Genomic DNA, 55499 nt, shown 5'->3' with positions numbered 1-55499 from the left:
CACCTCGACGGCGGGCACGTCCGCGATGTCGTGGGTCATGGCGTCGTAGTCGGGGGCGTCCGGCGTGGCGCCGGCCTCGGTGGCGGGGGTGGGGGTCGCGTCAGTCATGCCTCACACGATAAGCCGGGCCGCGCAGGCCGCTGACCGGGCCCTGCTCCGATCACGGCCGGAGCCGGCCGGGTGAGCGGACCCGGCGCGGAATGCTATATTGAACTGACGACCGGCCGGAGACGCATGTCCCCGGCCCACAAGTGGAGGCTCCGCTCTCCCACCCGACCACCCTCCGGGGCGGCGGGTCACCGGTCAGGTGGCATCCATCGTTCCGTACGGACGATGGAAAGCTGCCCGAGTCTGCGCCCCGCGATCGCATGCGGCGGTGCTCCGGTTGTATTGGAGCCCCTGCCTGTGCCCGGCGGGGCATTTTTCATGTTCCGCCGCGGTTGGTCTGACGACATCAGACGTCAGCGGCTGTCTGCCAGGCAGCCGTGTGGTGCTACCGAGGAGGATCCATCAGCACCGAGCCCCGCATCAACGACCGGATTCGCGTTCCCGAGGTACGACTCGTCGGTCCCAGCGGTGAGCAGGTCGGCATCGTGCCGCTTGCCAAGGCCCTTGAGCTGGCGCAGGAGTACGACCTCGACCTGGTCGAGGTCGCGGCGTCCGCACGCCCGCCGGTCTGCAAGCTCATGGACTACGGCAAGTTCAAGTACGAGTCGGCCATGAAGGCCCGTGAGGCGCGCAAGAACCAGGCGCACACGGTCATCAAGGAAATGAAGCTCCGGCCGAAGATCGACCCGCACGACTATGACACCAAGAAGGGTCACGTCGTTCGGTTCCTCAAGCAGGGCGACAAGGTCAAGATCACGATCATGTTCCGTGGTCGCGAGCAGTCCAGGCCGGAACTCGGCTACCGACTGCTGCAGCGTCTCGCTTCGGACGTCGAGGACCTCGGGTTCATCGAGTCGAACCCGAAGCAGGACGGCCGCAACATGATCATGGTCCTCGGTCCGCACAAGAAGAAGACCGAGGCGATGGCCGAAGCCCGCGAGGCGCAGGCCGCCCGCAAGGCCGAGCGCCAGGGTGTCGCCGCCGACGAGGCTCCTTCCGAGGAAGCTCCCGTCGAGGAGGGCACCGAGGTCCTCTCTGCCGAGGCCGACGCCGAGGCCGAGGCCGAGGTCGAAGCCCCCGAGGCCGCCTCTCCCGAGGCACCGGCCGAAGCCTGATTCCGAGGCAGCCTGTCTCGGATCACCGACACAACATGACGCTCCCTGGCGCCGGTCCCCTTAACCGGACCGGCGGGGGCGCCACCGACGAGGAGATAACGGCGCTATGCCGAAGAACAAGACGCACAGCGGTACCAAGAAGCGCTTCAAGATCACCGGCTCCGGCAAGGTGCTCCGTGAGCGTGCCGGCAAGCGCCACCTGCTCGAACACAAGTCGTCCCGTGTCACCCGCCGCCTCACCGGCACCGCGGAGATGGCCCCCGGCGACGCCGCGAAGATCAAGAAGCTTCTCGGCAAGTGATGTTCTCCGCTCCCGTGCAGGGAGCGGATGAGCGTCAAGACCGGGACCCCATCGAATTCGGGCCGTGTGAAGACACCCACGGCCCCGCTACAAGGAGTTAAAAAGTGGCACGCGTCAAGCGGGCAGTAAACGCCCACAAGAAGCGCCGGGCGATCCTCGAAGCGGCCTCCGGCTACCGCGGTCAGCGTTCGCGCCTGTACCGCAAGGCCAAGGAGCAGGTCACCCACTCGCTGGTCTACAACTTCAACGACCGCAAGAAGCGCAAGGGCGACTTCCGTCAGCTGTGGATCCAGCGCATCAACGCCGCTGCCCGCCAGAACGGCATGACGTACAACCGCCTCATCCAGGGTCTGAAGGCCGCCAACATCGAGGTGGACCGCAAGATCCTCGCGGAGCTGGCCGTCAACGACGCCAACGCCTTCGCCGCGCTCGTCGAGGTTGCGCAGAAGGCGCTCCCGGCCGACGTGAACGCCCCGAAGGCCGCTGCCGCCGCCTAAGCAGCAGCGAGCAGCAAGCCCTTCACAGGCTTCAGCCCGGACCCGCAGGCCCTGTGCCTGCGGGTCCGGTGCGTTGTGGCCGATCCACCTGTTTCGACCCGCAGTACGCACGGAAGCGAGCCGACCGCCATGGGTACCCCCGCCCCCGCCGAGCTGATCTCCCCCCGATCCCCGCGGGTGGCCGCCGCCAGGCGCCTGGCGCGGCGCAACTTCCGCACCAAGGAGCGCCGGTTCATCGCCGAGGGCCCGCAGGCCGTCCGCGAGGCCGTCGAGCACCGGGGCGCGGGCGGCGCCTCGACCCTGATCGAGCTGTTCGCGACCGTGGAGGCCGCCGAGCGCCACGACGCGATCATCGAGGCCGCGCTGGACGCCGGGGCGCGCGTCCACTACGCCTCCGACGAGGTGCTCGCCGAGGTCTCGCAGACCGTCACCCCGCAGGGCCTCGTCGGCGTCTGCCACTTCCTCGACTCCCCCTTCGAGGAGATCCTGGCGGCCCGGCCCAAGCTCGTCGCCGTCCTCGCGCACGTCCGTGACCCCGGGAACGCCGGCACGGTGCTGCGCTGCGCCGACGCCGCCGGCGCGGACGCGGTCGTACTGACCGACGCCTCGGTGGACCTGTACAACCCGAAGTCCGTACGGGCCTCCGTGGGCTCCCTGTTCCACCTGCCGGTGGCGGTGGGCGTCCCCGTGGAGCAGGCCGTCGAAGGGCTCCGGGCAGCCGGCGTACGGATCCTGGCGGCCGACGGGGCCGGCGAGGACGACCTGGACGCGGAGCTCGACGCGGGCACGATGGGCACCCCCTCGGCCTGGGTCTTCGGCAACGAGGCGTGGGGCCTGCCCGAGGAGACCCGGGCGCTCGCGGACGCCGTCGTTCGCGTCCCGATCCACGGCAAGGCCGAGAGCCTGAACCTCGCCACGGCCGCCGCGGTGTGCCTCTACGCGTCCGCGCGTGCACAGCGGGCTCCCGGAGGGTGCCGCTCCGTGACCCCCAGCTAGTAATGTGGCGGCCCGGGGGCCCACTGCGCTACTCGGAGATGTGGGGTACGGGGACATGACCGTCGGTACGAACAGCTCGCCAGGGGCCGTGACGGCGTCCGGGACGCCGTCCCTGGCGGCCGTGCCCCCACAGGGCTCGGGCCGCGCCGCACCGGCCGCGCCCGGGGCGCAGGAGCCCCGAGAGCCGCACGAACCCCGCGAGACCCGTGATGCGGCCGGGTTCGCGGAGTTCGAGGCCCTCGGCATCGACCCCGACGACCTCCCCGACGGGCTCGTCGTCGCCGATGCCACCGGCCGCGTGATCTGCTTCAACTCCGCCGCCGCCCGGATCACCGCTCTGGTTCCCGGTGAGGCGCTCGGCGTACGGATCGAGCGGGCGCTGCCGCTGGAGGACCTCGACGGCCGCCGCTGGTGGACGCTGACCGACCCGTACGGGGGCCTCGCCACCCGGCGCGGCCAGCCCGAGCGCAACCTGCTGCTGCCCGGCGGCCGCGAGGTGCTCGTCTCCGCCCGGTACGTGCGCACCCACCCCACCGGCCCGCTGCGCCGCCTGGTCGTCACCCTGCGCGGCACCGAGGCGCGCCGGCGCACCGAGCGCAGCCACGCCGAGCTGATCGCCACCGTCGCCCACGAGCTGCGCTCCCCGCTGACCTCCGTCAAGGGCTTCACCGCCACCCTGCTCGCCAAGTGGGAGCGGTTCACCGACGACCAGAAGCGGTTGATGCTGGAGACCGTCGATGCCGACGCCAACCGCGTCACCCGCCTCATCGCCGAGCTCCTCGACATCTCCCGCATCGACTCCGGCCGCCTGGAGGTGCGCCGCCAGCCGGTGGACATCGCGACCGCCGTGGGCCGCCACGTCCAGGCGCTCACCGCGAACGGGCAGGCGCCCGACCGCTTCCTCGTACGGGTCACCTGCGCGCTCCCCGATCTGTGGGCCGATCCGGACAAGATCGACCAGATCCTCGGCAACCTCCTGGAAAATGCGGTGCGGCACGGAGAGGGAACGGTCACCATCGACGTATCGCCGACCAGCCTGACGAACGCAGCGGGCAAGACCGAGAAGGGAACCGCCGTCACCGTGACCGATGAGGGCCCCGGTATCCCCGAGGAGTCGATGGGACGCGTCTTCACCCGCTTCTGGCGGGGCAGCAAGCGCGGTGGCACCGGCCTGGGCCTGTACATCGTCAAGGGCATCGTCGAGGCCCACGGCGGCACCATCACGGTCGGCCGCGGCCCCGGAGGCGGCGCCGAGTTCCGATTTATCCTGCCCGTGGGCGCGCCGGCCTACCTCACGCAGTAGTCCTGCGGAGGGTCTCGCCAGGCGGCCCACGGGCTCCTTCACCCCCAGCGACCTTTAGACTCGTCCTTTGGCACCTTTGTGTCCTTGTGCCGAGCGCGCCCTGCGTGTCGCGCGGGGGACCCACCAGCCAGCCATCGGAAGTACGGGAAGAGATGTCGGCACCGAACAAGTCGTACGACCCTGTCGAGGTCGAGGCACTGAAACCGGAAGAGATCGAGCGCATGCGGGACGAGGCGCTCGCCGCCTTCGCGGCCGCCGGCGACCTCGACGCGCTGCGTGAGGCGAAGACCGCGCACATGGGCGACCGCTCGCCCCTGGCGCTCGCCAACCGCGAGATCGGCGCCCTGCCGCCGCAGGCCAAGGCCGAGGCGGGCAAGCGCGTGGGCCAGGCCCGCGGCGCCGTGAACAAGGCCTTCGGGGCCCGCACGGTCGCGCTCGAAGCCGAGCGCGACGAGCGGGTGCTGGTCGAGGAGGCGGTGGACGTCACGCTGCCCCACGACCGCGTCCCCGCCGGTGCCCGGCACCCCCTGACCACGCTGATGGACCGCATCGCGGACATCTTCACGGCCATGGGCTACGCGGTGGCCGAGGGCCCCGAGGTCGAGGCGGAGTGGTTCAACTTCGACGCCCTCAACTTCACGCCCGACCACCCGGCGCGCCAGATGCAGGACACCTTCTTCGTCCAGGGCCCCAAGGGCACCGAGGGCGACGAGTCCGGCGTCGTGCTGCGCACCCACACCTCCCCGGTGCAGGCGCGCTCGCTGCTCGACCGGGAGCCGCCCGTGTACGTGGTGTGCCCGGGCCGGGTGTTCCGCACCGACGAGCTCGACGCGACGCACACCCCGGTGTTCCACCAGGTCGAGCTGCTCGCCGTCGACGAGGGCCTGACCATGGCCGACCTCAAGGGCACCCTGGACCACATGGTCCAGGCGCTCTTCGGCAAGGACATGACCACCCGGCTGCGCCCGAACTTCTTCCCGTTCACCGAGCCGTCCGCCGAGATGGACATGCAGTGCTACGTGTGCCGCGGCGAGTCGGTGGGCAACCCCGACCGTCCGTGCCGTACCTGCTCCAGCGAGGGCTGGATCGAGCTCGGCGGCTGCGGAATGGTCAACCCCAAGGTGCTCATCGCCTGCGGTGTGGACCCGGAGAAGTACAGCGGATTCGCCTTCGGGTTCGGCATCGAGCGGATGCTGATGTTCCGCCACAACGTCGAAGACATGCGAGACATGGTCGAGGGTGACGTCCGGTTCACCCGGCCGTTCGGGATGGAGATCTGATGCGGGTCCCGCTTTCTTGGCTGCGGGAGTACGTCGACCTGCCCGCGGGCGAAACCGGTCGTGACGTGCAGGCCAAGCTCGTAGATGCCGGCCTTGAGGTCGAGAGGGTCGAGCAGCTCGGCGCCGGTCTCAAGGGCCCCCTGGTCGTCGGCCAGGTGCTGACCATCGAGGAGCTTGAGGGCTTCCGCAAGCCGATCCGTTTCTGCACGGTCGACGTCGGCCGGGCCAACGGCACCGGCGAGCCGCAGGAGATCGTCTGCGGCGCCCGGAACTTCTCCGTCGGCGACAAGGTCGTCGTGGTCCTGCCCGGTGCCGTCCTGCCCGGCGACTTCGCGATCGCCTCGCGCAAGACGTACGGCAAGACCTCGCACGGCATGATCTGCTCCGGCGAGGAGCTGGGCATGGGCGACGACGGCACGCACGGGATCATCGTGCTGCCGCCCGAGCACGAGGTCGGTACCGACGCGATCGAGCTGCTCCAGCTCATCGACGAGGTCCTCGACATCGCCGTCACCCCGGACCGCGGCTACTGCCTGTCGATGCGCGGTGTGGCCCGTGAGACCGCCACCGCGTACGGCCTGCCGCTGCGCGACCCGGCGCTGCTCGACGTGCCCGCGCCGAACTCGTACGGCTACCTGGTCAAGATCGACGACCCGGCCGGCTGCGACCGCTTCACCGCGCGTACGGTGACCGGCCTCGACCCCGAGGCGAAGTCCCCGATCTGGCTGACGCGGCGCCTGCAGAAGGCCGGCATGCGCTCGATCTCGCTCGCCGTCGACATCACCAACTACGTGATGCTCGAACTCGGCCAGCCGCTGCACGCGTACGACCGCTCCCGCCTGGACGGCGCGATCGGCGTGCGCCGCGCCGAGCAGGGCGAGAAGTTCACCACCCTCGACGGGGTCAAGCGCACGCTCGACGCCGAGGACCTGGTGATCACCGACAACAGCGGGCCGATCGGCCTCGCCGGTGTCATGGGCGGCGCCAACACCGAGATCGCCGAATCCGTGACCGACCCCGAGACCGGCATCGTCTCGGGCACCACGGACGTCGTCGTCGAGGCCGCGCACTTCGACGCGCTGACGATCTCGCGCTCCGCCCGCCGCCACAAGCTCGCCTCCGAGGCCTCCAAGCGCTTCGAGCGCGGCGTCGACCCGCAGGCGGCCTCCGCGGCCGCGCAGCGGACCGTCGACCTGCTCGTGCTGCTCGCGGGCGGCACCGCCGAGGCGGGCGTCACCGAGCTCACGGCCCCGGGCGCCCCGCGCACCATCGCGATGCGCGCGGACCACCCGGACCGGGTCGCGGGCATGGACTACGGCCGCGAGACCGTCGTCCGCCGCCTCCAGGAGGTCGGCTGCGACGTCTACGGCCAGGACGAGCTCGTCGTGACCGTCCCCTCGTGGCGGCCCGACCTCGCCGAGCCCAACGACCTCGCCGAAGAGGTCATCCGGCTGGAGGGCTACGGGAACCTCCCGTCGACCCTGCCGAAGCTGCCCTCCGGCCGCGGTCTGACCGCCCGGCAGCAGCTGCACCGCCGGGTCGGCCGCGCGCTGGCCGGCGCGGGCTACGTCGAGGCGCTCAGCTACCCGTTCGTCGGCGAGGGCGTCTTCGACCAGCTCCAGCTGCCCGCGCACGACGCGGCCCGCCAGGTGGTCAAGCTGGTCAACCCGCTCTCCGACGAGGAGCCGGCGCTGCGCACCACGCTGCTGCCGGGCCTGCTGGGCGCGCTGCGCCGCAACGACAGCCGGGGCAGCCACGACCTGGCCCTCTTCGAGACGGGCTCGGTCTTCCGGGCCGGTCCGCAGCCGGGTGTGGCCGTACGGCTGCCCGTCGACCGGCGTCCCACGGCCGAGGAGATCGCCACGCTGAACGCCGCCCTGCCGGCCCAGCCGCGGTACGCCGCGGTCGTGCTGGCCGGTGCGCGCGAGCAGGCCGGCTGGTGGGGCAAGGGCCGTCCGGCCGACTGGGCGGACGCGGTGCAGGCCGCGCGCTCGCTGGCCGCCGAGGCCGGTGTCGAGCTCGTCGTGCGCCAGGGCCAGTACGGGCCGTGGCACCCCGGTCGCTGCGCCGAGCTGCTCGTCACCCTGGACGGGGTGGAGACGGTGATCGGGCACGCCGGTGAGCTGCACCCGCGCGTCGTCAAGGCGATGGGCCTGCCGGCCCGCACCAGCGCCATGGAGCTCGACCTGGACCGCCTCGCGGCGGCCGGCGGCGAGGCCGTGGAGGCGCCCCGGATCTCCACCTTCCCGGTGGCGACCCAGGACGTCGCGCTGATCGTCGACGCGTCCGTCCCGGCGGCCGACGTCGAGACCGCGCTGCGCAAGGGCGCCGGCGAACTGCTCGAATCCCTGCGGCTGTTCGACGTGTTCACCGGCGAGCAGGTCGGCGAGGGCAAGAAGTCCCTGGCGTACGCGCTGCGCTTCCGCGCGGCCGACCGCACGCTGACCGCGGAGGAGTCCACGGCCGCGCGTGACGCGGCGGTGGCGCTGGCGGGCGAGCGTACGGGCGCGGTGCTGCGCGGCGCGTAGCCGCCGAGTGGTGTGATGCCAGAGGGGCGTGTCCGGTCTTCCGGGCACGCCCCTGCGGCATTGCGGGGGAGGGAGGCCCCGCTCACTCATTCGGGTGAGAGCGCCGCTGCGCCGTGCGGGCGGGCAACTCGTCGAGGAGGGGGCTCTGTTGGTGTCGCGCAGTGACCGGCGACCCCTGACCGGAGGGGGACCGCACACCGGGCCCGGTGGGAGGGCCCGGCGCGCGTTCCACGGCCCCTGCCGGGGCCCGGCGACCAACCGGGCGCCGGCGGAGCCGGAGCGCGCCGCCCGCCTGCCATGGAGTGTCGGGCAGACAGCAAGGCGGACGGCGCGGTGCGGGTCGTCGCACTGTACGAGGGGGAGCCGACGACCCGGGCTGCCTCTTTGGCGAGGCTCTTAAGTGAAGCGTCCCCAGGGCTCGTTGCGGGAGAGTGCGTTTCGCATTTATGCGCGTAGTCGGTTCACACCCTGTGTGAATCGAAAGGAGTACACCCCGTGTGAACCGCGCACCCACTAGCCTGAGACCGAAGAGCCCTTGGAGGGGCCCATGCAGCCCAATGCCCTTCTCGACGCCCTCCTTGCCGAGGCGGCCATGTCCCACGCCGGACTCGCGGCGCACATCAACCAGGCGGGCCGGTCCCGCGGGCTCGCCCTGCGCTACGAACACACCGCCGTCACCCGGTGGTTGAAGGGGCAGCGGCCGCGCGGCCAGGTGCCCGACCTGATCTGCGAGGTGCTCGGCGGCCGGCTCCGGCGCCCGGTGTCACTGGACGACGTCGGGCTCGGCCTGCCCGGCCAGCCCGCGTCCCCGCACGGCTCCCCGCTCAGCGGCTTCGTCGACCGGGCCGCCGCCCTGTGGCGCTCCGACGAGCAGGGCCGCGTCCAGCTGTTCACCGCCGAGGCCGTCACCGGGACTCCCGCCGTGATCCCGGTCTGGGAGTGGGAGAACCCGCCCGAGGACGCCGACGTCTCCCGTGACGGGCCGAACAGGATCGGCCCCGAGCACATCGAGATCCTGCGGGCCGCCCGCGCCCACTACGAGCTGATGTACCGGAGGGCCGGCGGGGTGGCCACCCGGGCCCGGATCGTCCGCTTCCTCGGCAGCGAGACCGCGCCGATGCTCCGGGGCAGCTACCCCGACGGGCTCGGCCGCCAGCTGCACCGGGCCACCGGGTCCCTGGTGGCGGTGGCCGGCATCTGCGCGTACGACTCGGACGCCCACGGGCTCGCCCAGCGCTACTTCCACCAGGCGCTGCGGCTCGCGAAGGCCAGCGGGGACCGGGGGCTCGGCGCCTACGTCATCGCACTGATCGTCAACCAGTCCCTGCACCTGCGGGAGTACCGCCAGGCCGTCGCCTTCGCCGAGGCCGCGCTGCGCGCCGCGGGCCGGCACACCACCCCGGCCCTGACCGCCGACCTGTACGCCATGCAGGCCAAGGCCTACGCCCAACTCGGGGACACCGCGGCCGCGCTGGCCTGCATCCGCAACGCCGAGGCGGCCGCCGAGCGGATCCGGCCCGGCACGGAGCCGGACGAGACGGGGTACGTGCAGCCGGGGCTGGTCAACGTACAGGTGGCCGAGGCACTCCTCAGCCTGGGTGACCTGCACGCCGCCCACGAGCAGGCGACGGCGGCGGTCGGGACTCCGGCGCACGACCGCGGGCGGGTCCACCGGCTGGCGATGCTGTGCGAGATCCAGCTGCGCCAGGGCGAGGCGGACCGGGCGGTGGCGGCCGCCGCCGAGATGGCCGAACGGGCCAAGGGCATGGAGTCGCTGCGACTGCGGGACCGGCTCCGGGCGGTCCGCGAACAGCTGCTGACCAGCGGGTGTTCCGGCGCGGAGGAGACCGCGCAGCTGATCGACGGGGCGCTGCGCGTTCCCCTGTGAGCGCGCGAACTGCTGCCATGTTGCCACCTACTCGAACGGAAGGTGGCACAACCGTGCAGTGGACGAACCTGAGTGAGCAGACCGTGTACAAGAACCGCTGGTTCGACGTGAACCTCGCCGATGTGGAACTTCCCGACGGCCGGCACCTGGACCACTTCGTGATCCGGCTGCGGCCGGTCGCCGTCGCCACGGCCGTCAACGAGGCCAACGAGGTGCTGCTGCTGTGGCGGCACCGGTTCATCACCGACAGCTGGGGCTGGGAACTGCCCGCCGGCGTGGTCGAGGACGGCGAGGACATCGCGGCCGCCGCGGCCAGGGAGATGGAGGAGGAGTCGGGCTGGCGGCCCGGGCCCCTCCACCACCTGATGACCGTCGAGCCGGCCAACGGGCTGACCGATGCCCGCCACCACCTCTACTGGGCGGACGGGGCGACGTACATCGGACATCCCGAGGACGACTTCGAGTCCTCGCGCCGCGAGTGGGTGCCGCTCAAACTCGTGCCGGACATGATCGCGCGCGGCGAGATCCCGGCCGCCAACATGGCGGCCGGGCTGCTGCTCCTGCACCATCTGCGGCTCGGCTGACCGCGCCGGCCGCCGGCCGCGGGCCCGCGGGCCGCGGCGGTACGGGAGCGGCCGTACGGGCGGATCAGCCGTACGGGTAGAAGCCCGAGCCGGTCTTGCGGCCGAGGCGGCCGGCGTCGACCATCCGCTGGAGCAGCGGGGGAGCGGCGTACAGGGGCTCCTTGTACTCCGCGTACATCGAATCGGCGATCGAGGCGATCGTGTCGAGGCCGATGAGGTCGGAGAGCTTGAGCGGACCCATCGGGTGGGCGCAGCCCATCTCCATGCCGTTGTCGATGTCCTCGCGGCTCGCGATGCCGGACTCGAACATCCGGATCGCCGACAGCAGGTAGGGGACCAGGAGCGCGTTGACGACGAAGCCCGACCGGTCCTGGGCGCGGATCGCGTGCTTGCCCAGGACCTTCCCCACCAGGGCCTCGGCCCGCTTGATGGTCTCCTCGCTCGTGGTCAGCGCCGGGATCAGCTCGACGAGCTGCTGCACCGGGGCCGGGTTGAAGAAGTGGATGCCGATGACCTGGTCGGGCCGCGAGGTCGTGACGGCCAGCTTGACCAGCGGGATCGAGGAGGTGTTGGAGGCGAGGATCGCGTCCGGCCGGGTCATCACCTGGTCGAGGACCTGGAAGATCTCCGTCTTGACCTGCTCGTTCTCGACGACCGCCTCGATGACGAGGTCGCGGTCGGCGAACTCGCCGAGATCGGTGGTGAAGGTGAGGCGGGCCAGGGTGGCGTCCCGCTCCTCCTCGCTGATCTTGCCGCGTTCGGCGGCCTTGGTCAGCGAGTTGTGCAGCCGGGTGCGCCCGATCTCCAGGGCCTCGCCGGTGGTCTCGGCGACCTTCACCTCAAGGCCGCTGCGAGCGCACACCTCGGCGATGCCCGCGCCCATCTGGCCACAGCCCACTACGCCGACCCGGGTGATGTCGGAAGGGAGGTCAGTCACTTCGTGCCTTTCGCTGCTCATCCGTCGGCGGGTCCCCCGTGCTGCGCAGTGTCACTGCGTCCCGGCGCCCGCCACGCCCCACGACGTTACCCCCGACCTTCACCTTGGCGGGGGGCCGGGGCGGGCATGCTGTCAGATGCAGGGCACTGTCACGCAACGGAACGGAGTCGTCACATGGCGTACATCGGGCGTCGGGGGCTGCTGGCGGGGGCCGCCGGGCTGCTGGCCGCGACGGGCGGAGCGGTCCCCGCGCGGGCGGCGGGCGGGCGCGCTCCGCGCGGGAAGGCGGCTGCCGAGTTCCGCGCGATGTGGATCGCCTCTGTGGAGAACGTCGACTGGCCCTCCGAGAGCGGGCTGGACGCCGCGGACCAGCGCGACGAGCTGATCCGCCTCTTCGACACCGCGGTCGCCCGCCGCCTGAACGCCGTGATCCTCCAGGTCCGGCCCGCCGCCGACGCGATGTGGCCCGGGGCCCGCGAGCCCTGGTCGCAGTGGCTGACCGGGGAGCAGGGCGAGGACCCGGGCTGGGACCCGCTCGGCACCGCGGTCGCCGAGGCGCACGCCCGGGGGCTGGAGCTGCACGCCTGGTTCAACCCGTACCGGGTGGCCAACCACACCGACCCCGATCGCCTGGCCGAGAACCATCCGGCCCGGCGCAATCCCGACTGGACGGTCGCGTACAACAAGAAGCTGTACTACAACCCCGGGCTGCCCGAGGTGCGCGCCTTCGTGCAGGAGGCCATGCTCGACGCCGTCTCCCGGTACGAGGTGGACGGGGTCCACTGGGACGACTACTTCTACCCCTACCCCGTCGAGGGGGAGGAGTTCGACGACACCGACGCGTACGAGCGCCACGGTGGCGGCTTCGCCTCCCGCGCGGACTGGCGGCGGGGCAACACCGACGCGCTGGTGCGCGAGATGTCCGAGCGGGTGCGGACGGTCCGCCCGGCGGCGCGCTTCGGCATCAGCCCGTTCGCGGTCTGGCGCAACAGCGAGCGGGACCCGCTGGGTTCGCCGACGCAGGCGGGGGTGGAAACGTACGACGACCTGTACGCGGACACCCGCAAGTGGGTCCGGGAGGGCTGGATCGACTACATCGTGCCGCAGGTGTACTGGCAGATCGGCCATCCGACCGCCGATTACGCGAAGCTCGTTCCCTGGTGGGCGCAGACGGTGGCGGGCACCGGCGTGGCGCTGTACGTGGGCGAGGCGCTGTACCGCTGCGACCGGGGCAGTGCGACCGCCGCCTGGCGCGATCCGAAGGAGCTGTCCAAGCACCTGACGTTCGCCCGCGATTACCCCGAGGTCCGCGGCCACGTCTACTTCTCGGCGAAGCAGGTGGTCGCGGACCCCAATGGTGCGATGGCCAGGGTCGTCGCCGACCATTACCCGACGGCCGTGCCGCCGAGGTGAGGCGGGGACCGTGCGGGGCCGGTCCGGCCGGTCCGGATGCGTCGTGCGGGTGCGGGTGCGGTCAGTGCGTGGGCTCCGTCGGGTGCTTGACGACGCAGTCGGGGCCCGGGGACATGACTGCCTCGTGACCGTCGGCGAAGCGGACCCGGTAGGGCGGGGTGCCGTTGTCGCCGAGTACCTGAGTGATTTCGCCGACCTTGTCGTGCTGGCCCACGATCCTGCCGTGCTGAACCAGCTGGTCGCCCTCGGTCGCGCGCATGGTTGACCTCCTCGGAGGCGGTCCGTATCGGTGACAGCATTTTACGGCGGTTTGCCTCGTTTAGGCCCGCTGGGTCACGGCGATGCAGACCAGGACCGCGCAGGCGGCGGCCGGGGCGGCGGGGGACAGGTGCTCGCCGAGCAGTGCCACGGACCAGACCAGGGTCAGCAGCGGCTGGGCGAGCTGGAGCTGACTGGCCCGCGGGGCGCCGATCTCCGCCATCCCGCGGTACCAGACGTACAGTCCGAGGAAGGTGGAGCCGGCCGCCGCCCAGACGAGCCCGGCCACCCCGTGGCCGCTCAGGCGGACCGGCTCGTACGCGAGCCCCAGCGCGGAGCCGGCCAGGCTGAGCGGCAGGCACAGCACCAGCGCCCAGCCGATGACCTGCCAGCCGGGCAGGACGCGGGCGAGGCGGCCGCCCTCGGTGTACCCGGCCGCGCAGACCAGCAGGGCCCCGAAGAGGTACCCGTCGCCGGCCGAGAGGGCGCCGCCGCTCTGGGCCAGGGTGAAGCCGAGCACGACGGCGGCCCCGGCCACGGCCGCGCCCCAGAACCGGCGCGAGGGGCGGGCGCCGGTGCGCAGTGCCGACACGGCGGCCGTGGTCAGCGGGAGCAGGCCCACCACGACGGCGGCGTGCGAGGTGGTGGAGGTGGTCAGCGCCAGCGTGGTGAGCAGCGGGAAGCCGACGACGACTCCGGCGGCGACCACGGCGAGGCCGGCCCAGTGCGCGCGGGCGGGCAGCGGCACGCGCCCGGCCAGGAGGAAGGCCCCCGCGATGAGCGCGGCGAGCAGGCTGCGCACGGCGACGAAGGACCAGGGGCCGAAGCTCTCCAGGCCCCAGGCGGTGGCGGGGAAGGTCAGCGAGAAGGCGATGACGCCGAGCCCGGCGAGTGCGGTACCGCCGGTGGCCCGGCGGCCGAGGCCGCCGCGGCGCCCGCCCGTGGCGGACCGGTGTGCGGGATCCTCGACCGCTATCGCCATGCGGGGAGTAGCGCTATTCTGTGCTGTCATGTACGAGCGTAGCAGCGTGGCCGAGCTGGCGGAATCTCTGCGGTCGGAGCTCGACCGCTACTCGGTGGGTGGAAAGCTCCCATCGAGCCGGGCCCTGGTCGATCGCTACCGGGTCAGCCCCGTCACCGTCTCCCGCGCCCTCGCGCAGCTGGCTGCCGAGGGGCTGGTCGTCACCCGGCCCGGCGCCGGGGTCTTCCGTGCCCGGCCCCGTACGGCGGTGCCCGCGCCCGGGGACACCTCCTGGCAGGAGGTCGCCCTGAGCGCGGAGGGCGCGGGCGAGGTGGTCCCGCGTTCGGTGGACGCCTCCGGGGTGCTGGCCTGCCTGGCCGCGCCGCCGTCCGGGGTGATCGGGCTCAACAGCGGCTACCTGCACCCCTCGATCCAGCCCGAGCGGGCCATGGCCGCCGCGCTGGCCCGGGCGGGGCGGCGCCCCGGGGCCTGGGAACGGCCGCCCATGGAGGGGCTGCCCGAGCTGCGCGACTGGTTCGCCCGGGAGATCGGCGGGGCCGCCGGAGCCGTCGGGGCCGCCGACGTACTGATCACGGCGGGCGGCCAGAGCGCGCTCACCACCGCCCTGCGGGCGCTGGCCCCGCCCGGGGCGCCGATCCTCGTGGAGTCCCCGACCTACCCCGGGCTGCTCGCCATCGCCCGCGCCTCCGGATGCCGGCCGGTGCCCGTCCCGGTGGACGCCGACGGGGTCCGGCCGGAGCTGCTGGCCGCGGCCTTCGAGGCGACGGGTGCGCGGGTGTTCGTATGCCAGCCGTTGTTCCAGAACCCGACGGGTGCGGTGCTGGCTCCCGGGCGGCGGGCCGAGGTGCTGCGGATCGCCCGGTCCGCCGGAGCCTTCGTGGTGGAGGACGACTACGCCCGGGCCCTCGCCCACGAGGACGCCGGCCCGCTGCCCCCGACGCTGGCCGCCGAGGACCAGGACGGGGTCGTCGTCCACGTCCGGTCCCTGACGAAGGCCACGTCGCCCAGCCTGCGGGTGGGCGCGCTCGCCGCGCGCGGCCCGGTGCTGGACCGGCTGCGGGCGATCCAGGTCGTGGACTCCTTCTTCGTGTCCCGGCCGCTCCAGGAAGCCGCCCTGGAGCTGGTCGGCGCTCCCGCCTGGCCCCGCCACCTGCGGGCCGTCGCCGCCGAGCTGCGCCACCGGCGGGACCTGCTCGCCGGCGCCCTGCGGCGGGAGCTGCCCGGACTGACCCTGTCCCATCTGCCCTCGGGCGGCTATCAGTTGTGGGTACGCCTGGCCGAGGGCGAGGACGACGCGGGCTTCGCGGCGGCGGCCTTGCGCGCCGGGGTGGCGGTCGCCGCGGGCCGCCCGTACTTCTGCGCGGAACCGCCCGGCCCCTACGTGCGGCTCAGCTTCGCCGGGGTCTCGGGCGCGGCGGAACTGGGCGAGGCCGTACGCCGGCTGCGCTCGCTCGGCGCCCCGGCCTGACGGCTGGAGCCGGTCCGCCGCGCCGCCCTACCCTGCGGACATGGACGGCATCAAGATCACCATCGCCACCGACCGGGTCGGCGCGGGCCTGTCCGGGCGGATGCTGGGCGTGATGCGGGACCCCGCCCGCGTCCGCGGCTTCGCCGAGGTGGTGGCTCCCGTGCGGCCCGGCGGCAAGCCGGCCGGGCCCGGGACCCCGATGGAGGAGTGCGCGTACCGCACGCGCGGGGACGGTCTGCCGTACGACCCGTGGCTGCGGGTCCACGTCCGCGCGGGAGCCGTGATCGACTCGGTGGCCCTGCTGTCGATGACGATCACCGGCTCGCTCGCGGAGTGGCGGGAGTGGACGCCCGCACCCCCTAGGGGGTGATGATCGCGAAGTCGGGGTCGGGCTCGGTGAGGTGGCCGGTCAGCTCGGCGAGCCGGGCCGGGTCGCCCGAGACCTCGGCCCGGCCCCGGGCCACCAGGTCGGTGAGCGCGGCCCCGCCGAGCAGGAGCGCGCGCAGGGTGGGCTCGTCCAGGGCGATCTCGACGTCCGGCTCGCCGGCGGCCGGCCCGAGGCCCCGGACGTGGGTGAGCACGCCGTTCTTCAGGCGCAGGGTGCTGGGATCGCCGCCGTCGGTGAACCGCCAGCGGACGGTGACGTCCGCGTCCCAGCTGCTCGGGCCGTCGACGCGGATCGCCAGTGAGTCGAAGAGCTGGTCGAGGGTCAGCGTGTTGATCAGGTCCTCGGAGGCGGTGGTCGCGCAGGTGCCGACGGGGCCGTGGCGCAGTTCGTGGGCGCCGGTCAGGTAGAAGTTGCGCCAGGTGCCGTTCTCGCTGCCGTAGCCGAGCTGCTCCAGGGCGTCGGCCTGCAGGGCGCGGGCCCCGGCGTGGTCGGGGTCGGCGAACACGACGTGGCCGACGACCTCGGCGACCCAGCGGAAATCGCCCTGCGCGTAGGACTGGCGGGCGCGGCGCAGGACCTCTTCGGCGCCGCCCATGAAGTCGACGTACCGCACCGCGGCCTCGGTGGGCGGGTGGGCCCACAGACGGGCCGGGTTGCCGTCGAACCAGCCCATGTACCGCTGGTAGACGGCCTTGGCGTTGTGGCTGACGGAGCCGTAGTAGCCCTGGGTGTGCCAGGCGCGCTCCAGCGCGGGCGGCAGGCGCATCTCCTCGGCGATCTCCGGCCCGGTGAGCCCCTGGTTGATCATGCGCAGCGTCTGGTCGTGCAGGTAGGCGTACAGGTCGCGCTGCTCGGAGAGGAAGGCGAGCGCGTCCTCGCGGCCCCAGACGGGCCAGTGGTGCGAGGCGAAGACGACGTCGGTGGCGGCCCCGAAGAGCTGGACGGTCTCGGTCAGGTACCGGGCCCACTCGTGCGGGTCGCGGACCTGGGCGCCGCGCAGCGTGAGCAGGTTGTGCAGGGTGTGGGTGGCGTTCTCGGCGGTGCACAGGGCGGCGTGGTCGGGGAAGTGGATGTTGAGTTCCGCCGGGGCCTCGGTGCCCGGGGTCAGCTGGAACACCATGCGGATGCCGTCGACCGTTTCGCCCTGCCCGGTACGGGTGACGGCGAGGGTCGGCGGGATGAGGGTGACCGTGCCGGTCGACGTCGTGGGGCCCAGCCCCGAGCCGATCTGGCCGCGGGGGCCCTTGGGCAGGGCGGCGCCGTACATGTACGTGGCGCGGCGGCTCATGGCGGTGCCGGCGTAGACGTTCTCGCTGACGGCGTGTTCGAGGAACCCCTCCGGGGCGAGCACGGGCACCCCGGCCGCGACCTCCTCGACGCTGATCACGCCCTTGACGCCGCCGAAGTGGTCGGCGTGGCTGTGGGTGTAGAGGACGCCGGTGACGGGGCGCTCGCCGCGATGGCGGCGGTAGAGCGCGAGTGCGGCGGCGGCGGTCTCGGCCGAGATCAGCGGGTCGATGACGAGGACGCCGCGCTCGCCCTCGACCAGCGTCATGTTGGACAGGTCGAAGCCGCGCACCTGATAGATCCCGGGGACCACCTCGAACAGTCCGTGCCCCCTGGTCAGTCCGGACTGGCGCCACAGGCCCGGATGGGCGGTGGGCGGGCAGTCCCCGTCGAGGAACCCGTAGGCGTCCAGGTCCCACACCACGCGGCCGTCCGCGTCCCGGATGGCGGCTTCTCCGGCCGTGCCGAGGAAGCCCCGGCGTTCGTCCTCGGAATCGCGGGTGTCGTCGAAGGCGGAGCTCCGCCGCGCGCAGTCGTTGGCCTGCGCCACGACGGCTTCGGCGTCCGCGGAACCGGCTTTCATCGTGTTGCCTCCCCATCGGGCCCCGGTACCACTCCTGACCGCCATCCTCCCGTGCCCCCGTGGGACCCGCAGTGCGGCCCTTCCGCAGCTTTGCATAAAACTGCGGGAGTACGTATAGTCATGCCATCGAGGAGGAGGGTCCGATGGTGGTACGTGTAGCGGTGGCCGGAGCGAGCGGATACGCGGGCGGGGAAGTCCTGCGCCTGCTGCTCTCCCACCCCGAGGTCGAGATCGGCGCGCTGACCGGCAACTCCAACGCCGGACAGCTCTTCGGCAGCCTCCAGCCGCACCTGGTGCCGCTCGCCGGCCGGACCCTTGAGGCGACCACGCCCGAGGTCCTCGCCGGCCACGATGTCGTCTTCCTGGCACTGCCCCACGGGCAGTCCGCGGCCGTCGCCGCAGAGCTCGGCGAGGACGTCCTCGTCATCGACATGGGCGCCGACCACCGGCTCAAGGACTCCGCCGACTGGGACGCCTTCTACGGAGCCCCGCACGCCGGCACCTGGCCCTACGGGCTCCCCGAGCTGCCCGGTGGCCGCGCCGCGCTGGAGGGGTCCAAGCGCATCGCGGTTCCCGGGTGCTTCCCGACCGCCGTCACCCTCGCGCTCTTCCCGGCCTACGCCGCGCAGCTGGCCGAGCCCGAGGCCGTGATCGTCGCCGCGACCGGCACCTCCGGCGCCGGCAAGGCGCTCAAGCCGCACCTGCTCGGCTCCGAGGTGATGGGCTCCGTCAGCCCCTACGGCGTGGGCGGCGGGCACCGGCACACCCCCGAGATGGTGCAGAACCTGAGCCCGGTCGCCGGGCAGAAGGTCTCCGTCTCCTTCACGCCCACCCTCGTACCGATGTCGCGCGGCATCCTGGCCACCTGCTCCGCCAAGGCCCTGCCCGGCACCACCGCCGACGCGGTGCGCGCCGCGTACGAGAAGGCGTACGCGGACGAGCCCTTCGTGCACCTGCTGCCCGAGGGCCAGTGGCCGGCCACCTCGTCCGTCCACGGTTCCAACGCCGTTCAGATCCAGGTCGCGTACGACGGGTCCGCGCAGCGGATCATCGCGATCAGCGCCATCGACAACCTGACCAAGGGCACTGCCGGCGGCGCGCTGCAGAGCATGAACATCGCCCTCGGGCTCCCCGAAGAACTCGGGCTTTCCACGATCGGAGTCGCGCCGTGAGCGTTACGGCAGCACAGGGGTTCACGGCCGCGGGCATCGCGGCCGGGATCAAGGCGAACGGCAACCCGGACCTGGCCCTCGTGGTCAACAACGGTCCGCGGCTGGCCGCGGCGGGCGTCTTCACCTCCAACCGCGTCAAGGCGGCGCCCGTGCTCTGGTCCGAGCAGGTCCTGCGCGGCTCCGTGATCAGCGCGGTCGTCCTCAACTCCGGTGGTGCCAATGCCTGCACCGGCCCCAAGGGCTTCCAGGACACCCACGCCACCGCCGAGAAGGTCGCCGCCGCCCTCAACGCACACGGCCCCGGCGGCGAGCACAACGCCGGCGAGGTGGCCGTCGCCTCCACCGGCCTGATCGGCGTGCTGCTCCCCATGGACAAGCTGCTGCCCGGCATCGACACCGCCGTCGCCGCTCTCTCCGCCGACGGCGGCGAGGACGCGGCCATCGCCATCAAGACCACCGACACCGTGCACAAGACGGCCGTCGTCACGCAGGACGGCTGGACGGTCGGCGGCATGGCCAAGGGAGCGGGCATGCTCGCCCCGGGCCTGGCCACCATGCTCGTCGTCCTCACCACCGACGCCGACGTGGACGGCGCCGCCCTCGACCAGGCGCTGCGCTCCGCCACCCGCACCACCTTCGACCGGGTCGACTCCGACGGCTGCATGTCCACCAACGACACCGTCCTGCTTCTCGCCTCCGGGGCCTCCGGCCGGGTGCCGGGGTACGAGGCCTTCGCGGAGGCCGTACGGACCGTCTGCGACGACCTCGCCCGCCAGCTGATCGGCGACGCCGAGGGCGCGAGCAAGGACATCCGCATCGAGGTCGTCGGCGCGCTCACCGAGGGCGACGCGGTCGAGGTCGGCCGGAGCATCGCCCGCAACAACCTGCTCAAGTGCGCCATCCACGGCGAGGACCCCAACTGGGGCCGGGTGCTCTCCGCGATCGGCACCACCCGGGCCGCCTTCGACCCCGACCGGCTGAGCGTCGCCATCAACGGCGTCTGGGTCTGCAAGAACGGCTCGGTCGGTGAGGACCGCGACCTGGTCTCCATGAAGGACCGCGAGGTCCGCATCACCGCGGACCTGGCCACCGGCTCAGAGTCCGCCGTGATCTGGGCCAACGACCTGACCGCCGAGTACGTCCACGAGAACAGCGCGTACAGCTCATGAGCGACGAGAAGGCCGGCCAGCCCGGCACCGCAACCGCGCGCAAGCACACGGCGCTGCCCAAGGCGCAGATCCTCATCGAGGCCCTGCCCTGGCTCACCCGTCACAACGGCAAGGTCGTCGTCGTCAAGTTCGGCGGCAACGCCATGATCGACGAGGACCTGAAGGCCGCCTTCGCCCAGGACGTGGTCTTCCTGCGCCAGGCGGGCCTGAGGCCCGTCGTGGTGCACGGCGGCGGCCCCCAGATCAATGCCCAGCTCGACAAGCAGGGCCTGGTCAGCGAGTTCAAGGCCGGCCTGCGCGTCACGACCCCCGAGGCGATGGACGTCGTACGGATGGTGCTGGCGGGCCAGGTCCAGCGCGAGCTGGTCGGGCTGCTCAACCAGCACGGGCCGCTCGCCGTCGGCATGACCGGCGAGGACGCCCACACCATCACGGCCACCCGGCACACCCCGGAGATCGACGGCGAGCTCGTCGACATCGGCCGGGTCGGCGAGATCACCGCCATCGACACGGGCGCGATCGAGGCGCTGCTGGCGGACGGCCGCATCCCGGTCATCTCCTCCATCGCACGCAGCGACGACGACCACCACGTGTACAACGTGAACGCCGATACGGCCGCCGCGGCGCTCGCCGCCGCGCTGGGCGCCGAGACGCTGATGGTGCTCACCGACGTCGAGGGCCTCTACGCGGACTGGCCGAGCAGCGACGAGGTCATCAGCCGGCTCACCGTCAGCGAGCTGGAGAAGCTGCTGCCCGAGCTGTCCAGCGGCATGGTGCCCAAGATGGAGGGCTGCCTGCACGCCGTGCGCGGCGGGGTGAGCACGGCCCGCGTGATCGACGGGCGGGTCCCGCACTCGATCCTGCTGGAGATCTTCACCGACGAGGGAATCGGCACGATGGTCGTGCCCGACGCACAGGGAGGGGAACCCGCGTGAGCGGCAACCAGGAGACGGGCAACCAGCGGTACGCGGCCCGCTGGCAGGGTGCGCTGACCGACAACTACGGCACCCCCGCGCTGGCCCTCGTACGCGGCGAAGGCGCCCGGGTCTGGGACGCGGACGGCAAGCAGTACACCGACTTCGTCGGCGGCATCGCGGTCAACGCCCTCGGCCACGCCCACCCGGCGATCGTCGAGGCCGTGACCGCGCAGGTCTCCACCCTCGGCCACGTCTCCAACCTCTACGCCTCCGAGCCGGTCCTCGCGCTCGGCGAGCGGCTGCTCCAGCTCTTCGGCCGCCCCGGCAGGATCTTCTTCTGCAACTCCGGCGCCGAGGCCGTCGAGGCCGCTTTCAAGATCGGCCGGCTGACCGGGCGGACCCACATGGTGGCCACCGACGGCGGCTTCCACGGCCGGACCATGGGCGCCCTCGCGCTCACCGGCCAGCCGAAGAAGCAGGAACCGTTCCTGCCGCTGCCCGGCGAGGTCACGCACGTACCGTACGGCGACGCGGAGGCCCTGCGGGCCGCCGTCACCGAGGAGACGGCCCTCGTGATCATCGAGCCGATCCAGGGCGAGAACGGCGTCGTCGTACCCCCGGCCGGATACCTGACGGCCGCCCGCGAGATCACCCGGGCCACCGGCACCCTCCTCGTCCTGGACGAGGTGCAGACCGGGATCGGGCGCTGCGGCCACTGGTTCGAGCACCAGGCCCACGAGGGCGTCGAACCCGACGTCGTCACGCTCGCGAAGGGGCTGGGCGGCGGTCTGCCGATCGGCGCCGTGGCCACCTTCGGGCCGGCCGCGGAGCTGCTGCGGCCCGGCCAGCACGGCACCACCTTCGGCGGGAACCCCGTCGCGTGCGCCGCCGGTCTCGCCGTCATCGACACCATCGCCGCCGAGGGCCTGCTCGACCGGGTCAAGGCGCGCGGGGAGCAGCTGCGGTCCGGAATCGAGGGCCTCGGCGGGGGGAAGGGCCACCCGCTGGTCTCCCGCGTCCGTGGCGAAGGCCTTCTCCTGGGTATCGTGCTGACCGGGCCGTTCGCACCGCAGGTGCAGCAGGCGGCCCAGGACGCCGGCTTCCTGGTCAACGCGCCCGCCCCCGACGTCGTACGGCTGATGCCCCCGTACGTACTCTCAGAGGCCGAGGCGGACGCGTTCGTCCGGGCCCTGCCCGGCATCCTCGACGCAGCCAATGGGGACGGACACACCGGGGAATGAGACGACGATGAGCCAGGCCCAGGACCACGACGAGTGGGGCTCCCCCCGGACCGATTCCGGGGGAGGGCCGTCCGTTCCGCAGACCCGCACCGCCCGCCACCGCCGGATCGTGGACATCCTCAACCGGCAGCCGGTGCGCTCGCAGAGCCAGCTGGCCAAGCTGCTCGCCGACGACGGGCTGAGCGTCACCCAGGCGACGCTCTCCCGCGACCTCGACGAGCTGGGCGCGGTCAAGATCCGCAATACCGGCGGCGAGCTGATCTACGCGGTCCCCAGCGAGGGCGGTTTCCGCACCCCGCAGGCGCCGCTCGGCGAGTCGGCGAAGGAGGAGCGGATGCGGCGCCTCTCCGGGGAGCTGCTGATCTCGGCGGAGGCCTCGGCGAACCTCGTCGTCCTGCGCACCCCGCCGGGCGCCGCCCAGTTCCTCGCCTCCGCGATCGACCAGGCCGAACTCCGCGAGATCCTCGGCACGATCGCCGGCGACGACACGCTGATGCTGATCAGCCGTGACCCCTCGGGCGGCCAGGCCCTCGCGGACCACCTGCTGAGGCTGGCCCAGAAGGAGGGCTGACCGCCCCGGGCGGGTCCCACGGCCCGTCAGGTCCCGTGCGGCGGGCGGTACGGCGGACGTCCGCGGTACCGCCCGCCGCCGGCGGACACCCGCGGAGAGCGGCGCGTCCCTCAATAGCGGGTGACGGCGAGCGCCCCGTTCCCGGTACCGATGGCGATGTGCGGGCGGCGGCGCGGATCGGCCCAGCGCAGGATCGCGCGCATCGCCGACTCCGGCACCGAGACGCAACCGGCCGTCGCCCCCTTGCCGTTGACGTGCAGGAAGATGCCCGCGCCCCGGCCCCGTACGGGCCGCTCGTAGTTGAACCCGATGACCAGCGCGTGCGCGTACTGCTTCTCGTACGTGACCAGGTGCTCCGCCTCGCCCGGCGCGCAGTGCGCGGGCAGCGGCTCGGTCCACCGGTTGTACGCGGGCGACGCGTTGTCCTGGCACCACCAGGAATCGGGGGTCACCCGGCGGTAGCGGAACTCCGTCCCGGCCGGCGCGCGGCGGATCCCGAAGGCGTACGGGAGCTCGTACAGGCCGGTCGGGGTCGTGTTCGTGCCCTGGGTGCGGCTCGCGCCCTCGGTCAGTCCGTTCGCGCCGAAGCGCGCCTCGGCGCCGCCGGCCTCGTACCAGCGCCCCGCCCTGCGGTCCCACCAGGTCAGCCGCCCGGTGGTGGACCCGGCCGCGGGCGCGACGGCCGTGATGAGCTGGCTGCCGCCGCCGGTGTCGGCGAGGCGGGCGGGCAGCGGATCGGACCCGTACGGGCCCTGCGCGAGCAGGCTGGTGACGATCGTTACGCCGATGACGAGAGCGGTACGCAGCACATGTCAGACGGTACGGGGCGGAAGGGGCAGCGGCAGCGCAGGCAGGCCGTCGAGGCTCGATCCGATGAACTCCTTCTTCTCGCAGTACTCGCCGAACTCCTCGTCGCTCTTGCGGCCGAAGTACTCGGCGTGGAGGGTGCGCTCGCCCTGGTACTCCATGAACGGGACGGCGTACCCGCACACGTCGGCGATCCGGCGGGCGTGCACGAGGATGACCGCCCGCGCCGAAGGCCCGTCGGCCGCCCCGAACAGGCCGATCAGCTCACCCCAGCGAGGGTCGTCGCGGAAGACGGCCTCGCCCTCGCCGTGGATGCGCACGATGTTGGGCGGGCCGCTGAACGCGCACCACATCAGCGTGATCCGGCCGTTCTCGCGGACGTGGGCGATGGTCTCGGCGCCGCTGCCGCCGAAGTCGAGGTAGGCCAGGGTCTGCTCGTCGATGACGACGAGCGTGCCGGCGCGGCCCTTCGGGGACAGGTTGACGTGGCCGTCCCCGGCGAGCGGGGCGGTGGCCGTGAAGAAGACCGGCTGCTCCTCGATGAACGAGCGGAGCCTGCCGTCTATGTGTGCGTGCAGCTTTCCCATGAGGGCCATTATCCGGCGGGGTCGCAGGGCGCACAGGGAATGGCGAGCTGCGAGCGCATCCGCCCCATGACGTACTCGCTGAACAGCCCTGTGCAGCGGTCCAGCAGGAGGCCCACCTCGGGGTCGCGCACCGGCAGCGCGGGCGGCCGGTCGGGGGACCACAGGCTCTGCACGCGCTGGGCGGATATGCGGCGCAGTGCCGGATCGGCGTCGGTCAGCAGTTCCACGCAGGCGCGCAGTCCGATGACCCCGCCGCGGGCGTACAGCACCCGGTAGGCGGCCCGGCGGGTGTGCGCGGGGCGGCCGGGCGCGATCCGCTCCAGCAGCCACTCGGCGGGCAGCCGGTCGGCGACCTCGGCCAGGCTCAGGGAGGCCTCCCGGGCCACCGTGGCCGACGGGTCGTCGAGCAGGGGCCGCAGCAGGTCCACGTCGGTGGTGTCCAGCGCGCGCAGCCCGGCGATCGCGGCCGCCCGCACCGCCTCCGCGGGGTGGTCCAGCAGGCGGCGCAGCAACGGCGCGTCCGCCCGCCGGGCACACTCGGCGAAGCCGGTGACGGCGTACGGGGTCACCCGGGCCGGGTCCTCGATCAGGGCGCGGCAGTGGGCGTACGGGTCGCCGCCGTCCTGCCCGACCAGCCGGCGCGCGCAGGCCCGTACGAGCCCGGAGCGGTCGGCCAGGAAGCCGGCCGCCTCGCCGGAGCGCCCGGCGCCGCGCAGAGCGGTGACCCCGCCGGAGCGCACCATCGGGTGGTGCCCGCGCAGCAGTGCGTCGATCGCCTCGTCGTCCGGCCCGTCGGCGGCCAGGGCGGCCAGTGCGGCGTCCGCCCACACCCGGGCCGTAGCGGGATCCTGCTCCTCGCCGGCCCTCCGGGCCAGCTCCCGTACGCCGAACAGTCCGGCACCGAGCGTGATGCGGGTGGCGAACCGCCGGGTCGGCAGGTCCCCGCTGCGCCTCAGCCAGCCGAGCACGGTGTCGGGCTGCTCGCCGGTCATCGTGCGCGCGTCCCGCGCCGGGCGCCACCACTGCCCGGCGCGCGCGGGGCGCCACCAGGGGCTGGGCACCGGGTCCTCGGCGCCGAGGACCGTCTCGAACAGCTCGTGCGCCCAGCGGCCCTGTTCGCGCCGGGACAGGCGCAGGACGAGCGGGGTGAGGTCGATCAGCGTGGGCGCGGGGTCGCGGGCCAGGGCGTCGGCGAGCACCCGCCGGGCGCGCTCGCGCACGGCGGGCACCCAGTCGGTGCAGCGGATCGCGACGAGCGGGAGCGGCGGCTTCGGCGTCCGGAGCGCGGCCTCGCGGACCCGGCCGTCGGGGTGGCACAGGCGCACCTCGATCCGGTCGGCGCCGCGGGGCCCCGGGAACCAGGCGCAGTGGCCGCGCCGGATCTCCGCGTCGAAGGAGATCCAGGAATCCGGCAGGACGGGGCGGGCGACGCCGCCGATCCCGAAGCGTCCGCCGCGCAGCAGGCCCGCCGCCGCGGCCCGGCCCTCATCGGTCCGTCGCCGTGCCCCGACTCCCATGTGCCCTCCCCAAGTGGTGCGGAGCGCCGATCCTAGGCCTTCGTGACCTGCCGACGCCCGTGATATTCGCGCTGGTCAGCGGGGTGCACACCGTGCTCGATTGACGAAACATGCGACGCAATGCATAGTTATGCTTACGGTAGTCCGGGGCCCGGGGCTTCATCGGGATCGCCGGTCTCCCGTCGAAGGGTGCGGCGCGCCGCGACCCGGCCCGAGCCCGGCTCGTTACCCCAGTACCACGTCGCCCTCCCCGTGACCTCCGCGGCGGGGACGCCGAAGCACATCCACGCACACGTTCTTGAGGAGCAGCAGCTGTGAGCAGCAACAACGGTGGTGACGTCCGGCTCTGGGGCGGCCGGTTCGCCGACGGCCCCGCCGAGGCCCTCGCGAAGCTGTCCGCGTCGGTCCACTTCGACTGGCGCCTCGCGCCGTACGACATCGCCGGATCCCGCGCCCACGCCCGGGTGCTCGCCAAGGCGGGCCTGCTCACGGCGGACGAACTCGACCGCATGATCGCGGGCCTGGACCGGCTCGAAGCCGACGTCGCCGACGGCTCCTTCACCGGGACCATCGCCGACGAGGACGTGCACACCGCCCTGGAGCGGGGCCTGCTGGAGCGGCTCGGCGCCGACCTCGGCGGCAAACTGCGCGCCGGCCGTTCCCGCAACGACCAGGTGGCCACCCTCTTCCGGATGTACCTGCGCGACCACGCCCGGATCGTCGGCGGCCTGATCGCGGAGCTCCAGGACGCGCTGGTCGGCCTCGCCGAGACGCACCACGACGTGGCCATGCCGGGCCGGACCCACCTCCAGCACGCGCAGCCGGTGCTCTTCGCGCACCACGTGCTCGCCCACGTGCAGTCGCTGTCCCGGGACGCGGAGCGGCTGCGGCAGTGGGACACCCGGACCGCCGTCTCCCCGTACGGCTCGGGCGCGCTGGCGGGCTCCTCGCTGGGGCTGGACCCGGAGGCGGTCGCCGCCGACCTGGGCTTCGAGCGGGGCTCGGCCGGCAACTCGATCGACGGCACGGCCTCGCGCGACTTCGTCGCCGAGTTCGCGTTCATCACCGCGATGATCGGGATCAACCTGTCCCGGATCGCGGAGGAGATCATCATCTGGAACACGAAGGAGTTCTCCTTCGTGACCCTGCACGACGCCTTCTCCACCGGCTCGTCGATCATGCCGCAGAAGAAGAACCCGGACATCGCGGAGCTGGCGCGCGGCAAGTCGGGCCGGCTCATCGGCAACCTGACGGGCCTCCTCGCCACCCTGAAGGCACTTCCCCTGGCCTACAACCGGGACCTCCAGGAGGACAAGGAGCCGGTCTTCGACTCCTGCGACACCCTTGAGGTCCTGCTCCCGGCCTTCACCGGGATGATGGCCACCCTCACGGTCCACCGGGAGCGGATGGAGGAGCTGGCCCCGGCCGGGTTCTCCCTCGCGACGGACATCGCGGAGTGGCTGGTCAAGCAGGGAGTGCCGTTCCGCGTCGCGCACGAGGTGGCCGGCGAGTGCGTCAAGGAGTGCGAGGCGCTCGGGATCGAGCTGGACGAGCTGACGGACGAGCAGTTCGCGAAGATCTCGGAGCACCTGACGCCCGAGGTCCGCACGGTCCTCAACGTGCCGGGCGCCCTCGCCTCCCGCAACGGCCGCGGCGGCACCGCCCCCTCGGCGGTCGCCAAGCAGCTCGCGGAGCTGAAGGCGGACCTGGTCATCCAGCACGCCTGGGCCACGCACAAGCAGTAGCCGCACGGCGCTGCCCCCGAACGTCCGCGGCCTTGCGGCCCGCACGCCCGGGGCCCTCCGGGGCCCGGGCCCTGTACGTCCGCACGCCGCGGGGCGCCCGCAGGGGCGGCCGGAGCCCACGCTCCGGCCGCCCCTGCGCCATGTCCGGCCGCGCGGCTCCGCGGCCACGCGGCCACGCGGCTCCGCGGCCACCGGCGCCGGACGGGCCCCGGTGGCCCCGGCCCGTCACTGCGCCCAGCGGGCCAGCGCGTCGAAGTCCGGCCGGGTCAGGCCGATCTGCTCGTCGATGCGCATCAGCAGGGCCCGCGCCGGGTGGCGCTGGTCCGTGTACTCGCGGTCCGGTTGCGTGATGTCGTCGTCGATCCAGGCGAACTCGCGGGAGCCCGCGTACTCCAGGACGTACTGCGTCTTCCAGAAGGTGCCGCGCGGGGCCCGGCCGTGCATCCGGGGCCAGTCGATGTAGGGCAGGCGCGGCAGGCCCAGGTGCGGTCCTATCCAGTCGTTCGCCTCGTCCTTCCAGGTGGTGGCCCACACCAGCTCGTACCTGTCCGCCAGTGCGAGCAGCTCCGCGCCGTGGGCGCGGTTCAGCCAGACCCGCAGCGGCCGGCGGCTCTCGGCCTCCGTCCAGCCGGTCGGGCGCATCCGGTGGGTGGAGTACCCCTGCGGGCGGCGCTGGGCCCGGGCCGCGTAGGGGTTCAGCGGGCCGTCCACGTCGATCAGCAGCAGTGGCTTCATGGGGCGAGGATTCCTCTCCGGCCGCCTCGTGGCAGCTCATTATTGCCCCGAGTGAGACATTCACGTCTCATTCGGGGTATGCTTGTCTCATGGCCATGGACCGTGACCAGGTGCTCCGCGACGCCGCAGCCCTGCTCTCCCGCAAATCGACCGCCACGATGGACGAGGTCGCCCGCGCCGCAGGCATCGGGCGCGCGACCCTCCACCGGCACTTCGCCGGGCGCGACGCCCTCGTACGAGCCCTCGAAGAGCTCGGCATCCGCCAGTTCGAGACGGCCTTCGACAACGCCCGCCTCGACGAGGGCACCGCGGTCGAGGCCCTGCGCCGGCTCGTCGCCGAAGCCGAGCGCGACGCCCAGCTGCTGGCCTTCCTCGTCACCGAGAACCAGCTCTTCGAGGGCGACCAGGTCAACGAGGGATGGGCCCGGCTCGACGCCCGCGTCAGCGCGCTCTTCCGGCGCGGCCAGGCGGAGGGCGACATCCGGATCGACCTGAGCCCCGCCTGGCTCACCGAGGCCCTCTACGGGCTCATCGGCACCTGCGCCTGGGCCGTCATGGACGGCCGGGTCGCCGCGAAGGACTTCCAGTACATGATCATCGAGCTGCTGCTCGGTGGCGCACGACGGAGCGTGGAGAAATGAGCCGCACAGCACAGCTGACCAAGGGGCAGGAGACGGAGGCGAGCGGGGCCAAGGGGAGCAAGGGGCGCTGGCTGGCGCTCTCCGTGCTCGTCCTGGCGGTCCTGCTGGTCGCGGTGGACGCCACCGTACTCGGTCTCGCCACGCCCTCCATCAGTGAAGACCTCAAGCCGTCCGGCACCCAGCTGTTGTGGATCGGCGACATCTACTCGTTCGTCATCGCCGGTCTGCTCGTCTCCATGGGCTCCCTCGGCGACCGCATCGGCCGCAAGAAGCTGCTCCTGGTCGGAGCCACCGCCTTCGGCGCGGTCTCCGTCCTCAACGCCTACGCCACCAGCCCCGAGATGATGATCGTGGCCCGGGCCCTGCTCGGCGTGGCCGGCGCGACGCTGATGCCCTCGACCCTCGCGCTGATCCGGAACATATTCCACGACCCCCGGGAGCGCAGCCTCGCCATCGGCATCTGGGGCGCGACCGCCTCGGCCGGTGCGGCCGTCGGGCCCGTCGTCGGCGGAGTCCTGCTCCAGCACTTCTGGTGGGGCTCGGTCTTCCTCATCAACGTGCCCGTGATGATCGCCCTCGTCCTCATCGGCACCAAACTGCTGCCCGAGTCGAAGAACCCGGTCGCCGGCCCCTGGGACCTGACGAGCGTGGCCCTCTCGCTCGTGGGCGTCATCGGAGTCGTCTACGCCGTCAAGGAAGCCGCCACCCACGGCATGACCTGGGGCGTCGCGGTCTCGGCCGGGCTCGGCGCCGCGTGCCTGTACGGCTTCGTGCGCCGCCAGTTCAGCCTGCCGTCGCCGCTCCTGGACATGCGGCTCTTCAAGCACCGCGGCTTTTCCGGGGCGGTCCTGGCCGACCTCCTGACGGTCTTCGGCCTCTCCGGCCTCGTCTTCTTCCTCTCCCAGTTCCTCCAGCTCGTCCAGGGCCGCGACACCCTGGAGGCGGGTCTGGCCGAACTGCCCGCCGCCATCGGCGCGGTGGTCACCGGCCTGGTCGCCGGGCGCTACGCCCGCCGCTACTCGGTACGGTCGATCGTGACCGGCGGCCTCGCGGCCATCGGGCTCGCGCTCGGCGCGCTCACCCTGATCCACAAGGAGAGCGGCTACCCGCTGCTCGGAGCGGCCCTGCTGGTCGTCGGCCTCGGCGCCGGCTTCTCCTTCACCGTCACCGCCGACGTGATCCTCTCCAGCGTCCCCAAGGAGCAGGCGGGCTCGGCCTCGGCCGTGTCCGAGACCGCGTACGAACTCGGCGCGGCCCTCGGCATCGCCCTGCTCGGCTCCATCGTCACCGGCGTCTACCAGGGCTTCACCGCCCCGGCCTCGGTGCCCGGACCGGTCGCCGACGCCGCGCACGAATCGCTGGGCGGCGCCGTCGAGGCCGCCAAGGCGCTGGACCCCGCCACCGCGCAGACGATGGTGGGCGCGGCCCAGGACGCCTTCGTGGACGGACTGCGGCTCGCCTCCGGCGTGGGCGCGGCCGTCCTGCTCGCCACCGCGGTGGCGGCGTGGTTCCTGCTCAGGGGCCAGAAGCTCCAGGACGGCATCGCACACTGACGCCCCCAAGGGGTGGTGTCCTGAACACAGTTGACAGTCCGTCGACCTGAAGGACACCATCCCCGCGATGGAGATCAACGAACTGACCCCGGCGGAGCGCCGCGTGTGGGACGCGTTCCCCCGCGGCGAGGGCCTCGACTTCCGGGAGGAGGCCGACGAGGACGCCTCCGGCGGACGGGACTGGGGGCCCGGGCGCACCGTGCGCGCCGAGGTGATCGCAGCCCTTCTGCTCAGCAACCCCGCCGCGTCGGGACAGGTCCCCGGGATCAACGTGCGCGGCATCCGCGTCACCGGGAAGCTGGACCTCAAATACGCGGTCGTCGAGCATCCGATCCGGCTCCGCGCCTGCTGGTTCGAACGCAAGCCCCAGCTCTACGGGGCCCGCCTGCGGGCCCTGGTCCTGACCGACTCGGCGCTGCCCGGACTGACCGCGTCCACCCTCAGCGTCGACATCACGCTGCGGCTGAACTGCTGTCGCATCACCGGTCCGGTACGGCTCACGGGCGCCCGGATAGCCGGCGGCCTCTTCCTCCAGGGAGCGGTGATCCGACCCGGCACCCTCCCCGACGAGGCCGGCGAACCCCCGCTCCAGCTCAACCACGCCGAAATAGGCACCGACGTCATCGCCGACGACCTCACCGTCCACGGCCAGCTCCGGATCAACGGCGCCACCATCGCCGGTCTGATCAGCCTGGACCGGGCCAGGCTGATCAACCCCGGGGGGATCGCGCTCCACGCCGAGACCGTGGCCGTCGGAACCGACCTGCGCGGCCACCGGATGGAAGCCGAGGGGACGGTCAACCTCACCGGAGCCCGGATCCCCGGTCAGCTGATCCTCTCCCGCGCACGCCTGGCCAACCCGGACGGAGTCGCCCTGCGGGCCAGCAGCTGCGCGATCGGCGAGTTCTGGCTCCGCCTGTGCCCGCCCATCGAGGGCATCGTCAACCTGCGCCGCAGCCAGCTCGACATGCTCTACGCCGACCCCGGCGTCTGGCCGCCGGTGATCCGCACCGAAGGGCTCACCTACCGGGTGCTCCACCCCCACCTGCCCGCCGAGGAGCGGCTGCCCGCGCTGGAGCGCGAGGAGTCCGGCTACCTCCCGTACGCGTACGAACAGCTCGCGGCGGCCTACCGCACGGTCGGAGACGAGGCGGGCGCGCGCACCGTACAGCTCGCCAAGCTGCGCCGCCACCGGCACACCCTGCCCCCGCACGCCCGGCTCTGGGGACTGCTGCAGGACACCACCGTCGGCTACGGATTCCGGCCGCTGCGGGCGGCGGGATGGCTGCTGGCGCTGCTCCTCGTGGGCTCGATCGCATACGGTCTGCACGCGCCCCGGCCGCTGAAGGCGGGGGAGGCCCCCGACTTCAACGCGGTCTTCTACACGATCGACCTGATGCTGCCGATCATCGGCTTCGGGCAGGAGTCCGCCTACGCGCCGAGCGGCTGGTACCAGTGGCTCTCGTACGTGCTGATCGTGACCGGCTGGGTCCTCGCCACGACGACCGCGGCGGGCGTCAGCCGGTCACTGCAGCGCCAGTAGGGGCTACGCGGCTTCCTTGGCCTTGGTCGCGTACATGTCCACGTACTCCTGGCCCGAGAGCCGCATGACCTCCGCCATCACGGAGTCGGTGACGGCGCGCAGCACGTAGCGGTCGCGGTCCATGCCCTCGTAGCGGGAGAACTCCATCGGCTCGCCGAAGCGGATGGTGACCCGCCCCGGGCGCGGCATGCCCTTGCCGCCCGGCTGGAGCTTGTCGGTGCCGATCACCGCGAAGGGGACCACGGGGGCGCCGGTCATCAGGGTGAGGCGGGCGATGCCGGTGCGGCCGCGGTAGAGGCGGCCGTCGGGGGAGCGGGTGCCCTCGGGGTAGATCCCGAAGATCTTGCCCTCTTCGAGGATGCGGCGGCCGGTCATCAGGGCGGCGACGCCGCCGTTGGCGCCGTCACGGTCGACCGGGATCATGCCGGCCCCGGTGAAGAACCAGGCCATGGCCCGGCCCTTGATCCCCTTGCCCGTCACGTACTCGTCCTTGCCGATGAAGTGGACCGTGCGGTCGCACACCAGCGGAAGGATCATGGAGTCGATGAAGGTGAGGTGGTTGCCCGCCAGGATCACCGGACCGGTGCCCGGGATGTTCTCGATGCCCTCCACACGGGTGCGGAACATCATGCGCATGACCGATCCGACGGTGGCCTTGATGAGCGATGTACGGAACAACGTGAGCCCTCCGGCATCGAAACGCGATTTTCGCACCACACGGGGGTAGTGCAGGTGAGGACGATACTCGCGGGTCAGCTCCGAGCGCACATCGGGTTCACGAGGTGGATACGCAGTGTTGACGCGCGTTTGCGCCATGTTCCCCGTCCGCCCGCCCCTTCGCCACCGGCCGCTGCCTACGATCGGCACGCCGAACGGGGCCGCCGGGGCCCGGGGACCCCGGGTACGGCCCGGCCCCCTCAGACGACTGGAGTGGCACTCATGACGCAGGGTGGGGCAGCACGGCGCACGGTCCTGGGGGCGGCCGTCCTGGCAGCGGGCGGCGGCATGGCCGGACTCTCGGCGGGATCCGCCGCGGCGGCGCCGGGAGCGCCGGGAGCGCAGGCCGCGGACGCGGCGGACGCGGCCCAGGGGGCGGAGGCGGCCCACGCGGCCGACGGACGCCGCGGCGGCTACCGGGACCTCCCCGTCCCGCTGGTCATCGGCCACCGCGGGGCCAGCGGCTACCGGCCCGAGCACACCCTCGGCTCGTACGGGCTCGCCCTCGACCTGGGCGCGGACGTCGTCGAGCAGGACCTGGTGCCCACCAAGGACGGCCACCTGGTGTGCCGCCACGAGAACGAGATCGGCGGCACCACCGACGTCGCCGACCACCGCGCATTCGCCTCCCGGCGGACGACCAAGTCGGTCGACGGCGTCGCGGTCACGGGCTGGTTCACGGAGGACTTCACCCTGGCCGAGCTGAAGACCCTGCGGGCGAAGGAACGCATCCCCGCCGTCCGTCAGCGCAACACCCTCTACGACGGCCGGTGGGACGTGCCCACCTTCGAAGAGGTGCTGCGCTGGGCCGACCGGGAGGGAAAGCGGCGCGGCAAGCGCGTCTGGCTGCACGTCGAGACCAAGCACCCCACCTACTTCCGGTCCCTGGGCCTGGGCCTCGAAGAGCCCCTCGCCAAACTGCTGCGCCGCTACGGCCGCGACGGCCGTGACGCCCCGCTCTTCCTGCAGTCCTTCGAGCCCTCCAGCATCCAGCGGCTCTCCCGGCTGGTCTCCGCGCCGCGCGTGGTCCTGCTGTCCGCCGCGGGCACCCGGCCCTGGGACTTCGAACAGGCCAAGGACCCGCGCACGGTGTCGGACCTGGTCAAGCCCGAGGGCCTGAAGTGGATCTCCGGGTTCGCCCAGGGCATCGGCCCCACCATGGACCTGATCCTCCCGCGCGACGCGGCCGGCAGGCTGGGCGCCCCGACCACGCTGGTCAAGGACGCCCACGCCCGCGGGCTGGTGCTGCACCCCTACACCGCGCGCAACGAGAACACCTTCCTGCCGGCCGAGTACCGCAAGGGCACCGACCCGAACGCGTACGGGGACGCCTTCGGCGCCTTCAAGACGTACTTCGAGCAGGGCATCGACGGCATCTTCACGGACAACGCGGACACCGGACTGCTGGCCGCCGAGGCCTTCCGCCCGGGCCGCGGCCGCTAGGTACGCGGGCAGCGGCTTTCGGCCAATGCCGAGGACGGGAGCCGTCAACCGATAAGCGGAATATCACGTACGGGTGGGCTGTGCCGGGTGTGGAAACCGCCGGGCACGGCCCGCGCGTCCCGCCCGGCATGGACCTGCTGAAGGACTCCGACCTCCTGAACGAACTGGGCCCGCTGCTCTCCGCCGAGGCGGCGGCGGAGGCCCCGGGCGCGGGAGTCGAAGCCGCCGACCTGGAGCAAGCCGTCTGGGTCAGGCTGTTGGAACACGACCCCGCCCCCGCCGAACCGGCCCGCTGGCTGCGCCGCGCGGTCCGCGCCGAAGCCCGGCTCGCCCGGCGCCGCGCCCGCCGCGAGATCCCGTACGGCTGCAGGCCGGGAAGCGCGGGTGCCGGACCCGAAGACGCCCTGCTGCACGGGGAGGAGAAGCGGGCCCTGCGATCGGCCGTCGCCCGATTGCCCGGACGGTGTCCGGAGCTCATGGGGGCACTTCTTTCGCCCAGAGACCTCACTTACCGTGAAATCGCAGGAGAGTTGGGTATCTCACAAGGAAGTTTGGGACCCGTCCGTTCCCGTTGCCTGGGATGTCTGCGCAGAATGCTCGCGTCAGAGGTTGCGGCTCCTCGCCTTCGGGGAAGGGAGCGGTAGACCAATGGGCTACCAGGTGAGCGGGAGGCATGCGCACATGGGCATGAGCGTGACCATTTCGGCGGCAGCTGCCGAGGACACTGAGCAGATCCTCAAACTGCAGTACCTGGCGTTCCAGCGTGAGGCCGAGCTGTACGGCAACTACCTCATCCAGCCGCTCACCCAGACCCTGGACTCCCTCAAGGCGGAGCTGGCGGCGGACACGGTGCTCGTGGCCCGGCTCGGCGACGAGGTGGTCGGCACCGTGCGCGGCAGCGTCGACGATGACGGCACCGGCAAGATCGCAAAGCTCTGCGTCCACCCGCGCCTGCAGGGTCACGGTCTCGGCGCCCGGCTGCTGCGCGCGGTGGAGGAGGCCCTCGCGGGCCAGGCCGAGACCACGCGCTTCCGCCTGCACACCGGCCACAAGAGCGAGTCCAACCTGCGCCTGTACCGCAAGGCCGGTTACGTACAGGTGGGCGGCCGCACGGCCTCCGACGGCGTACGCCTGGTCATCCTGGAGAAGGAGGCCGACGCGGCCGACTTCGCGGTCAGCGCCTGACGCTCGGCGTCCTGACGCCCCGTGACCTGAAGCTCAGCGCCTGGCGCGCAGCCAGAGCATCCCGGTGACGGGCAGGATCACCGGGATGAACAGGTAGCCCATCCCGAAGTCCGACCACACGGTGGCGTCCGGGAACGCCTCGGGGCGCACCAGCGTCCAGGCGCCCACCGCCAGCACTCCGGCCAGCTCGGCGGCGCAGCAGATCAGCGCCGCCTTGCGGGCCGTCTCCCCGCCGCGCACCAGCGAGTACGTGATGAACGCGTAGACCAGGGCGGCCGCGCCGGACAGCGAGTACGCCAGCGGCGCCCGGTCGAACTCGGTGGAGATCTGGTAGGCCGAGCGCGACAGCGCGCCCACCACCATCACCCCGTACAGCCAGACCAGCAGCAGCCCGGGCCCGGAGACCAGCCGCTTGCGTTCGCCCGGAGCGGCGCTCGTCGTGTCAGGCACCGGGAGTCCCCCAGATGTCGTAGAGGCGTACTTCGAGGACGGCGAGGACGAGTGCGCCCGCGGCCACCGTCACCGATCCCCACTTGGTCCGCTCGCTCAGCGAGAGCAGCCCGGCGGCGGGGACCGCCGCGAAGGCACCGATCAGGTAGGCCACGAAGATCACCGTGCCCTCGTCGGGCTTGCCGCCCCGGGCCAGCTCGACCACGCCGATCACCAGCTGGGCCAGGGCCAGCAGGGTCACCACGCCCATGCCGATGAAGTGCCAGTCCTTGGTGGGCTGGTCCCGCAGGGCGGCGAATCCGCACCAGGCGGCGAGGGCGAGTGCGGCCGCGCCGAGGGCGACCGTCAGGGCGTCGAGCATGCAGCGAGGGTATTACGGGCCGAAAGGCCCGGTGCGCGCGCCCCTGCGGGCGGGCTGTGCCGGAGGGCGTGGAACGGGTGGCCGCCGACCACGTCACCCGTGGCGGGCCCGAACCGGACCCTTCCCGCTCGCGGCCGCCCGGCGCGCTGCGGACCGTGGCCTTGACCACAGCGCACACCGCCGCCGCGCTTGACGCGGACGTGGTCGTACGGGGCCTCTCGGCGGTGTCCGTGCAGGTCAGCGCCTGGGCTTTCGTGGTGTCCACGGACGGCCCGAGCCGACCGAAGCGTCCGGTATGCGGCCGGAATCCGTCCGCTATCCGGACAGCTTTGATCGGTGACGGGATACGTCTGCTTTACTGGAGCCCATGACCACGACGAGCAGCCGCACCCTTGCGACCGAGGCGACGATGACGCCCGGTGCTCGTTGTATGTGTCGAATGTGCGCCTTCTGAGGGCCCCTTTCCTGCCGTTTCGCGCCCCGAAGCGAGACCCGGCCGAGCCCGTCCGCACACCACGGACCGCTCCTGCCCCGCGCACGCGTTGACGTCGTCCCTTTGTGACGGTTCGACCCGTATCGCGTCCCCAGATGTTTGCCCCGTGCCGGCACCCCGCTGCGCCGTGCACTCGACAGCGACGGAATTCCTGTGATCACCACATCGGGCCTCACGAAGGTCTACCAGTCCCGTGGCCGCGAGGTCACCGCCCTGGACGGCGTCGATCTCCACGTCCGCGAGGGCGAGGTCTACGGAGTCATCGGCCAGAGCGGCGCCGGCAAGTCCTCCCTGATCCGCTGCGTGAACCTGCTGGAGCGCCCCACCACCGGCACCGTGACCGTGGACGGCGTCGACCTCACCGCGCTCGCCGGCCGCGGCCGCCGCGCCGGCAAGGAGCTGCGCGAGGCCCGCAGCCGCATCGGCATGGTCTTCCAGCACTTCAACCTGCTGTCCTCGCGCACCGTCCAGGGCAACATCGAGCTGCCCCTGGAGATCCTCGGGGTCTCCGGCCGCGAGCGCTCCCGCAAGGCCCTCGAACTGCTCGACCTCGTCGGCCTGTCCGACAAGGCCAAGGCCTACCCCGGCCAGCTCTCCGGCGGCCAGAAGCAGCGCGTCGGCATCGCCCGCGCCCTGGCGGGCGACCCCAAGGTGCTCCTCTCCGACGAGGCCACCAGCGCCCTGGACCCCGAGACCACCCGCTCGATCCTCCAGCTGCTGCGCGACCTCAACCAGCAGCTCGGCCTGACCGTCCTGCTCATCACCCACGAGATGGACGTCGTCAAGACCGTCTGCGACTCGGCCGCGCTCATGAAGCGGGGCCGGATCATCGAGTCCGGCACCGTCTCCGAACTGCTCGCCACCCCCGGCTCCGAACTCGCCGGGGAGCTCTTCCCCGTCAGCGGCGTCGCCACCGGCCCCGACCGCACGGTCGTCGACGTCACGTTCCACGGCGAGGCCGCCACCCAGCCGGTCATCTCCCAGCTGTCGCGGACGTACAACATCGACATCTCGATCCTCGGCGCCGCGATGGACACCGTCGCCGGCCGCCAGATCGGCCGCATGCGCATCGAGCTGCCCGGCCGCTACGAGGACAACGTCGTGCCCGTCGGCTTCCTGCGCGAACAGGGCCTCCAGGTGGACGTCGTCGAGGAAGAGGACGCCGCCGGCACGCTTGAGAACGAACTGGCCGCACTGGTCGAGGATGGTGCCAAGTGACCTGGTCCGAGATGCAGCCCCTGCTCACCCAGGGCACGTACGACACCCTCTACATGGTGCTGTGGTCCACCCTGGCGACCGTGGCCGGCGGACTGCCCATCGGCATCCTCCTCGTCCTCACCGACAAGGGCGGCCTCCTGCAGAACCGGCCGCTCAACAAGGTCCTCGGCGTGATCGTGAACATAGGCCGCTCGCTGCCGTTCATCATCCTGCTGATCGCCCTGATCCCGGTCACCACCGCCGTCGTCGGCACCTTCATCGGCCCCACCGCCATGATCGTCCCGCTGGCCATCGGTGCCGTCCCCTTCTTCGCCCGCCTCGTCGAGACGGCCGTCCGAGAGGTGGACCACGGTCTCGTCGAGGCCGTCGAGTCCATGGGCGGCGGAGTCCCCACCCTCGTCGGCAAGGTGCTCCTGCCGCAGGCCCTGCCCTCGCTGGTCGCCGCCGTCACCACCACCCTGATCACCCTGATCGGGTACTCGGCCATGGCCGGCGCGGTCGGCGGCGAAGGCCTCGGCTCCAAGGCCATCACGTACGGCTTCCAGCGCTTCGAGACCGGCTTCATGCTCGCCACCGTCGTGGTCCTGATCGCCATCGTCACGGTGATCCAGCTGATCGGCGACGGCGTGGTACGCCTTCTCGCCCGCCGCGGCCGGACAGCCTGAACCGGGCCCACGGCACCCCTGAACCCCCTTCCCGAAAGCCCGCACTTGTCGTGCTTGGGCCTCCATCCGGAAAAAGCAAGAAAGGCACTCTTCGTGCGTAAGAACATCACCGCCTTCGCCGCCGCCTCCGCCGCGCTCGCCCTCGGCCTCACCGCCTGCGGCAGCTCCTCGGACCCGTCCTCCACCAAGGCCGACGGCGGCAAGGTCGACGAGAGCAAGCCGCTCGTCATCGCCGCCTCCCCGAGCCCCCACGCCGACATCCTGAACTTCGTCAAGGACAAGCTGGCGGCCAAGGAGGGCCTCAAGCTGGAGGTGAAGGAGTTCACGGACTACGTGCTCCCCAACACCGCCACCGAGCAGGGCCAGGTCGACGGCAACTACTTCCAGCACAAGCCGTACCTCGACGACTTCAACAAGAAGAACGGCACCCACATCGTGCCCGTCGTCAACGTGCACCTGGAGCCCCTCGGCCTCTACTCCAAGAAGGTCAAGGCCCTCGGCGACATCAAGGCCGGCCAGACCATCGCCGTCCCCAACGACACCACCAACGAGGGCCGCGCGCTCCAGCTGCTGGCCGCGAACAACCTGATCACCCTCAAGGAAGGTGTCGGCACCGGCGCCAAGCTGTCCGACATCACCGACAAGAAGGGCCTGGAGTTCAAGGAGCTGGAGGCCGCCACGGTCCCGCGCGCCCTGAACGACGTGGACGCCGCGGTCATCAACGGCAACTACGCCCTGGAGGCCAAGCTCTCGCCCGCCAAGGACGCGCTGGCCCTGGAGAAGGCCGAGGGCAACCCGTACGCCAACTTCCTCGCGGTGAAGGCCGGCAACGAGAAGGACCCGCGGATCGAGAAGCTCGCAAAGCTCCTGGGCTCCGACGAGGTCAAGAAGTTCATCGAGGACAAGTACCAGGGCTCGGTCGTCCCGGCCTTCGGCGCCCCGAAGGCCTGATCCCGAACCGCTGATCGGCCCCGTACGCCCCGCGGGCGTGCGGGGCCGAGCGCTGCCCGCTTCCGGGCAACCCGGCCGCCACATCCCACCGCCGATGCTGCATGCTGTGCCTACGGCCCGCACAAAGGTCCAGCAACGGCATGGAGCTGCGCATGACTACCACCTTCCCGGACGTCACCATCAGCACGGACCGGCTGGTGCTGCGCCCCTTCGACGGGGAGGACGTCACCGCGCTCGCCGAGATGATGAACGACGAGCACGTCACCGCCTGGACCTCCGCGCCGCACCCCTATACCCATGCCGACGCCCACGCCTGGGCCACCGCGCAGTCCCACGCGGAGCGCACCGAAGGCAGAGGCATCGTTTTTGCCGTCACCGAATTCCTCACCCAGCGTCTCGTCGGCATCGTGCACCTCAAGAACACCAACTGGCGCACCCGCAGCACCGAGGTCGGCTACGTCACCGCCCCCTGGGCCCGCGGTGAGGGCTACGCCAGCGAATCCGTGCTCGCCGTCGCCCAGTGGCTCTTCGACGACCAGCGCTTCGAGCGCCTCGAACTGCGCACCGCCGCCGACAACACCGCCTCCCAGCAGGTCGCCCAGAAGATCGGCTGCATCAGCGAAGGCGTCCTGCGCAACGCGTGGCTGGTGCGCACCCGGCCCGAAAACGCAACGGACGGCTCCTGGACGGAGACCCGCACCGACCTCATCGTCTGGAGCCTGCTCCCCGAGGACATCGAGGACATGGCGGAGTCGGACGGCTACAGCGGCTACAACGGCCACGACGACTACGGCTACGGCCGCGGCGCCCGGGCGGGCGCGAGCGGCTACGCCGTCGGTGCCGACTGGAGCTGACCGGGCCGACCCGATGACCAGGTAGTCTCACCGTGCCTGGTGGCCCGCCCGCCGGCTCCCGCCGACGAAGCTCCGCCCGCCCCCACCCCAGGAGACTGACGACGATGGCCGACCGGGTCACGGTGATCGGCTGGGACGGCTCGCCCCTGACCGCGGCCGCCCGGTCCGCGCTCTCCGCCGCCACCCTCGTGGCCGGCGCCGCCCACCACCTCGCCCTGCCCGAGGTGCCGCCCACCGCCGAGCGCATCCGCCTGGGCAGCCTCGGTCTCGCCGCCCGGCGCATCGCCGGCCACCGCGGCACGGCCGTCGTCTTCGCCGACGGGGACCCCGGCTTCTTCGGCGCCGTACGCACCCTGCGCGCCCCGGAACACGGCCTTGAGGTCGAGGTCGTCCCCGCCGTGTCCGCCGTCGCCGCGGCCTTCGCCCGCGCCGGGATGCCCTGGGACGACGCCCAGGTCGTCGTCGCCCACCCCCGTACGCTGCGCCGCGCCGTCAACGTCTGCCGCGCGCACGCCAAGGTCGCCGTCCTCACCTCGCCCGGCGCCGGGCCCGCCGAACTCGCCCTGCTGCTCGGCGGGGTCCACCGCACCTTCGTCATCTGCGAGGAGCTCGGCACCGTCAAGGAACAGGTGACCGTCCTGACCTCCGACCGGGTCGCCGACCACAGCTGGCGCGACCCCAACGTCGTCATCGTCATCGGCGGACAGGCCGTCGCCGCCCCCGCCGCCCCCTTCGCCGCGGCCGCCGACCCGGCCTGGCTCCTCGGCCAGAGCGCCGCCCACACCGGCGGCCGCGGCTGGGCCCGGCCCGGGCCCGACGCAGGAGAAGGGGAGTCGGCGCTGCTGCGCGCCGCCCAGCTCGCCCGCCTCGGCCCGCGCGCCGGCGACCTCGTCTGGGACATCGGCACCGGCTCCGGCGCCCTCGCGGTCGAGGCCGCCGCGTTCGGCGCCGCCGTCATCGCGGTCGACGCCGACCCGCGCGCCTGCGAGCGCGCAACTGCGGCCGCCCGCAAGCGCGGCGTACAGCTCCAGGTGGTCGCCGGGCGCGCACCGCACGTACTGGAGGACCTTCCCGAACCCGACGTCGTCCGCGTCGGCGGCGGGGGAGCCGCGGTCGCCCGGGCCGTCGCCGACCGCCGCCCCGAACGGATCGTCAGCCACGCCTCCACCCGCGACGAGGCGGAGGCGATCGGCCGCGCCCTCGCCGAGGGCGGTTACACCGTCGAGTGCGCGCTGCTCCAGTCGGTGGGCCTGGACACCCGTACCTGGAGCGAACAGGACCGTTCCGTCGTCTTCCTGCTGGCAGCCGAACGCCCCGTGAACCGCTGAGCGGTCCCCGAGACCGCCCGGGGCGGAGGCCGGGGTAGGCTGGCCGATCGTCGTACCGCCCTGGCATCTCCGGGGGTGACGGCACCGCCGGACGCGCGACGTGGCGCAGTCCACAGCGCACCATGCCGGTTATGGCCGCCATGGTGGCTAACGGGCGCGACAATGCTTACGGGTTGTCGTGCGGGGCGTGCGCGTGACGGACACGTCGTACGGCAACCCCGCTCGGGCGCCGGGCGATCGAAGACGCACAACCGATGGGCGAGGGGTACGCATGACTGACACCGGCCAGGTACCGGGCGAGGGTCTCCCGGACAGCGCGGGCATGGTGGATCAGCAGGGCATTCCCGCTCCGGTCCAGCACCCGGGCCCCGCCCCCGCCCCCGCTCCCGTCCAGGGCGGCTACGCCTTCCAGGACCTCGTGGACGATCCGGCCGAGCCGGAGGACGAGGAACTGCTGCTGATGCCCAGCGGCCAGGGCGCGTGGAGCGATCCGCAGGTCGTCCCGCCGGCGCCGGTCTTCCCGGCCGAGAACTCCTACGGCGACGCGCCCTACGCCGAGTACCCCGAGGCACCGGTCGCCTACGCCGAGGCCGCCTACCCCGCGTTCCCCGACCCGTCGTACGGCGACTCCGCGTACAGCGCCGGTGCGCACGAGGCCGGTGGCCGCGATTCCGGCGCCCTCGACCTCGGCGGCCTCGTGGTCCCGCCGCCGGCGGCCGCCCCGGTGGCTGCGGCCGCGCCCGTGACCCCGCCCGGGCCCCCCCGCCGGCCGCTGCACATGGGCCCGCCCGTGCCCGAGGCCACCGGCGGAGTCGTACGTTCCCTCGCCGACCGGGGCCCGGCCGCGGCGCCGGCGGCGCCCGTCGTGCCCGTGGCGCAGGTGACGGTTCCCGCGGCCGCACCCGTCGCCGCTCCCGTGGCGCCGATCCCGGTCCAGGTGGCCGGACCGCCGACCGCGGGTCCCGAGTACCTGGACGCCGCGCACCCCGAGGCCGCCGCTGCGGCCGCGCCGCAGCCGGGCGAGATCCCGCCGCAGGCCGGAGCCCCGTGGACGGCGGAGCCGGCGCCGGAGCCCGTGGCCGCCCCGGAGCCCGTCATGGCGCCGGAGCCCGTCGTCGTGGCGGAGCCCGCCGTGGTGCCCGAGCCCGCCGTCGTTCCCGAGCCCGCCGTGGTGCCCGAGCCCGTGATGGCGCCCGAGGCCGTGGTCGTGCCCGAGGCCGTGGTCGTGCCGGAGCCCGTCATGGCCCCCGAACCCGTGGTGGTGCCCGAGCCCGTCATGGCGCCCGAGGCGCCGGCGGCCGCCGGGGTCCCCGCCGCCGCGCAGGCACCCCAGCCGGAGCCGGTCGCGGCGCCGGAGCCCCGGCAGGTCGTGGTCGCCGCCGTGGAGCCGGCGCCCGAGCCCGCCGCCGCGGAGCCCGTCGAGGCCCCGGCGGCGCCCGCCGCGGAGCCCGAGCCCGTCGTGGCCGAGGCCGCGCCGGCCCAGGCACCGGCCGCCGAGCCGGAGCCCGCGGCCCTGGCCGCGGAAGCGGTGGTCCAGACCCCCGAGGCGCCCGAGTCCGTCGAGGTCGTCGAGCTCGTCGAGCCGGCCGCCCCCGAGGCCCCTGCGGCCCCCGTCGCCCTGGAGCCCGTACCGGAGGCGGCCCCGGGGACCGAGGCCGCGGAGCCCGGAGCGGCCGGCGGAGCCGCGCCGGAGCCGCTCGCCGCCGCGGAGCCCGAGCCGGCCGCCGTACCGGCCGCCGAGCCGGTGGCCGAGGCCGCCGCCGAGGCCGCGCCCGAGCAGTTCGTCCCCCTCGCGCCCGTGGTGGAGCCCTCCGCGGGCGAGGCGGCCCCCGCGTACGCGGACGCCGAGCGCGAGGCCGTGCTGCGCGTCATGCGCGAACGCCGCGACATCCGCAACGGCTTCCGCACCGACCCGATCCCGCACGAGGTGCTCCTGCGCGTCCTGGAAGCCGCGCACCACGCGCCCAGCGTCGGCCACTCCCAGCCCTGGGACTTCGTGGTCATCCGGTCGGCCGAGACCCGCCGGACCATGCACGAGCTCGCCCAGCGCCAGCGCGAGGCCTACGCGAAGTCGCTCCCCAAGGGCCGGGCGAAGCAGTTCAAGGAACTCAAGATCGAGGCCATCCTCGACACCCCGGTGAACATCGTCGTCACCGCCGACCCCACCCGCGGCGGCCGCCACACCCTCGGCCGGCACACCCAGCCGCAGATGGCCCCGTACTCCTCGGCCCTCGCCGTCGAGAACCTCTGGCTCGCCGCGCGCGCCGAAGGCCTCGGCGTCGGCTGGGTCAGCTTCTTCGACGAGCGCGAGATGGTCCGCGAACTCGGCCTGCCGGAGCACCTGGAAGTCGTCGCGTACCTGTGCGTCGGCTACGTGGACGAGTTCCCGGAGGAGCCCGAGCTGGCACAGGCCGGCTGGTCGCAGCGCCGGCCGCTGGCCTGGGTCGTGCACGAGGAGACGTACGGCCGCCGCGCGCTGCCCGGCGAGGCGCCGCACGACCTGCTCTCCGAGACCGTCGCCGGTATCCGCCCGCTCGACGCGAAGGCGCTCGGCGAGGCGTGGGAGCGCCAGAAGCGCATGACCAAGCCCGCGGGGGCCCTGGGCATGCTCGAAATCATCTCCGCGCAGCTCTCCGGCCTCTCCCGGGTCTGCCCGCCGCCGATCCCGGAGCCGGCCGCGGTCGCGATCTTCGCGGGCGACCACGGGGTGCACGCCCAGGGCGTCACCCCGTGGCCCCAGGAGGTCACCACACAGATGGTGGCCAACTTCCTGGGCGGCGGCGCGGTCTGCAACGCCTTCGCCAACCAGGTGGGCGCCGAGGTCTGCGTGATCGACGTCGGCGTGGCCGGGGACCTCCCCGCCACTCCCGGCCTGCTCCCGCGCAAGGTCCGTCCGGGCACCGCCGATCTCTCCACGGGCCCGGCGATGACCCGCGAGGAGGCCGTCGCGGCCATCGAGGTGGGCATCGAGACGGCCCGCGACCTCGTCGCTGCGGGCAACAAGGCGCTGCTGACGGGCGAGATGGGCATCGCGAACACGACGGTGTCGGCAGCCCTGATCTCGGTCTTCACCGGGGTCGACCCGGCGGAGGTCACCGGCCGCGGCACGGGCATCAACGACGAGACCCACGCCCGCAAGGTCGAGGTCGTACGCCGCGCACTGGAGCTCCACCAGCCGGACCCGGCGGACCCGATCGGCGTCCTCGCGGCCATCGGCGGCCTGGAGCACGCGGCCATCGTCGGCATGATCCTGGGCGCGGCCTCGCTGCGCACCCCGGTGATCCTGGACGGTGTCAGCGCGGGCGCGGCGGCCCTGGTGGCCCGGGCCATCGCCCCGGAGTCCCTCTCGGCGTGCATCGCGGGCCACCGCAGCGCGGAGCCGGGTCACGTGGCGGCCCTGAACAAGCTGGGCCTGCGTCCGCTGGTCGACCTGGACCTGCGCCTCGGCGAGGGCACGGGCGCCCTGCTGGCCCTCCCGCTGGTCCAGAGCGCGGCCCGCGCGATGCACGAGGTCGCCACGTTCGACTCGGCCGGAGTCACCGAGAAGTAGTCGGGACCCGCTGCGCGGGGCGAGTGGGGGAAAGGCCCCGCGCAGCGGCGGACGTGCCGGGTCGTATCGTGGACCCGGACAGCAAAACCGCACGTCACACCCAAAGCCGCTCCAGCGCAGCAGCGGCCTGCACACACCGCCGCATCGGGAGCCGCACCGCCATGGCCGAACACTCCGCCTACCCCGTAGGCCTCCGTCTCGCCGGCCGCCGCGTCGTCGTCATCGGCGGCGGCCAGGTCGCCCAGCGCCGACTGCCCGCGCTCGTCGCGGCCGGCGCCGACGTCCTGCTCGTCTCGCCCTCGGCGACGCCCTCCGTGGACGCCATGGCCGAGACCGGCGAGATCCGCTGGGAGCGCCGCCGCTACCAGGACGGGGACCTGGACGGTGCCTGGTACGCGCTGATCGCGACCCGTGACCGCGCCGCCAACGACGCCGCCTCCGCCGAGGCCGAGCGCCGTCGCGTCTGGTGCGTGCGCGCCGACGACGCCGAGGCGGCCACCGCCTGGACCCCGGCCACCGGCCGCGTCGAGGGCGTCACCGTCGCCGTCCTGAGCGGCAACGACCCCCGCCGCTCCGCCGCCGTCCGCGACGCGGTCGTCGAGGGGCTCCGCGACGGCTCCCTCACCAGGAACCGCCCCCGCACGCCCGGCGTCGCCCTCGTCGGCGGCGGCCCCGGCGACCCCGACCTGATCACCGTCCGCGGGCGCCGCCTCCTCGCCGAGGCCGACGTGGTCATCGCCGACCGGCTCGGCCCGCGCGACCTCCTCGACGAACTCCCGCCGCACGTCGAGGTCATCGACGCCGCGAAGATCCCGTACGGCCGGTACATGGCCCAGGAGGCCATCAACAACGCCCTGATCGAGCACGCCAAGGCCGGCAAGGCCGTGGTCCGGCTCAAGGGCGGGGACCCGTACGTCTTCGGCCGCGGCATGGAGGAGCTCCAGGCCCTCGCCGAGGCCGGCATCGCCTGCACCGTCGTCCCCGGCATCTCCAGCTCCATCTCGGTGCCCGGCGCCGTCGGCATCCCGGTCACCCACCGCGGTGTGGCGCACGAGTTCACGGTGGTCAGCGGCCACGTCGGCCCCGACGACCCGCGTTCCCTGGTGGACTGGGCCTCCCTCGCCAAGCTCACCGGCACCCTGGTGATCCTCATGGGCGTGGACAAGATCGGCCTGATCGCCGAGGCCCTGGTGCGGCACGGCCGCCCCGCCAACACCCCCGTCGCGGTCGTCCAGGAGGGCACCACGGCGACCCAGCGGCGCGTGGACGCCACCCTCGCCACCGTCGGCGAGACCGTACGGGCGGCGGAGATCCGTCCGCCGGCGGTCATCGTGATCGGCGAGGTCGTCAACGTCGCGGCCTCCGCCGCGCCCACCGCCTGAAACACCCGCGGCCCGCACGGCCGTTGGCACCACACCCCGGACAAGGCAGTATCACCCTGTGGCTGATCTCATCACCGTCGAAGACCCCGACGACCCGCGTCTGCGCGACTACACGGGGCTGACCGACGTCGAACTCCGGCGCCGGCGCGAGCCCGCGGAAGGCCTGTTCATCGCCGAGGGCGAGAAGGTGATCAGGCGCGCCAAGGACGCCGGGTACGAGATGCGCTCGATGCTGCTCTCCGCCAAGTGGGTCGACGTCATGCGCGACGTCATCGACGAGCTCCCGGCGCCGGTCTACGCCGTCACCCCGGAGCTCGCCGAACGCGTCACCGGCTACCACGTGCACCGCGGCGCCCTCGCCTCGATGCAGCGCAAGCCGCTGCCGGCGGCCGACGAACTGCTCGCGGCGGAAGGGGCGGCCGGGGGCCACCGCATCGCCGTCTTCGAGGGCTTCGTCGACCACGCCAACCTGGGCGCCGCCTTCCGCAGCGCCGCGGCCCTCGGCATCAGCGCGATACTGCTCTCCCCGGACTGCGCGGACCCCCTCTACCGCCGCGCCATCAAGGTTTCGATGGGCTCGGTGTTCTCGGTTCCGTACGCGCGCCTGGAGCAGTGGCCCGCCGACCTGGAGAAGGTCCGCGAGGCGGGTTACCGGATCCTGGCGATGACGCCGAGCGAGAAGGCCACGCCGCTGGACCAGGTGCCGCCGGAGCGCTTCGAACGCTCGGCGATCATGCTCGGCTCCGAGGGTCACGGCCTGTCGACGTACGCGCTGCGCGCGGCCGACGAGTGGGTCCGGATCCCGATGGCGGAGGGGATCGACTCCCTGAACGTGGCCGCGGCCTCGGCGGTGGCCTTCTACGCGACCCGTCCGCCCCAGGCCCCGGCCCCGGCCGCCCCGGAGCTCTAGAACTTCTGGGCTGCGGCGATGCCCAGCGCCACGATCAGCGTCACCACGACGAACACGATCAGTCGCTGCCGCATCAGCCGGGGGTCCGGTCGCGAGGGGCGCCGCCCCGCTCCCGTCGTGCGCGGGGCCTGGCGGCCGCCCGTACGCCCGGCCGTCGGCCGGGAGGAGGGGCCGCCCGGGTTCCGCGAGGACGAAGGGCGAGGGGACGAGGGCCGGGAGTTCGACGGGCGCGCGTGCCCACCGCTGTTCGGGCCGCCCTGTCCCTGCCCGTGACCCTGGTCCGGTCCCTGGGGCGCGGGGGTGCCGCCCGTACGCCGCTCCGTGCGCTGGTCCGCGTACGCGTCGGCCAGGCGTCCCGTCGGCCGCTCGGCGGCCCGCGCGCGCTGCGCCGGCGGGCGCCCGTCGGACAGCCCCTGCGCCTCGCGGGCCGCGATCTCCTTCAGCCGCATCGACAGCTGGAGCGTGGTGGGCCGTTCCTCGGGATCCTTGGCCAGGCAGGCCTGTACGAGGGGTGCCAGCGCGTCCGGGACCCCGATCAGGTGCGGCTCCTCGTGCACCACGCGGTACAGCATGACCTCGGAACTGCCGTGCCCGAAAGGCGAGTCGGCGGTCGCCGCGTAGGCGAGGGTGGCCCCCAGCGCGAACACGTCGGTCGCCGGGGTGACGGCCGCCCCGCGCACCTGTTCGGGGGCGAGGAAGCCGGGGGAGCCGACGGCCGTGCCCACGTGGGTGAGCGTGCTCGCGCCGGTGGCCCAGGCGATCCCGAAGTCGATGATCCGGGGGCCCTTGGGGGACAGAAGAATGTTCGAGGGCTTGAGATCGCGGTGGACGACCCCCGCCTCGTGCACGGCGACCAGTCCCTCGGAGAGCGCGGCCCCGATCGCGGCGATCTGCGCGGCCGTGAGGGGACCCTCCTCGGCCACCTTGTCGTGCAGGGACGGGCCGGGCACGTACTGCGTGGCGAACCACGGGCGCTCCGCCTCCAGGTCCGCGGCCACCAGGCGCGCGGTGCACCCGCCGCGGATGCGCCGGGCGGCGGACACCTCGCGCGCGAAGCGCGAGCGGAACTCCTGGTCCTCGGCCAGGTCGGGCCGGATCACCTTGAGCGCGACCCGCTGGCCGCGCCGGTCCGAACCCAGGTAGACCACGCCCATGCCGCCGGCACCGAGCCGTCGGTGCAGCCTGAATGAGCCGACGACACGCGGGTCCTCGCGCCGGAGCCGCATCATCGCCATGTCCACCCCGCTGACCGGTCGTCCTGTTGACGTGCCACAGCTTACGGACCATCCGCCACGAGCGCTCAGAGGCCGCGCCCTCGCCGGAAGATTCGATCGTCAGTGCGGGGCAACCCACTTGAGGGTTCCTCACCCGCACGGACCCCTGTCCGCAAGGCACTTGCCGGTACGGCCAAACGGCCCTCGGACCAAGGGGATTGGGCATCCGGCAGGGGTCGTGCGCGGGGCGCGCGAAGGGCCGGAGCGCGTGCGCCGGGCGGGCTGCGCGGGGTGATCTTGTGCGTACCCCGTCGACGGACACGCATGCGCGGGGGGTGACGGAAGTGAGCGAACTCACTACCCTCCGGTCATCCCCTCCGGGATGACCCCCACAACGGGGGAGCGGTCTCCACCCAGGGGAGTACACGCGTCGCCGTCCGTCATCCTCTTGGAGGCCTGCCAAAGGGTACGAGGGCAGGACGCCAGGGCACTTCGCCGCACCTAGTGTTGAGGACAAGCGGCGGGTGGAGCACTCGTCCCCCGAGGTCACAAGCCCGCCGCTGTCAACCGACAGGGAGAGGACCATGGCGGACATCACGCGGCACGGACGCAAGGCATTCGCGTTCAACGGCCATGAGTCCGGCACGCGCCACCCACTGGTGGCCGCGGCCATGGTGCTCCCCCTGGCCGCCCTCCTGCTCTTCCTCTTCGGAGGATTCGACCAGGTGGCGGCACAGGCGTCGTCCGTGGGCGTGATGCTGGGGCGCTGAGCGGCGCCCCGGGTCCGGGAGAGCGGCCCGGACCGGGACATCGGCCTGTCGAACCCCGTGGGGACGGGGGCGCGACGGACGGCAGGTGAAGGGTGCTGCCCGTACGACTGGGGAGTCGGACGGGCAGCACCCTTTTTCATGCCCTCCCGCGCGGCCGTCCGCCGCTCCACGCGGCCCCGGGGTTCCGTAATCTGCTTCCGAGAAGCCAGTGACGGGAGCCGTGGAGCCGCGATGAACCAGGAGCCACTGCCCGCCGCCCTCGCGGCGTACGCCGGCGCGGGGGAGCGGGGCGCCCCGTACGAGCTGCTCGCCGAGCGCGAGGACGGGACCGTCGTGCGCTGCGGCGAGATCGTCGCCAAGGCGCACGCCGGGGACAGCGACCGGGCGGGCCTGGCCGTACGGATGCGGATCGCCGCGGACGAGGCGCTGGCCGGGGTGCTGCTGGCCCCGCTGCGCCCCGAGGTCGGCTACCTGGGGGGCCGGCCGGTCTCCCTGTGGCCCTACGGGGCCCCGGTCGACCCGGAGCGGCCCGAGGACGCCCCCTGGGAGGCGGCCGGGCGGCTGCTGGCGGCGCTGCACCAGGTCCCCCTGCACCGGCTGCCCGGTCCGGTCCCCCCGATGCGCGGCCCGGCCAAGCTCGCCCGCGCCCTGCGCCGCCTGTCCCGCGCCACGGTTCCCGGAGCGGTCCGCAGCCAGGACGGTGTCCGGAGCGCCGCCGGGACGCGGCCCGGGTCCGCCGTCGTGCCCGGCCCCGCCGAGGGCCGGCCGGCCGGGGACCTCGTACGGGCCGCCGCACGGACCCTGCCGGCCTGGGTGCGGGGCGAGGCCCCGGCGCCCCGGGGCGGGGCCCTGTGCCACGGGGACCTGCACCTGGGGCAGTTGGTGCGGGGGCCCGGCCCCGACGGGGGCTGGCGGCTCATCGACGTGGACGACCTCGGCATCGGGACCCCCGCCTGGGACCTGGCCCGGCCGGCCGCCTGGTATGCCGCCGGGCTGCTGGACACCGGCGCCTGGGTCCGCTTCCTCGACTCCTACCGCGCCGCGGGCGGCCCCGCGGCCGGGCCGCCCGGCTCCGACCCCTGGCCGGAACTGGACCTCGCCGCCCGGGCCCTGACCGTGCAGACCGCCGCCCTCGCCCTGGCCAAATCGGCAGAAAGCCGACGCCGACTTGAGGACGTGGAGCGGCTGATGGTGGAGTCCTGTGCCCGAATTGCCTCCCTCCCGCCCGACTTGGAGCCGCAGGCTCCGTCGTAGGGTGAGCTTCACGCCACCGGGCATGCATCCGGTGGCGAAGCAGACGGCGAGGAGTTGATCCGGTCATGCAGTGTCCGAAGTGTCACGCGATGATGCACACCTACAACCGCAACGGTGTCCAGATCGAGCAGTGCAGCAACTGCCGCGGCATCTTCCTCGACTACGGCGAGCTGGAGGCGCTGACCCGCCTGGAGTCCCAGTTCACCGGCGGCCAGTACGGCCAGGTCCCGCCGCCCGCCGCGCCCCCGGCCCCCTACCCGGCCGCACACGCCCCCGCCCCCGCCTGGGGCGCCCCGCACCACGGCGGCCATGGTCACGGCCACCACGGCCACCACAAGGGCGGCTTCGGCCGGATGCTCTTCTCCTCCTGAGCCGGGCCGGTGCGGCCCCGGCCGCACCGGCAGCGCAGGAGCCCCGGCAACGCGGAAGCCCCGGCCGTGGGAACGGCCGGGGCTTCCGGAGGTGGTGCGCGATACTGGGATTGAACCAGTGACCTCTTCCGTGTCAGGGAAGCGCTCTCCCGCTGAGCTAATCGCGCGGGACCACGGTGCGAAACCGCAGTTCAAGCAAGGTGTTACAGGTGCTGCGTGCGCGATACTGGGATTGAACCAGTGACCTCTTCCGTGTCAGGGAAGCGCTCTCCCGCTGAGCTAATCGCGCGGGGACCCTTGCGGATCAGGTCCTTGCGGACCAGTGGACGATACTGGGATTGAACCAGTGACCTCTTCCGTGTCAGGGAAGCGCTCTCCCGCTGAGCTAATCGTCCTTGGAGGTGGAGACGGGATTTGAACCCGTGTAGACGGCTTTGCAGGCCGTTGCCTCGCCTCTCGGCCACTCCACCATGATGCTGCAGGGGTTCTCGGGAAGATCCCCCACTTCGAGCGGACGACGAGACTCGAACTCGCGACATCCACCTTGGCAAGGTGGTGCTCTACCAACTGAGCTACGTCCGCAGGTCACCGTGTTCGCTCCGGGGTTTTCCCCTTCGCTCCCTGGCGACGTGTTGAACTCTAGCGGATTCCCCGTCCAGCTCAAAAACGCGTTTCCGCAGCGTGCTGCCGCTCGATCACCACCGGTCACCCGGCGGTCACCTCTCCGGCGCCGCGGCCTCACCGGTCATAGACTCGCAGCCGTGCACGACCTGCTTCCCCTGGCCCGCTTCGGCGGCCTCCTCGCGACCGACCTCCGAGACGTCACCAGCGACCCCTCCGCCCTCGACTCGACGGGCTTCTGGGCGGTCGCCGCGGACTTCGAGGGCAGGCTGGTCTGCGCCCGCTTCGGCGACATACGCCCCGACCCCGTCCCGGCGCCCGTCCCCGGGGCCTGGCGCGGCCCCGCCGCCGACCAGTGGTCCTCCTCCCTCGACCGCGCGGCCTACACGGCCGGCGTACGCCGCATCCGCGAGCACATCGCCGCCGGCGAGGTCTACCAGGCCAACCTCTGCCGCGTGATGTCCGCGCCGCTGCCCGACCCCGACCGCGCCGACGTCGACGCCCTCACGGCGCTGCTCGCCCGGGGCAACCCGGCCCCGTACGCAGGAACGATTCGGCTCCCGGCCCACGGGGTGGAGATCGCCACCGCCTCCCCCGAGCTGTACCTGCGCCGGGCGGGCCGCCACGTGGAGTCCGGCCCCATCAAGGGCACCGGCCGTACCGCCGCCGACCTCCTGCCCAAGGACCACGCCGAGAACGTCATGATCGTGGACCTCGTACGCAACGACCTCGGACGGGTCTGCGCCACCGGCTCCGTCACCGTGCCCGAGCTCTGCGCCGTCGAGGAGCACCCGGGCCTGGTCCACCTCGTCTCCACCGTCAGCGGAGAACTCGCCGCGGGCGCCGGCTGGCCCGAGCTGCTCGCCGCCACCTTCCCGCCCGGCTCCGTCACCGGCGCCCCCAAGTCCTCCGCGCTGCGGATCATCGAGTCCCTGGAGACGGCCCCCCGCGGCCCCTACTGCGGGGGCATCGGCTGGGTCGACGCCGACCGAGGCACCGCCGAGCTCGCCGTCGGCATCCGCACCTTCTGGATCGACCGCCGGCGTCCGGGCGGCCCGAGCCTGCTCTTCGGCACCGGCGCCGGCATCACCTGGGGCTCCGACCCCGACCGCGAATGGGCCGAGACGGAACTGAAGGCCGCCCGGTTGCTCCGGGTAGCGTCGGGAACCCATGAGGTGACCGGCACCCCTGGGTGATCGGAGGGATCGTACGGTGAGGATCTGGCTCGACGGCGCGCTGCGGAACGCCGACAGCGCACAGGTGTCCGTCTTCGACCACGGGCTGACCGTGGGCGACGGAGTGTTCGAGACCGTGAAGGCGGAGCGCGGCACCGCCTTCGCGCTCACCCGGCACGTGGACCGGCTGACCCGATCGGCCCGCGGCCTGGGACTGGCCGACCCCGACCCGGACGAGGTGCGCCGGGCCTGCGCGGCCGTCCTGGAGGCCAACCCGCTGCCGCTCGCCCGCATGCGCATCACCTACACCGGCGGTGTGTCCCCCCTCGGCTCCGACCGCGGCGACGCCGGCCCCACCCTCGTCGTGGCCGTCGCCGAGGAGGTCCGCCGACCGGACACCACCGCCGTGATCACCGTGCCCTGGGTGCGCAACGAGCGCTCCGCCGTGGCCGGACTGAAGACCACCTCGTACGCGGAGAACGTCGTCGCGCTGGCCGCCGCCCACCGGGCCGGGGCCTCCGAGGCCCTGTTCGCGAACACCGTCGGACGGCTCTGCGAGGGCACCGGCTCCAACGTGTTCGTCGTCCTCGACGGGGAGCTGCACACGCCACCCCTCGCCTCCGGCTGCCTCGCCGGAATCACCCGGGCGCTCGTCGTGGAGTGGGCCGGGGCCAAGGAGACGGACCTGCCCTTCGAGGCGCTGGAGCAGGCCGAGGAGATCTTCCTGACCTCCACGCTGCGCGACGTGCAGGCCGTCCACCGGGTCGACGGGCGCGCCACGGTCGCGGCCGTGCCGGGGCCGGTCACCGCCGAGGCCATGCGGATCTTCGAGGCGCGGGCAGGCGCGGACCTCGATCCCTGAGCCGACGGATCCGCCCGCTTAATGGCTGTCGCACGGGGCCGCCGGGCGGGTAGAACTCGATTGATGACCACCACCCTGCGGCCGAGCGGGCCGCTTCAGCAGAGCAGCGGGGGCGCGCGGTCGCGCCCGTACGAGATCCGGGTCAACAGCCGGCGCGTCGGCGCGCTGCTGGTCGCCTGCGACACGCCCTTCGGGCCGACCGTCGGCGAGATACGCGACCTCGCCGTCGACGAGCCGGACCGGCGGCGCGGGCGCGCCACGGTCGGGGCGCTGGCCGCCGAGGAGGTGCTGCGCGGCTGGGGCTGCCGCCGGGTCCGGGTCTCCGTACCCGTGGCCTCGGCGGGCGGCCTGCGGATGGCGCAGGCGCTCGGGTACGCCGAGTACAGCCGGTACATGGCCAAGGACCTCCCGGCGGAGCCGCCCGAGCTCCGCGCGGGGGTCCTCGGCCGCCCCATGACGGAGGCCGAGTACGAGGTCTGGCTCGTCGGTGCGGTCGAGGGCTACGCCGAGGACTGGACCAGCCGCGGCATGCCGGCGGAGGCCGCGCGGGCGAAGTCGGTGGCCGACCACGAGCGCGCGCTGCCCCACGGACTGGCCACCGAGGGCGCCACCCTGTCCGTCCTGGAGGCGGACGGCGTCCCCGTCGGCCACGTGTGGTCGGCGCCCCGCGACGGGGGCGCGTACGTCTTCGACGTCGCCGTCGCGGAGGAGCACCGGGGCCGGGGGTACGGGCGCGACCTGATGCTCCTCGCCGAGCGCACGGCCCTCGCCGGGGGTCACCGCGTCCTCGGCCTCCAGGTCTTCGCGGGCAACACCCCGGCCCTGCGGCTGTACGAGTCGCTCGGCTACCGGACGGCGCACGTCAACTACGCCAAGGACCTGCTGTAAGGGCTGTCCGCCGGCGGTGCCTACGCCCCGTCGGCGGACAGCAGGCGGTCCGCGATCTCCTCGATGCGGGCGCGCAGGCCCTCCTGGCTCTTGCCGCCGTCGAGGCGCTCGCCGTCGATGACGTACGTCGGGGTGCCGGTCACTCCGATGGCCTTGCCCTCGGCCTGGTCGGCGTCGACGATCAGGATGTGCCGGCCGTCGATCAGTGCGGTGTCGAACTCCTCTGCGTCGAGACCGAGTTCGCGCGCCACGTCCAGCAGGACGGCCTCGCCGCGCTCGCCGAGCTCCGCGGTGCGGGCCAGGACGGCCTCCACGTACGGCCAGGCCTGGCCCTGTTCCGCGGCCTCCTCGGCGGCCTGCGCGGCCGCGAAGGCGTGCTTGTGCTTCTCCAGCGGGAAGTGGCGCAGCCGGATGTCCAGCCGGTCGCCGAAGCGGGCCCGCAGGGCGCGTACGTCGTCCAGGGCACGGTGGCAGTCCGGGCACTGGAGTTCGCACCAGACGTCGAGGATCACGGAATCGGTCATGGGTCCAGTGTCCCAGCCACCGGGCGCCGTCATCGAAACGCACCCCCTGAGGAGGAGGCGCGACCCCTAGGGGTGTCCGCGAAGTCCCGCCTGTCCCGCGGCGTCCGGCACGCGCTCTCGCCGCACCGGGCGAAATCCCGAGTACGTCCAGTACACGGGCTTCCGCCCGGCACGCCGAGAGCACGCACCGGACACCGCG

51 protein-coding genes, 5 tRNA genes and 1 pseudogene (1 of these 57 running past the window's edge) are annotated in these 55499 nt (G+C 73.0%); 38 read left to right on the top strand and 19 right to left on the bottom strand.

What is annotated here, in order from left to right:
* Nucleotides 1–108, bottom strand: partial view of a DUF1844 domain-containing protein gene (locus AB0M92_RS13160; protein ID WP_366102219.1) — the start only. 279 nt of this gene lie to the left of the window's left edge; the window shows 108 of its 387 coding nt (coding positions 1–108); it begins with the start codon at nucleotides 106–108; the stop codon falls past the left edge of the window.
* A gap of 377 nt (nucleotides 109–485) precedes the next feature.
* On the opposite strand from AB0M92_RS13160, the gene infC reads away from it, so the two are divergent.
* The 9 genes from infC to AB0M92_RS13115 all read left to right on the top strand — a co-directional run bounded on the left by infC (nucleotide 486) and on the right by AB0M92_RS13115 (nucleotide 10600).
* Complete coding sequence (gene infC, locus AB0M92_RS13155; RefSeq protein ID WP_366102218.1) at nucleotides 486–1223, top strand: translation initiation factor IF-3; 738 nt, start codon at nucleotides 486–488, stop codon at nucleotides 1221–1223.
* Nucleotides 1224–1329: 106 nt separating this feature from the next.
* Nucleotides 1330–1524, top strand: coding sequence for a 50S ribosomal protein L35 (gene rpmI / locus AB0M92_RS13150; protein WP_030157249.1), 195 nt, complete (start codon nucleotides 1330–1332; stop codon nucleotides 1522–1524).
* A 104-nt stretch (nucleotides 1525–1628) separates the two neighbouring features.
* Entirely contained in the window at nucleotides 1629–2021 is a 393-nt protein-coding gene (gene rplT / locus AB0M92_RS13145) for a 50S ribosomal protein L20 (protein WP_030860181.1), read from the top strand.
* 129 nt (nucleotides 2022–2150) lie between these two features.
* Nucleotides 2151–3017 carry an RNA methyltransferase gene (locus tag AB0M92_RS13140; RefSeq protein WP_366102217.1) on the top strand — a complete coding sequence of 289 codons (867 nt, stop codon included), beginning with the start codon at nucleotides 2151–2153 and terminating at the stop codon, nucleotides 3015–3017.
* 55 nt (nucleotides 3018–3072) lie between these two features.
* Nucleotides 3073–4320: an ATP-binding protein gene (locus AB0M92_RS13135; RefSeq protein WP_366102216.1), complete on the top strand. Its 1248-nt coding sequence runs from the start codon at nucleotides 3073–3075 to the stop codon at nucleotides 4318–4320.
* A 152-nt stretch (nucleotides 4321–4472) separates the two neighbouring features.
* Nucleotides 4473–5600, top strand: coding sequence for a phenylalanine--tRNA ligase subunit alpha (gene pheS / locus AB0M92_RS13130; protein WP_366102215.1), 1128 nt, complete (start codon nucleotides 4473–4475; stop codon nucleotides 5598–5600).
* Nucleotides 5600–8128, top strand: a complete 2529-nt coding sequence (pheT, locus tag AB0M92_RS13125) for a phenylalanine--tRNA ligase subunit beta (RefSeq protein WP_366102214.1) — start codon at nucleotides 5600–5602, stop codon at nucleotides 8126–8128. Before pheS ends, pheT begins: the two co-directional genes overlap by 1 nt.
* Nucleotides 8129–8675: 547 nt before the next feature.
* Nucleotides 8676–10016 carry a transcriptional regulator gene (locus tag AB0M92_RS13120; RefSeq protein WP_366102213.1) on the top strand — a complete coding sequence of 447 codons (1341 nt, stop codon included), beginning with the start codon at nucleotides 8676–8678 and terminating at the stop codon, nucleotides 10014–10016.
* Nucleotides 10017–10069: 53 nt separating this feature from the next.
* Nucleotides 10070–10600: an NUDIX domain-containing protein gene (locus tag AB0M92_RS13115; protein ID WP_030157262.1), complete on the top strand. Its 531-nt coding sequence runs from the start codon at nucleotides 10070–10072 to the stop codon at nucleotides 10598–10600.
* 64 nt (nucleotides 10601–10664) lie between these two features.
* Here the strand turns inward: AB0M92_RS13115 and AB0M92_RS13110 are convergent, their stop codons facing one another.
* A complete protein-coding gene (locus AB0M92_RS13110) occupies nucleotides 10665–11558 on the bottom strand; it encodes a 3-hydroxybutyryl-CoA dehydrogenase (protein WP_366102212.1) in 894 nt (297 codons plus the stop codon).
* Nucleotides 11559–11711: 153 nt separating this feature from the next.
* Between AB0M92_RS13110 and AB0M92_RS13105 the strand changes: the two genes are divergently transcribed.
* Entirely contained in the window at nucleotides 11712–12950 is a 1239-nt protein-coding gene (locus AB0M92_RS13105; protein ID WP_366102211.1) for a family 10 glycosylhydrolase, read from the top strand.
* Between the two features lie 61 nt (nucleotides 12951–13011).
* Here the strand turns inward: AB0M92_RS13105 and AB0M92_RS13100 are convergent, their stop codons facing one another.
* Nucleotides 13012–13209 carry a DUF1918 domain-containing protein gene (locus AB0M92_RS13100; protein ID WP_366102210.1) on the bottom strand — a complete coding sequence of 66 codons (198 nt, stop codon included), beginning with the start codon at nucleotides 13207–13209 and terminating at the stop codon, nucleotides 13012–13014.
* 60 nt (nucleotides 13210–13269) lie between these two features.
* On the bottom strand, nucleotides 13270–14220 hold the full coding sequence (locus AB0M92_RS13095; RefSeq protein ID WP_366102209.1) for a DMT family transporter: 951 nt from the start codon (nucleotides 14218–14220) through the stop codon (nucleotides 13270–13272).
* Between AB0M92_RS13095 and AB0M92_RS13090 the strand changes: the two genes are divergently transcribed.
* Both AB0M92_RS13090 and AB0M92_RS13085 read left to right on the top strand, forming a co-directional pair.
* Nucleotides 14219–15658 (top strand): PLP-dependent aminotransferase family protein, encoded by a 1440-nt coding sequence (locus tag AB0M92_RS13090; protein WP_366102208.1) that lies wholly within the window; start codon nucleotides 14219–14221, stop codon nucleotides 15656–15658. The genes AB0M92_RS13095 and AB0M92_RS13090 overlap by 2 nt on opposite strands.
* A 49-nt stretch (nucleotides 15659–15707) precedes the next feature.
* Nucleotides 15708–16007: pseudogene (locus tag AB0M92_RS13085) on the top strand (N-acetyltransferase); the annotation flags it as partial.
* Nucleotides 16008–16017: 10 nt separating this feature from the next.
* Here AB0M92_RS13085 and AB0M92_RS13080 read toward each other — a convergent pair.
* Nucleotides 16018–17916, bottom strand: coding sequence for an alkyl sulfatase dimerization domain-containing protein (locus AB0M92_RS13080; RefSeq protein ID WP_366102207.1), 1899 nt, complete (start codon nucleotides 17914–17916; stop codon nucleotides 16018–16020).
* A gap of 143 nt (nucleotides 17917–18059) precedes the next feature.
* On the opposite strand from AB0M92_RS13080, the gene argC reads away from it, so the two are divergent.
* The 5 genes from argC to AB0M92_RS13055 are packed head-to-tail and all read left to right on the top strand — an operon-like array spanning nucleotide 18060 to nucleotide 22986.
* On the top strand, nucleotides 18060–19088 hold the full coding sequence (argC, locus tag AB0M92_RS13075; protein WP_366102206.1) for an N-acetyl-gamma-glutamyl-phosphate reductase: 1029 nt from the start codon (nucleotides 18060–18062) through the stop codon (nucleotides 19086–19088).
* Entirely contained in the window at nucleotides 19085–20257 is a 1173-nt protein-coding gene (argJ, locus tag AB0M92_RS13070; protein ID WP_366102205.1) for a bifunctional glutamate N-acetyltransferase/amino-acid acetyltransferase ArgJ, read from the top strand. The genes argC and argJ overlap by 4 nt, the downstream gene beginning before the upstream one ends.
* A complete protein-coding gene (gene argB, locus AB0M92_RS13065) occupies nucleotides 20254–21192 on the top strand; it encodes an acetylglutamate kinase (protein WP_366102204.1) in 939 nt (312 codons plus the stop codon). The genes argJ and argB overlap by 4 nt, the downstream gene beginning before the upstream one ends.
* Nucleotides 21189–22415: an acetylornithine transaminase gene (locus tag AB0M92_RS13060; protein ID WP_366102203.1), complete on the top strand. Its 1227-nt coding sequence runs from the start codon at nucleotides 21189–21191 to the stop codon at nucleotides 22413–22415. Before argB ends, AB0M92_RS13060 begins: the two co-directional genes overlap by 4 nt.
* Nucleotides 22416–22422: 7 nt before the next feature.
* A complete protein-coding gene (locus AB0M92_RS13055; protein ID WP_366102202.1) occupies nucleotides 22423–22986 on the top strand; it encodes an arginine repressor in 564 nt (187 codons plus the stop codon).
* A 110-nt stretch (nucleotides 22987–23096) separates the two neighbouring features.
* Here the strand turns inward: AB0M92_RS13055 and AB0M92_RS13050 are convergent, their stop codons facing one another.
* Genes AB0M92_RS13050 through AB0M92_RS13040 form a run of 3 tightly spaced genes read right to left on the bottom strand, consistent with a single transcriptional unit; the run spans nucleotide 23097 to nucleotide 25897 of the window.
* Nucleotides 23097–23774 (bottom strand): L,D-transpeptidase family protein, encoded by a 678-nt coding sequence (locus AB0M92_RS13050; RefSeq protein ID WP_366102373.1) that lies wholly within the window; start codon nucleotides 23772–23774, stop codon nucleotides 23097–23099.
* Nucleotides 23775–23798: 24 nt separating this feature from the next.
* Nucleotides 23799–24380, bottom strand: a complete 582-nt coding sequence (locus AB0M92_RS13045) for a pyridoxamine 5'-phosphate oxidase family protein (RefSeq protein ID WP_366102201.1) — start codon at nucleotides 24378–24380, stop codon at nucleotides 23799–23801.
* Between the two features lie 8 nt (nucleotides 24381–24388).
* Entirely contained in the window at nucleotides 24389–25897 is a 1509-nt protein-coding gene (locus AB0M92_RS13040; RefSeq protein WP_366102200.1) for a hypothetical protein, read from the bottom strand.
* A gap of 314 nt (nucleotides 25898–26211) precedes the next feature.
* Between AB0M92_RS13040 and argH the strand changes: the two genes are divergently transcribed.
* Entirely contained in the window at nucleotides 26212–27642 is a 1431-nt protein-coding gene (argH, locus tag AB0M92_RS13035; protein WP_366102199.1) for an argininosuccinate lyase, read from the top strand.
* Between the two features lie 225 nt (nucleotides 27643–27867).
* Here the strand turns inward: argH and AB0M92_RS13030 are convergent, their stop codons facing one another.
* On the bottom strand, nucleotides 27868–28377 hold the full coding sequence (locus tag AB0M92_RS13030; RefSeq protein ID WP_366102198.1) for an HAD domain-containing protein: 510 nt from the start codon (nucleotides 28375–28377) through the stop codon (nucleotides 27868–27870).
* An 89-nt stretch (nucleotides 28378–28466) separates the two neighbouring features.
* On the opposite strand from AB0M92_RS13030, the gene AB0M92_RS13025 reads away from it, so the two are divergent.
* The 3 genes from AB0M92_RS13025 (at nucleotide 28467) to AB0M92_RS13015 (ending at nucleotide 32114) form a co-directional block, all read left to right on the top strand.
* A complete protein-coding gene (locus AB0M92_RS13025; RefSeq protein WP_366102197.1) occupies nucleotides 28467–29018 on the top strand; it encodes a helix-turn-helix domain-containing protein in 552 nt (183 codons plus the stop codon).
* Nucleotides 29015–30571: an MFS transporter gene (locus tag AB0M92_RS13020; protein ID WP_366102196.1), complete on the top strand. Its 1557-nt coding sequence runs from the start codon at nucleotides 29015–29017 to the stop codon at nucleotides 30569–30571. The genes AB0M92_RS13025 and AB0M92_RS13020 overlap by 4 nt, the downstream gene beginning before the upstream one ends.
* A gap of 67 nt (nucleotides 30572–30638) precedes the next feature.
* A complete protein-coding gene (locus AB0M92_RS13015) occupies nucleotides 30639–32114 on the top strand; it encodes a membrane-associated oxidoreductase (protein WP_366102195.1) in 1476 nt (491 codons plus the stop codon).
* Nucleotides 32115–32117: 3 nt separating this feature from the next.
* Here the strand turns inward: AB0M92_RS13015 and AB0M92_RS13010 are convergent, their stop codons facing one another.
* The gene (locus tag AB0M92_RS13010; protein ID WP_366102372.1) at nucleotides 32118–32750 is read right to left on the bottom strand and encodes a lysophospholipid acyltransferase family protein; all 633 of its coding nucleotides are present in this window, start codon (nucleotides 32748–32750) and stop codon (nucleotides 32118–32120) included.
* 303 nt (nucleotides 32751–33053) lie between these two features.
* Here AB0M92_RS13010 and AB0M92_RS13005 point away from each other — a divergent pair, with 303 nt between their 5' ends.
* The 3 genes from AB0M92_RS13005 to AB0M92_RS12995 all read left to right on the top strand — a co-directional run bounded on the left by AB0M92_RS13005 (nucleotide 33054) and on the right by AB0M92_RS12995 (nucleotide 35459).
* Nucleotides 33054–34274 carry a glycerophosphodiester phosphodiesterase gene (locus AB0M92_RS13005; protein ID WP_366102194.1) on the top strand — a complete coding sequence of 407 codons (1221 nt, stop codon included), beginning with the start codon at nucleotides 33054–33056 and terminating at the stop codon, nucleotides 34272–34274.
* Nucleotides 34275–34402: 128 nt separating this feature from the next.
* The gene (locus tag AB0M92_RS13000; RefSeq protein WP_366102193.1) at nucleotides 34403–34918 is read left to right on the top strand and encodes a sigma-70 family RNA polymerase sigma factor; all 516 of its coding nucleotides are present in this window, start codon (nucleotides 34403–34405) and stop codon (nucleotides 34916–34918) included.
* Nucleotides 34919–34955: 37 nt separating this feature from the next.
* The gene (locus tag AB0M92_RS12995) at nucleotides 34956–35459 is read left to right on the top strand and encodes a GNAT family N-acetyltransferase (protein ID WP_366102192.1); all 504 of its coding nucleotides are present in this window, start codon (nucleotides 34956–34958) and stop codon (nucleotides 35457–35459) included.
* 33 nt (nucleotides 35460–35492) lie between these two features.
* On the opposite strand, the gene AB0M92_RS12990 is transcribed toward AB0M92_RS12995, so the two are convergent.
* On the bottom strand, nucleotides 35493–35909 hold the full coding sequence (locus tag AB0M92_RS12990) for a hypothetical protein (protein WP_366102191.1): 417 nt from the start codon (nucleotides 35907–35909) through the stop codon (nucleotides 35493–35495).
* Complete coding sequence (locus AB0M92_RS12985) at nucleotides 35902–36270, bottom strand: hypothetical protein (protein ID WP_366102190.1); 369 nt, start codon at nucleotides 36268–36270, stop codon at nucleotides 35902–35904. The genes AB0M92_RS12990 and AB0M92_RS12985 overlap by 8 nt, the downstream gene beginning before the upstream one ends.
* Nucleotides 36271–36916: 646 nt before the next feature.
* On the opposite strand from AB0M92_RS12985, the gene AB0M92_RS12980 reads away from it, so the two are divergent.
* The 8 genes from AB0M92_RS12980 (at nucleotide 36917) to AB0M92_RS12945 (ending at nucleotide 47621) form a co-directional block, all read left to right on the top strand.
* Nucleotides 36917–37981 carry an ATP-binding cassette domain-containing protein gene (locus AB0M92_RS12980; protein WP_366102189.1) on the top strand — a complete coding sequence of 355 codons (1065 nt, stop codon included), beginning with the start codon at nucleotides 36917–36919 and terminating at the stop codon, nucleotides 37979–37981.
* Nucleotides 37978–38646 carry a methionine ABC transporter permease gene (locus AB0M92_RS12975; RefSeq protein WP_366102188.1) on the top strand — a complete coding sequence of 223 codons (669 nt, stop codon included), beginning with the start codon at nucleotides 37978–37980 and terminating at the stop codon, nucleotides 38644–38646. The genes AB0M92_RS12980 and AB0M92_RS12975 overlap by 4 nt, the downstream gene beginning before the upstream one ends.
* A 93-nt stretch (nucleotides 38647–38739) precedes the next feature.
* The gene (locus AB0M92_RS12970) at nucleotides 38740–39597 is read left to right on the top strand and encodes a MetQ/NlpA family ABC transporter substrate-binding protein (protein ID WP_366102187.1); all 858 of its coding nucleotides are present in this window, start codon (nucleotides 38740–38742) and stop codon (nucleotides 39595–39597) included.
* Nucleotides 39598–39749: 152 nt separating this feature from the next.
* Entirely contained in the window at nucleotides 39750–40451 is a 702-nt protein-coding gene (locus AB0M92_RS12965) for a GNAT family N-acetyltransferase (protein ID WP_366102186.1), read from the top strand.
* Nucleotides 40452–40555: 104 nt separating this feature from the next.
* A complete protein-coding gene (gene cbiE / locus AB0M92_RS12960; RefSeq protein WP_366102185.1) occupies nucleotides 40556–41779 on the top strand; it encodes a precorrin-6y C5,15-methyltransferase (decarboxylating) subunit CbiE in 1224 nt (407 codons plus the stop codon).
* Nucleotides 41780–42050: 271 nt separating this feature from the next.
* On the top strand, nucleotides 42051–45329 hold the full coding sequence (cobT, locus tag AB0M92_RS12955) for a nicotinate-nucleotide--dimethylbenzimidazole phosphoribosyltransferase (protein ID WP_366102184.1): 3279 nt from the start codon (nucleotides 42051–42053) through the stop codon (nucleotides 45327–45329).
* A gap of 161 nt (nucleotides 45330–45490) precedes the next feature.
* On the top strand, nucleotides 45491–46711 hold the full coding sequence (gene cobA / locus AB0M92_RS12950) for a uroporphyrinogen-III C-methyltransferase (protein WP_366102183.1): 1221 nt from the start codon (nucleotides 45491–45493) through the stop codon (nucleotides 46709–46711).
* Between the two features lie 58 nt (nucleotides 46712–46769).
* Complete coding sequence (locus tag AB0M92_RS12945) at nucleotides 46770–47621, top strand: RNA methyltransferase (protein ID WP_366102182.1); 852 nt, start codon at nucleotides 46770–46772, stop codon at nucleotides 47619–47621.
* Here AB0M92_RS12945 and AB0M92_RS12940 read toward each other — a convergent pair.
* A complete protein-coding gene (locus AB0M92_RS12940) occupies nucleotides 47618–48856 on the bottom strand; it encodes a serine/threonine-protein kinase (protein WP_366102181.1) in 1239 nt (412 codons plus the stop codon). The two genes, AB0M92_RS12945 and AB0M92_RS12940, sit on opposite strands and share 4 nt — an antisense overlap.
* 563 nt (nucleotides 48857–49419) lie before the next feature.
* Here AB0M92_RS12940 and AB0M92_RS12935 point away from each other — a divergent pair.
* The 3 genes from AB0M92_RS12935 to AB0M92_RS12925 all read left to right on the top strand — a co-directional run bounded on the left by AB0M92_RS12935 (nucleotide 49420) and on the right by AB0M92_RS12925 (nucleotide 51230).
* Nucleotides 49420–49605, top strand: coding sequence for a hypothetical protein (locus AB0M92_RS12935; RefSeq protein ID WP_030157329.1), 186 nt, complete (start codon nucleotides 49420–49422; stop codon nucleotides 49603–49605).
* Between the two features lie 231 nt (nucleotides 49606–49836).
* Complete coding sequence (locus tag AB0M92_RS12930; RefSeq protein WP_366102180.1) at nucleotides 49837–50859, top strand: phosphotransferase; 1023 nt, start codon at nucleotides 49837–49839, stop codon at nucleotides 50857–50859.
* A gap of 65 nt (nucleotides 50860–50924) precedes the next feature.
* Nucleotides 50925–51230 (top strand): zf-TFIIB domain-containing protein, encoded by a 306-nt coding sequence (locus tag AB0M92_RS12925; RefSeq protein WP_366102179.1) that lies wholly within the window; start codon nucleotides 50925–50927, stop codon nucleotides 51228–51230.
* Between the two features lie 92 nt (nucleotides 51231–51322).
* Here AB0M92_RS12925 and AB0M92_RS12920 read toward each other — a convergent pair.
* The 5 genes from AB0M92_RS12920 to AB0M92_RS12900 form a co-directional block, all read right to left on the bottom strand.
* A tRNA-Val gene (locus AB0M92_RS12920) sits at nucleotides 51323–51397 on the bottom strand.
* Nucleotides 51398–51447: 50 nt separating this feature from the next.
* A tRNA-Val gene (locus tag AB0M92_RS12915) sits at nucleotides 51448–51519 on the bottom strand.
* Nucleotides 51520–51553: 34 nt separating this feature from the next.
* A tRNA-Val gene (locus AB0M92_RS12910) sits at nucleotides 51554–51625 on the bottom strand.
* Between the two features lies 1 nt (nucleotide 51626).
* A tRNA-Cys gene (locus AB0M92_RS12905) sits at nucleotides 51627–51700 on the bottom strand.
* A gap of 39 nt (nucleotides 51701–51739) precedes the next feature.
* Nucleotides 51740–51812 (bottom strand) — tRNA-Gly (locus AB0M92_RS12900).
* A 179-nt stretch (nucleotides 51813–51991) separates the two neighbouring features.
* Between AB0M92_RS12900 and AB0M92_RS12895 the strand changes: the two genes are divergently transcribed.
* The 3 genes from AB0M92_RS12895 to AB0M92_RS12885 all read left to right on the top strand — a co-directional run bounded on the left by AB0M92_RS12895 (nucleotide 51992) and on the right by AB0M92_RS12885 (nucleotide 54776).
* The gene (locus AB0M92_RS12895; RefSeq protein WP_366102178.1) at nucleotides 51992–53047 is read left to right on the top strand and encodes a chorismate-binding protein; all 1056 of its coding nucleotides are present in this window, start codon (nucleotides 51992–51994) and stop codon (nucleotides 53045–53047) included.
* A 16-nt stretch (nucleotides 53048–53063) separates the two neighbouring features.
* Complete coding sequence (locus AB0M92_RS12890) at nucleotides 53064–53888, top strand: aminodeoxychorismate lyase (protein WP_366102177.1); 825 nt, start codon at nucleotides 53064–53066, stop codon at nucleotides 53886–53888.
* A 63-nt stretch (nucleotides 53889–53951) separates the two neighbouring features.
* Nucleotides 53952–54776, top strand: a complete 825-nt coding sequence (locus tag AB0M92_RS12885; protein ID WP_366102176.1) for a GNAT family N-acetyltransferase — start codon at nucleotides 53952–53954, stop codon at nucleotides 54774–54776.
* A gap of 20 nt (nucleotides 54777–54796) precedes the next feature.
* Here AB0M92_RS12885 and AB0M92_RS12880 read toward each other — a convergent pair whose 3' ends face one another.
* Nucleotides 54797–55333, bottom strand: coding sequence for a DsbA family protein (locus tag AB0M92_RS12880; RefSeq protein WP_366102175.1), 537 nt, complete (start codon nucleotides 55331–55333; stop codon nucleotides 54797–54799).
* Nucleotides 55334–55499 lie beyond the last annotated feature (166 nt).

This window comes from Streptomyces sp. NPDC051582 (assembly GCF_040681715.1).
Taxonomy (GTDB): Bacteria; Actinomycetota; Actinomycetes; order Streptomycetales; family Streptomycetaceae; genus Streptomyces.
This window is presented reverse-complemented; position numbering and strand designations above follow the sequence as displayed.

Coding starts and splice junctions, on each gene's coding strand:
- rpmI (WP_030157249.1), top strand. CDS start 1,330: ATGCCGAAGAACAAGACGCACAGCGGTACCAAGAAGCGCTTCAAGATC.
- AB0M92_RS13140 (WP_366102217.1), top strand. CDS start 2,151: ATGGGTACCCCCGCCCCCGCCGAGCTGATCTCCCCCCGATCCCCGCGG.
- AB0M92_RS13135 (WP_366102216.1), top strand. CDS start 3,073: ATGACCGTCGGTACGAACAGCTCGCCAGGGGCCGTGACGGCGTCCGGG.
- pheS (WP_366102215.1), top strand. CDS start 4,473: ATGTCGGCACCGAACAAGTCGTACGACCCTGTCGAGGTCGAGGCACTG.
- pheT (WP_366102214.1), top strand. CDS start 5,600: ATGCGGGTCCCGCTTTCTTGGCTGCGGGAGTACGTCGACCTGCCCGCG.
- AB0M92_RS13120 (WP_366102213.1), top strand. CDS start 8,676: ATGCAGCCCAATGCCCTTCTCGACGCCCTCCTTGCCGAGGCGGCCATG.
- AB0M92_RS13110 (WP_366102212.1), bottom strand. CDS start 11,558: ATGAGCAGCGAAAGGCACGAAGTGACTGACCTCCCTTCCGACATCACC.
- AB0M92_RS13105 (WP_366102211.1), top strand. CDS start 11,712: ATGGCGTACATCGGGCGTCGGGGGCTGCTGGCGGGGGCCGCCGGGCTG.
- AB0M92_RS13100 (WP_366102210.1), bottom strand. CDS start 13,209: ATGCGCGCGACCGAGGGCGACCAGCTGGTTCAGCACGGCAGGATCGTG.
- AB0M92_RS13090 (WP_366102208.1), top strand. CDS start 14,219: ATGTACGAGCGTAGCAGCGTGGCCGAGCTGGCGGAATCTCTGCGGTCG.
- AB0M92_RS13095 (WP_366102209.1), bottom strand. CDS start 14,220: ATGACAGCACAGAATAGCGCTACTCCCCGCATGGCGATAGCGGTCGAG.
- AB0M92_RS13080 (WP_366102207.1), bottom strand. CDS start 17,916: ATGAAAGCCGGTTCCGCGGACGCCGAAGCCGTCGTGGCGCAGGCCAAC.
- argC (WP_366102206.1), top strand. CDS start 18,060: ATGGTGGTACGTGTAGCGGTGGCCGGAGCGAGCGGATACGCGGGCGGG.
- argB (WP_366102204.1), top strand. CDS start 20,254: ATGAGCGACGAGAAGGCCGGCCAGCCCGGCACCGCAACCGCGCGCAAG.
- AB0M92_RS13055 (WP_366102202.1), top strand. CDS start 22,423: ATGAGCCAGGCCCAGGACCACGACGAGTGGGGCTCCCCCCGGACCGAT.
- AB0M92_RS13045 (WP_366102201.1), bottom strand. CDS start 24,380: ATGGGAAAGCTGCACGCACACATAGACGGCAGGCTCCGCTCGTTCATC.
- AB0M92_RS13040 (WP_366102200.1), bottom strand. CDS start 25,897: ATGGGAGTCGGGGCACGGCGACGGACCGATGAGGGCCGGGCCGCGGCG.
- AB0M92_RS13030 (WP_366102198.1), bottom strand. CDS start 28,377: ATGAAGCCACTGCTGCTGATCGACGTGGACGGCCCGCTGAACCCCTAC.
- AB0M92_RS13025 (WP_366102197.1), top strand. CDS start 28,467: ATGGCCATGGACCGTGACCAGGTGCTCCGCGACGCCGCAGCCCTGCTC.
- AB0M92_RS13020 (WP_366102196.1), top strand. CDS start 29,015: ATGAGCCGCACAGCACAGCTGACCAAGGGGCAGGAGACGGAGGCGAGC.
- AB0M92_RS13015 (WP_366102195.1), top strand. CDS start 30,639: ATGGAGATCAACGAACTGACCCCGGCGGAGCGCCGCGTGTGGGACGCG.
- AB0M92_RS13010 (WP_366102372.1), bottom strand. CDS start 32,750: ATGCGCATGATGTTCCGCACCCGTGTGGAGGGCATCGAGAACATCCCG.
- AB0M92_RS13005 (WP_366102194.1), top strand. CDS start 33,054: ATGACGCAGGGTGGGGCAGCACGGCGCACGGTCCTGGGGGCGGCCGTC.
- AB0M92_RS13000 (WP_366102193.1), top strand. CDS start 34,403: ATGGACCTGCTGAAGGACTCCGACCTCCTGAACGAACTGGGCCCGCTG.
- AB0M92_RS12995 (WP_366102192.1), top strand. CDS start 34,956: ATGGGCATGAGCGTGACCATTTCGGCGGCAGCTGCCGAGGACACTGAG.
- AB0M92_RS12985 (WP_366102190.1), bottom strand. CDS start 36,270: ATGCTCGACGCCCTGACGGTCGCCCTCGGCGCGGCCGCACTCGCCCTC.
- AB0M92_RS12965 (WP_366102186.1), top strand. CDS start 39,750: ATGACTACCACCTTCCCGGACGTCACCATCAGCACGGACCGGCTGGTG.
- cbiE (WP_366102185.1), top strand. CDS start 40,556: ATGGCCGACCGGGTCACGGTGATCGGCTGGGACGGCTCGCCCCTGACC.
- cobT (WP_366102184.1), top strand. CDS start 42,051: ATGACTGACACCGGCCAGGTACCGGGCGAGGGTCTCCCGGACAGCGCG.
- cobA (WP_366102183.1), top strand. CDS start 45,491: ATGGCCGAACACTCCGCCTACCCCGTAGGCCTCCGTCTCGCCGGCCGC.
- AB0M92_RS12940 (WP_366102181.1), bottom strand. CDS start 48,856: ATGGCGATGATGCGGCTCCGGCGCGAGGACCCGCGTGTCGTCGGCTCA.
- AB0M92_RS12935 (WP_030157329.1), top strand. CDS start 49,420: ATGGCGGACATCACGCGGCACGGACGCAAGGCATTCGCGTTCAACGGC.
- AB0M92_RS12930 (WP_366102180.1), top strand. CDS start 49,837: ATGAACCAGGAGCCACTGCCCGCCGCCCTCGCGGCGTACGCCGGCGCG.
- AB0M92_RS12925 (WP_366102179.1), top strand. CDS start 50,925: ATGCAGTGTCCGAAGTGTCACGCGATGATGCACACCTACAACCGCAAC.
- AB0M92_RS12885 (WP_366102176.1), top strand. CDS start 53,952: ATGACCACCACCCTGCGGCCGAGCGGGCCGCTTCAGCAGAGCAGCGGG.
- AB0M92_RS12880 (WP_366102175.1), bottom strand. CDS start 55,333: ATGACGGCGCCCGGTGGCTGGGACACTGGACCCATGACCGATTCCGTG.